Here is a 57,532-nt window from a genome sequence, read left to right as displayed (position 1 = left end):
CTTAATTTATTAAGTATCTATTAGTATACTAATAGATACTTAATAAATTAAGTATCTATTAGTATACTAATAGATACTTAATAAATTAAGTAAGAAACAATACAAACGCTAAAAATCAATCAATTCCTAGCTTATCCTTCAATAGGTCTAATTTTTTAGCATCCATGCTAAGCTTATTCAAATCCAAGGCACTAACAATTGCCATTATCTCTTCATGGGAGAATCTTTTTCCTCTTAAAAAATGATTTTCAAAACTATTAAAAGAGATAGGAACAATTTTTCTTACTATACTTATTAATGCTTTAGCATATTCTCGCATTTCTTTTGGCGAATTCTCTTTAATTTCTTTTGGACTATCCAAAGCTAATCGCAATTTAATAAAATGGAAAAGATTATTTAAATCAATTTGCCAGTACCATTCAGTATATAAACTTAAGGGCAAAACTATTCTTGCAAGTTCTTTTGGAATATTAGAATTGACCATATCTTGATAAAGCTTATAAGAATGTTCTTGATGATGTTTGATTTTATCTGATAAACCTTTTTCAAAAGAATCAAACTCTCTTTTAGGTTGGTTATTTCTGAGAATTTGACACTTTGAATCTTCTTCTAAGGGAATATAAAATTCCTTTCTTGCCAAGCTATAACATCCAGAAGCTTCATTAATCCTTGCGGTTCTGTGCCTCATCCATTGCCTTGCAATAAATATTGGAGCTTTAACATGAAATGTAAAAACTACCTGCTCCAATGGACTTGTATGCCCATTTCTTATCAAATAGTCAATAAGTTCCTCATCTTTCCTTTTAACACTATCTCCTCGATAAGAAATCCTTGCAGCATCAACTATTCTCTTATCATCTCCCATAAAATCAATAAGCTTTAAAAAACCATTATCCAAAATTTTATATTCTTTGTTCAAAAATTGATCTCCTTACTTAAGGATAAATTTATTAACTTTTTCAGAATGTAAATATTATATCATAAGAATGGTCTTAATGGAGAACTTAATATTAATCTTTGAGTAAAATAGAAAGCAAAAAAGGTAGAGGCTAATATAATCAACCTCAAACCTTTTTGCTTTATCCTTTAATCATGTATAAATCTGTATAATTAAACTATCTCATATATAAAGAAATGGTTATTACTTTTGTAAGATCTCTTGCGCCTTGAGCTACTTTAACAACATTAGAAATAGCCTTTGCAACATCTTTTTTTGCTACTACTTGATCCTTATTTGATGGATTTAAACCATTAACAATATTGAGAACTTTTTGAGCCTCTTGAGCTGTTTCATCTAAAGCCCTTTCAGAAGCCATTAGAGTTTCTTTAACTTGTTCTACTTTAGCAAATTCTTCTTTTGTCAATTCCAAGTCCTTATTATTTGGAGATTTATTTGACATTATTCGCTTTTCTATTAAAAACATTGCTTCACCTGCAACAGAAACAGCTTTTTGGGTTTCTTGAACAGCCTTTTTAGACATTTCAACAACCTTATTTGCATCCTCAGCAACCATTCCTGAAAACTTTGCCACAATAGTTGCCTCTTGTGATGCAACAACAGCACCTTTAGCAACATCTGACATCAAAGACATTGAACCTACAAACTTTTTAACTACGCTTGCATCATTTGATTCTACCAACTCAAGAGACGATTCTCTAACACCCTCTAATTTGCTAGAAACATCCTCTGTTACCTTGTTAATAATATCTAGAGCTTTGCTAACCTGATCTTTTTGATCTAGGCTTTTGCCATCTTTTTGATCTAGATTTTTATTATCTTTTTGATCTAGATTTTTATTATCTTTTTGATCTAGATTTTTATTATCTTTTTGATCTGGATTTTTTTTATCTTTTTGGTCTGATTGTTCTACAACATTGGATTGAGATTGTAGAGCGCTTACATTGTTAGAATCTGCAAACACATTCAAATTTACAAGTCCAAACAATAATCCACTAATTATTAAATTCCTAAATATTTTAGTCATTGTTAATTCTCCTTATTTAAACTATTTTATTCTTAATATTTTAAAACATAACTAAATTAGAATCAATACATATTTATATTAAAACAAATAATTAACTCTTTTAATTTAAAATTTAATCTAAAATAAAGACTTTAAATAAAGATTTTAAGACTCAAATTTTACATTAAAATGGGGAGAACGGTGTTATTTCATAATAGTTAGATTTATTATTACAAAATAACACATGAAAAATATAATGCAATCATTAGCAAAAAACAAAGCTAATAACAAAATTTTTAAATTAAAAAAATATTTTAAATGGTTAACTTATTGTCTTTTATTTTAAATAAGTAAAACAAACATTGAAAATTAAATAAACTGAAATATATTTATATTAGTAATATTGAGCTTGCCAAATAACACTAATTAAATTTTTTAAAGGATTGTATCTTGGAAAGAAGCACAATTTATAAGATATTAACGCTATTTAAAATAGCCTTGCTCTCATGCTCTTTGCATTCTAAATCAAACAACGAAGAAGCAAGAACAAATGAACTACAATCAAACCTTATTGCTAAAAACTTTGGTATTAATAAAGCAGTAAATTTTAACAAATTACAACAAAGCCAACTTTCAAAAACTGAAAAGAAAAGAATAATTGAAGAATTTATTCAAAGATTAAATGAAAATGAAAATGAAAAATTAATTGAATTAATAGAATTAAATATTGAAATATCTGCTCAAAAAACAAATCAAGATATTCAAAAAAAATTTGAAAAACTAATGCAAAATAAAAATGCGTGGATAAAAATCGTAGAAGAAATTATTAACAAATATGGAAACAATACAGAAAGTTTCAGTATTGATAGAATATAGAACAATTTTAGGAGAAATAATAGGGCTTGGATACGAATAAAAATTAAACCCATATGAAAGTATGAGTATTTCAGAGACGATTGAAACATTCCTGAAAGCCTGTTGTGATAACATACACTACTAATTGGTAGTGTGTGTATTAAAGGATTAAATAAAAGGATCTAAAAATCAGAAATTTAATCTTTTAATACAAATTAAAAATAATGTTATTTGAAATATAAAAATAAGGAGAATATTTTGAAAAAAAATAAATTAAATATGATTAAGCTTAATATTACAACAATATTAAGCTTAATGTGCATCTCGTGCTCACTTATTGATCAAATTGATACAAAACTAAAAAGCCTAACCAATCCAAAAGAAAGCGAAAAAAATTTTTTAAATAAATCTCAAAATCCAAAGCCTTCAAATCAAAAATCTCTAGAAGAAGATGATGATGATGATATAATCTCAAAATTAAAAGCAATCGGCAAGAAGCTGAAAGCTCAAGAAAAAAAAGGCAATATAGAAATAGCCAAAATTGCTGCTGCAAAATTTGATTTTCTAGATACTTTTCAAGCCTCTCCCCATGATATTATTCCTAAAGATGAAAAAATAGTAATAAAAAAAATAATTTACTCATCTCTAAATTACAACACACAAAAAATAAATACATTAAAAGAAATTCTTGAAAAACTTTACCAATATATTGACCACGAAAGAGTACTCCCTTTGCTTATGTATTTCCTTCATGGCACAGCATTTTTTATTCAAAAAGAAATAGAAGGTTGTTTAGAATTAATACAAAATGGATTACACAATCTAAAACAAAATGAGTTCGAATTGCTACATGAGGCTTTAGAAAAAAGCTTAACTCTAAAACAAAAATTTGCAAAAAAATTAAACGAAACTATTGAGGCTTACAATCAAAATTTACACAACATTAAAAACGATATGGAAGAACTAGCATGGAAGATATATGGAGTTTGCGAAGAACTTGGCACTTTAAGGCCGATTAAGTGAGTAATAAAAACAAAAAAATACATTGCACTTGATATTTTTTTAAAGAGAAGTTAATTCTTCTCTTTTTTTTTGCTCACTTAATCAGAGTCCAAGCTAAAAACAATGTTTTTAGCTTTATTTAATTTTTATTAAAGTTTAAATTTAAAATTTTACAAAATCAAAAGAAAAGTCTAAAACAAAGTAGAAATTTAAACTTTCAATACAAAATTGAACTGATATTATTTGACAAACAAAACAATATAGTTATATTATTATTTTATATTAAAATTAATAAGTATTAATTTTAATTAATAAGGAGAGTATTTTGACAAAAACTAAACTAGACATAATTAAAGTTAACATTGTTGCAATAATATTAACTTTAATTTGCCTCTCATGTGCTGTTGATAAAATAGATCCAGAACCAAAAAACCAAAATTTTGAAAATGCCAAGCCTTTAAATGAAAAAAATCTAGAAACTAAAGACTCAAAATTAGAAACAACTGCTAAGAACCTGGAAAATCAAAAAAAACAAGAATATATAAAAATAGCCGAAATTGATGCTCAAGGAATTAATTTCCTAGCTACTTTTAAAGCTGATGTAAACGATATGCCTTCTCAATATGAAGAAATGCAAATCAAAAGAACAATTTACTCATCTTTAAATTACGATACACAAAAAATAAATACATTAAAAGTAATACTTAAAACACTTTACGACCAGCCTCAACACAGGGATACATCTAAACACTTCATTTATCAAATAGCAGCAAGTATTCAACACAACATAGATAGGGCTTTATGCTTAATAAAAGAAGCAATAATAAAAGATAACTTACAAACTCAAAACCAAAAAGAATCCGAATTACTAATGAACCTGGATTCTAACTTAAAGACAAGACAAAACTTTGCAAAAAAATTAAACGAAACTATTAAGGCTTACAATAAAAATTTATACAACATTAAAAACAATATGGAAGAACTAGCATGGCACATAGATGCAAATTACAAAACCCTTGATTCTTTTAAGTCTATTAATTAGTAATAAAAACAAAAAAATACATTGCACTTGATATTTTTTTAAAGAGAAGTTAATTCTTCTCTTTTTTTTTGCTCACTTAATCAGAGTCCAAGCTAAAAAACAATGTCTTTTATCTTTATCGATCTTTATTGATTTTTAAATTTAAAATATTATAAAATCAAAAGAAAAGCCTAAAACAAAGTAGAAATTAAACTTTCAATACAAAATTACACTAATATTATTTGGCATACAAAACAATATAGTTAAAATATTATTTTGTATTATATTTATTAAATATTAGTTTTATTTAATAAGGAGGATATTCTGAAAAAAACTAAACCAGATACAATTAAGCTTAATATTCTTACAACAGTATTAACTTTGATTTGCATCTCATGCGCTGTTGATAAAATTGATCCGGAATCAAAAAGCAAAACCTATTCAAAAGAAAGCGCTAAAAATTTTTTAAATAAATCTCAAAATTTAAAGCCTTCAAATCAAAAATCTCTAGAAAAAGAAGATATAATCTCAAAATTAAAAGCAATCGGTAAGAAGCTGGAAGCTCAAGAAAAAAAAGACAATACGAAAATAGCCAAAATTGCTGCTGAAAAATTTGATTTTCTAGATACTTTTAAAATTGGATCCCATGATCTTATGATCAAAGATAATCAAATGCAAATAAAAAGAATAATTTACTCATCTTTAAATTACGAAAAACAAAAAATAAATACATTAAAAGAAATTCTTGAAAAACTTAAACGAAATCCTAAAAACACAAATATACTTGGGAAATTTATGCAGCACATATCATGGTTCATTCAATATCAAATAAACGAGCATTTAAAATTAATACAAGATGAATTGTACACTCTAACCCATAAAGAAGCCAAAGATCTACTAATTAGCATAGAATCTAGCTTAGAGCTAAAGCAAAGGTTTAAAAAAACCTTAAATGAAACTATTGAGGCTTACAATAAAAATTTAAACAACATTAAATCCGATGAGGAGGCACTGGCAAACCATATGAATGAAAATTACAAAGACCATGAGTATTTAAAGCCCATTGATTAGTAAACAAAATAAAAAATACATTGCAAGCAATTATTATTTTTAAAAAGAGAAGAATTAACTTCTCTTTTTTTTACTCACTTAATTAGAGTCCAAGCTAAAAACAACAATGTTTTTAATCTTTATTTAATTTTTATTAAAGTTTAAATTTAAAATAAAACTAATATTATCTGACAAGCAAAATAATATAGTTAAAATATTATTTTGTATTATATTTATTAAATATTAGTTTTATTTTATAAGGAGGATATTTTGAAAAAAAACAAATCAGATATAATTAAGCTTAATATTCTTACAATAATATTAACTTTAATTTGCATCTCATGTGCTGCTGATAAAACCAATCCAAAAGAAAGCACTAAAAACTTAGAAGACCTTGATTCTCTAAATAAAAAGAATCAAGAACCTAAAGTCTCAAAATTAGAAAAAATTGGCAAGAAATTGGAAGCTCAAAAAGAGAAAGATAGTACAGAAATAGCTACAATTGATACTAAAGTACCTGATTTCCTGGGCCCTTTAAAAACCCAACCCTACCAACATCTTGGTAAAAATGACGAAATGAATATAAAAAGAATAATTTACTCATCTTTAAATTACGAAAAACAAAAAATAGACACATTAAAAGAAATTCTTGAAAAGCTTTTAGCAAAGCCTGAACACCAAAAGATTCTTGAAAGATTCCTTTATTCTATATCACTAATGATTCAATCCCGACTAAACAAGGGATTAGACAAAATCAAAAAGCAAGCAAACACTCTGCCTGAAGAAAACTATAATGCGCTACTAATCGACTTAGAATCTAACTTAAAACTAAAAGAAAATTTTGGAAAAGTCTTAAACAAAACTATTGAAGCTTACAATCAAGATTTAGAAAACATTAAATCCAATGAGGATCAATTAGCAAAACATATGGATGAAAATTACAAAAACCTTCATTCTTTTAAGACCGTCTATTACTAATTCAAACAAAAAAATCGTTGCAATTAATATTTTTTTTCAAGAAGAGAAGTTAATTCTTCTCTTTTTTTTTACTTACTTAATTAGAGTTCAAACTAAAAACAACAATATTTTTAATATTTATTTAATTTTTATTAAAGTTTAAATTTAAAATATTACAAAATTAAAATAAAATCCAAAAATGAAGTAAAATTAAACTTTTAATATAAAATAAAACTAATATCATTTGACATATAAAATAATATAGTTATATTATTATTTTGTAATATATTTATTAAATACTAGTTTTAATTTATAAGGAGAATATTTTGAAAAAAACTAAACTTAATATAATTAAGCTTAATATTCTTGCAACAATATTAACTTTAATTTGCATCTCATGTGCCGTTAATAAAATTGATCCGGAATCAAAAAGCAAAACCAATCCAAAAGAAAACACTAAAGATCTTGAAAATAAATCTCAAGATCTTGAACCTTCAAATACAAAGAATAAGGATCTTGAGCCTTTAAGGGAAAACTCTAAAGAAACTATAATCTCAAAATTAGAAAAAATGATTAAGGACCTGGAAGATCAAAAAGATCAAGAAGATACAGAAATAGCTAAAATTACCAATACACAAATTGATTTCTTAGAAAATTTTAAATCTGAGCCCCATGATACTATTTCTGAAGATATAGAAATGAAAATAAAAAGAATAATTTACTCATCTTTAAATTACGAAATCGAAAAAATAAAAACATTAAAAGAAATTCTTGATAAACTTTACCAAAATCATAAATACAAAACCACAGCTCGAAACTTCATCCTCAACATAGCAATAAACATTCAATTCCAACTAGAATATGATTTAGAATTAATGAAAGAAGAAATAAAAGGGGCATCAGAGATTCTAAACCAAGAAAGATACGAAATATTACTAAAACGCGTAGAACCTAGTTTAGGGTTAAAACAAAAGTTTGAAAAAATCTTAAACGAAACCATTAAAGCTTACAATCAAGATTTAAACAACATGAAAACCGATGTGAAAGCATTAGCAAAACATATGGATGAAAATTACAAAGAATTTGATCCTTTAAATCCTGGCTATTAATCCAAATTAAAAAATACGTTGCAATTAATATTTTAAAGAAGAGGGGTTAATTCTTCTCTTCTTTTTTACTTACTTAATCAGAGTCCAAACTAAAAACAATAATGTCTTTTAATGTTTATTTAATTTTTATTAAAGTTTAAATTTAAAATATTACAAAATTAAAATAAAAGCCTAAAATTAAGTATAAATTTAATATTCCAATACAAAATAAAACTAATATTATTTGACATAAATAATAATATAGTTATATTATTATTTTGTATTATATTTATTAAATATTAGTTTTATTTTATAAGGAGAATATTTTGAAAAAAACTAAACTTAATATAATTAAGCTTAATATTCTTACAACAACATTAACTTTAATTTGCATCTCATGTGCCGTTAATAAAATTGATCCGAAACCAAAAAGCAAAACCAGTCCAAAAGAAAACACTAAAGAATTTGAAAATAAATCTCAAGATCTTGAGCCTTCAAAAGAACAAAATAAGGATCTGGGACCTTTAAGGGAAAAGCATCCAGAAGCTACAGCCTCAAAATTAGAAACAACCCTTAAAATCCTGGAAGCTCAGAAAGAAAAAGAAAATACAGAAATAGCTAAAATTGCCAATACACAAATTGATTTCTTAAAAACTTTTAAAACTGATCCTCATGATTCTCTTCCTGAAGATGAAAAAATGCAAATGAAAAAAATAATTTACTCATCTTTAAATTACGAAAAACAACAAATAGAGACATTAAAAGAAATTCTTGAAAAGCTTAACAAAAATCTTCAACACAAGAAGATAGCTAAAAATTTCATTTACGACATACCAATAAGTATTCAATCACGACTAGATATAATTTCAAAAGTAATAAAAAAACCAATAAAAGATGAATTGCAAATTCTAAACCAAAAAGAAATCGAAGAACTACTAATGCGCATAGAATCTGAATTAAAGATAAAAGAAAACTTTGCAAAAAAATTAAACAAAACTATTGACGCTTACAATCAAAATTCAGAAAACATTAAAACTAATGCAGAACAACTAGCAAAACATATAAATGAAAATTACAAAGAATTTAATTCTTTAAAGCCCATCTATTAGTAATCAAAACAAAAAAATACGTTGCACTTGATATTTTTTAGAAAGAGAAGTTAATTCTTCTCTTCTTTTTTTTAAAAAAACTTCACTTTAGAGTCCAAACTAAAAACAATAAAATTCTGGGAATTCAACAACAACTGATAAGCACACCCATAAAAAGAGCAAAGGCTTTGCTCTTTTTATTTATATTTATTGATTATTTTTTAATTTGAACTAAGTTTTGATTAATTAGTAATTAATTTTAAATTTTAATTAATTTTGATTATTAAAATTCATTAAAAAGAAATCGAGGAATAATATCTTGAATATTAAATCATTAATACCTTTAAAGTGCATAGCCTTGCTTTTGTTTTCTTGCACAATTGATACTAATCTAAACAAAGATTATAAAAACAAAGTAGAAGAACTTTTAAATAGCTCAACAGATGATCAAGCAAAAATAAGTATTAACACAAGCTCAAATGCTACTAAAAATAAAACAAACACTAAAGCAGCAGGACTGAAAAAAAACACCCAACCAACAAAAAATAACAACTTGCAAGGTTTAAATCCGGCTAATCAAGCCAATCAAGTAGCAAGCTCAGCAAGCCCAGCAAGTCAAGCAAGCTCAGCAACAAATGTACAAGCTACACCGCCAAAACAAATAGCGTCTGCTCAAGCAATTCAAACTGTGCCTAATAATACAAGCACTCCTAGCCAAAGCATTATAAAACCTCAACAATATACCTTTAGTTCTAGTTTTAGTCAACCAACAAGCCAGACAAACTTTAACAACTCACAAAGCAATAATGTGCCTACCAATTATAGACACCAAACTCAGCCAAGCTTTGTTGCCCCAGTATATTCAGGTAATAGTCCATTACAAAAGCTAAAAAATAACCTTCTTAGAAGAATTGCTGAAGAAAAAAACAAAACACACAACCATGGATTTAGAGAAACTTACGATCAATTTAAAATGAAAGATTCTGCATTTACTCTATTAGATGTTATTTCAAATATTTCGGTTTTTGATCGAGGTTTCGCACCACAACTTAGCTCTAACACACCAGAAGCAGAAAATGAAAGAAATAGACTCTATGCAATGATGGATTTTGATCAAGCTAAAACTACAAAATTTGGATCAATAATGAACATCCTTTACCAGGAGGATCAAAATCACAGCTTAATCAGATCATTAATAATATCAGGGCTTGGAATACAAGTTTCTTTAGAAAATGCATTAGAAGAAATAGAGAAAAAAATTGAAAGCTTTAACACAGAGTACTTAAGAACTACAATCAATAGCTATGCCTTTACAGACAAGCTTAACGAACTTGAATCAAAACTAAATTCAATACTAACTGAAAAAAAAGAATGGTTAAATTATGCTGATGCTATTATTGCAAATACAAGCTCTAATTCAAGACGAAGTAATCCTCAATCTTTAGGACAATACATTGAAAATAGGTATTTAGATAAAATGCAAGATGCTCGCCAGTCTGCTCTTGACCTATACGTTAACATAACAGAAATCAGATAGTTTATTTAAAAAACGAAAATAAACTATTTTACAAATATTTAATAAAAAAAGAAGAGGGTATCTCTTCTTTTTTTATTGTTCAATTTCAAATTTGAACTAAATTTAAATCATTAAGTATTAATTTTAAATAATTAAAATTACTTAAAATTTTTATTAAAGGATTAAATTTTGAATAAACCAAAATTATTAATATTAATAACATTGGGGATAATAACATTTTTTTCTTGTGAACTAAACTATGAAGATACTAAGAAGAAAGTAGCAAGTTATACAGAAGTAACATATGATGAACTAATCCCTCAAAAAGACACAAAAAAACAAGAACATCAAAGATCAACAAAAGACTTAAAGATTCTAAAAAACAATAAAAGCATAACTCAAAAACTCTCTGAAATCTTAGAAAGAGAAATGGCAATAATAAAAAGAGACAAGCTTCAAACAGAAATACCTAGCCAATTTGGACTAAAAAACAATATGTTTGAACTAATTAATGTTTACAAAACAAACCCTCAAAATGGAGCAAAACTCAAAGAGAAAATGAACTCCAACCTAAGAGAGTCTCAAAGACTCAGAAGACAATTTTATTCATCACTAAGCTACAACACTACTGACATTTTTAATTTAGCAGAGATTGTAAAAAAGCTTTATCAAAACCCAAAAGCGCACGAGATAATAAAAAATATATCAGGGGGCATACGAATTCAACAAAGATTTGAAGTTACACTTGAAGATTTAGCAATTAACATGGACAGGCTAAAAGAAACTGCTTTAGAAGAAATTTATGCTTTAGTTGTTGATTTAATCGAAATAAAAAAAGAATGGTTAAATACAATAGAAACATTGATTAAAAGTTCAAACGCTACCTTAGAGCTGCAATACAATATAGAAAAGCTAAAAGATCATATCCAAAAGCTATATAAAGAGAAAATGATTTCTCTTTGCTTTAAATCAGAGCAAGCATTCATTCAATTAGAAACATTATTTAAATCTAATAATAATTAAAAAAATTTTAAAAAATAAAGCCTTTAAACCAAAAGAGAGCTTAAGCTCTCTTTTTTTTTGATTTTTTTTTGATTTTTTTTTGTACAATAACAATTTTGAATTAAAGTTATTAGTTGAGTAATTAAAATTATTAATTAATATTAATTACTTAAAATTTTTATTGAAGGATAACATTTTGAAAAAAAATAAATTAATTGCAATATTTTTACTGCATATATTAACTGGGTTAATTTTGCTTTCTTGCTCGTTAGAGGTCAACCAAGACGATAATCAAGAGAAGCAAAACAAAAAAGCAAAGACAAAAATATCTAAAAACGAAAATAACTCATCAAAGATGAAAAAATTGTCTAAAAATGCTAAAAATAAAAAAACAAAAGACAATCTGCTTGTTGCTATTAACACCGCAAGAAATCTACCAAAAGCAGCTTCAGCGGCAGCTTTAAGACAGTCTAACAATGCTAATGCTTTAAATCAAATAGTAGACCCTGAGGTTATAGAATTAATACAAAAAATATTAGAAAGATCTGAGGATATTGTTCAAATAAGCGAGATTGATTTTAACAAGGGCGAACCTGATGACCAATTTGAAATGAAAGCAGACATATTTAGTAAAATATTTTTCAATGCAGACTCAACAGTAACTTTTGACGACAACGAATATCTAAATGAAAGAAGAATTCTTTACACATCTTTAAATTTCAACGAAGACACAATTTTAAATCTTGGGAGAATTTTATCAAAACTCAGCAAAGATCCAAACTACCGAAGTTTAGTTAAAGAAACCCTTATAAACAGAGGCTTTAGCATTCAATTAGCAATAGAAGAAATCAGCTTAAAAATATTGAATGTAAGAGACAAAATACAACATCTAAACAAACCTAATTTGGAAACACTCTACTATGATTTTAATCAACTTATACAACTTAAAGAGAAATGGCTTGAAGATGTAGATGACATTATTAGGAACTACAATGCTGATCCGGAATTAAGAAATGACATTTCAAAATTAAATGCCTACATAATGGCAAAAAATTCAAGAGAGCAATTCTCAAACATTCACAATATAATTTTAAATTTAATGAATACAACTACCAATATTCTTACACCAATTCAGTAATATTGGTTTAAAATGCAAAAAGAAAGAGATTCTTACGGGTCTCTTTCTTTTTTTATGTTTAATTCTTTCAAACTAAAAACTTTTTTAAAAAAAGCTCATCAAAAAGTTTTTTTAAAAATTGCTAGTATTGCATTCTAAATTAAGTAAAAGCAAAGCTTTTTACTTTTTCATTGACTTCATAGTTTGTTTATTTGATTTCATAGTTTGTTTATTTGATTTCATAGATTTTTCTTCTGCTGGCATTGGAGCTGTAACCTTTGAATCCTCATTCATAGTGCTTTCCATGTCATCTGAAATTTTTGTGGTTTCACAAGCAACAAAGAATATTGCGCTTAAAAACACAGAGTACATCAATTTTGTCATTATTTAATTCTCCTTTTTTAGAATTTATACCATATTAAAACATAATTTTAAAATAATCAATATTAAAATATTTTTTATTTAAATAAATAATATTTTAAAATAATTTATAAACTATTGATAAAATCTGTATAAAATGATATTTTATATAAATAAATTGGACTGAGGAATAATTATATAGTTATATGTATACAACTTTGAGTGTCTTTAAAAAGAATTTAAACAATTTTAATATTATGAGAGCTAAATATGCCTGCATTTAAAACTGATTTCACTTACAAAAGCGAACATATAAAGCCTTTAAACCCTATTCTTTGTGCACAATTTTATATTAGAACTTACAACATAGATTCAAATGCAACAATTGAAATAAAATCAGAAACACAATATTTAGACCAATACGATCAAATTACACTCACAAAAGGTAAACTAAAATCAATAAGCATATTAGCTCACAAAAAGAGTATGGATACGAAAGGTTTAAGCAATCTGCTTAAATTAAAAAATCATGAAGATTTTATTTATTTTTATGACAATAATTACATAAGATGTTGTTTGAATTTCGAAGATAAACAAAAAAGAGAAATCAATTTAATGCCCTTGTTTCATTACCACAGTTTATTGAGCATAAATAAAGCAATCTTAAACCAAAATAAATCCGGTGATTTGCAATTTGGAAGCTCATTTTATGTATCAACCAATTATAGCTGGAAATATTTAAGCTTTACCAAATTTCAAAAAAGCCTAAATAAAGTTAAGCTTATTTATTCCCCTTATTCTAATAAAAAATATTACATTAAAGTAAGTCAAAACATTTACAATACGCTTAAAATATTAACCAATGCTTCAAAATTAAAAGAATTCATTAAATAGTTTTAATCAATAAAATAATTTATTAAACACTTCCCACACACGTTTCAAAGAGGCTCTCAACTGCGAGTCCTCTTTGTATAAATTTAAATAATCACTTAAAATCAATCTTTAAAAATATGAGCTATACTTAAGAATAGTTAAATACTGCTTCAAAGCTTTAGCTTATTAATCAATAAAAATTGATACTACTTTTAACTACCTCCAAAGAAGTTCTTTTATTAAATTGGGAACTTCTTTTTGCACAAATAAACAGTATGTTATTTTTTAATATTTTTAATTTAATAAAATTTAAAATACATTATTAATTATTAATAGTGTATAATAAATACATAAAGGATATGAGCAATAAATGGGTAAAAAGGTTATTTTAATATTGCTGTAAATTTTAATCTTATCCTGCAATCTATTAGATCAAGATCAAAAAACTAAAGTCTCAAAAACTAAAACTTCAAAAAATCAAGATCAAAAGCCCGCAGCAAAAATAATTCCTGTAGTATCAATTCAAAAAGTAGAAATAAGAAAATCAAATCAAAACCCAACAAGCATTGAAAATTACTACAAACAAGCTTATCCAATTCAAACATTCTCTGTTGACTTTAGCATCAATAGAGAAAATGAATTTCAACAAGCAGAAGATAAAATCTTTTATCAAAAGGGTAAAGTAGAGTCTTTAAGCATTTTAATAAAGAAAGAATTATTAGACTCAAACATAAATTCAAAATCAGACTCAAAAAAATTAACTTTCAAAAAACTTAAAGAAATTCAAAATATTGAGAATTTTTTCCAAAATCAAGATGATTTCAAATAAAAAATACAAAGATTACCATTCAATAGATTACAATAAAGTATCTATTAGCGAAAATTATATAGAATTAGACTTATTGCCTCATAATCAAGTCTTTAAAATGAGCAAAAATTTTACTAAAATCTTAAAAATACTAACAGACGTAAATAGTCTAAAATTAGTAATTCAAGAAGAATATATCTAAAAATTAGATTAAGCTTTAAAATAATATATTTTTAATTGATAAATATAATTTTATAATATATAATTAAGCTTAAATTGCTTAGGTTAAAGGAATGATTAAATGGTTAAAAAAATAATACTTATTTCGTTTTTAGTATTTATGATGTCTTGTAGCGCCATTGGCCGTGGAGTTTTAATAGATTCTCTTCTTGACAATGTGGTTAAAGAATTGCATCAAGAGAAAAAAGATGAAAATAAACAAGATTCATGCTCAAAACCCGCAATTGAAGAAAATGCTGATAACGATTTAGAAGAAGATGAAGAAGAGATTGAATAAAACAATCAAATCATTGCAAAATTTTAAAAACATTTTATTAGGTTAATATTTAAAACTTCAGGCTTACATTTAAATATATTAATATATTCAAAGGAACATCGAATATCACCCGATGTTCTCCTTTATTAATAAATCTGAAAAATTTATAGTATGCTATACACTTAGTACAAAGCAAATCCTTTGAATCAATATTAAAAGAGAAGAATGGTGCTGAGAATTTTATAAAAATAACTTTAAACAGCACCACTACTTCGACGCCAAATTTAAAATAAACCAAAGGTAAAACACTAAAAATTTATTTCATTTCTACAAATTAGTAAGAATAATATAATTTATAATACCCCCCTTAAATCCCCTTAACGGGGGATTTTTTATATTTTAAAATTAAAATCCAAATAAAAATCGAGTAAAATGTAGTATAATATTTTAATATTCTTGTTTTAAAAGGAGCTAAGGCTTTGAAAGGCAAGCTTATAAAAGTTTCAAACAAATTTTCAATACTTGCGCTGCTACTGATTATTAGCTGTAATGCCAATATGAACACGAATGATAAAAACAAAGTCTTAAACGAACATAACTTAAAAAATATTTCAGAAGTCATTAAGAATAGCTTACAAATTGAATCAGACTTTAAAAAAGAACCTGAAGCAAACAAAAATCAAAGTACCCCCCCTATTTTAGAAATTGAAAAAATTGAACCTGGAAAACAAGAATTTTCCTTAAAATCTGAATCTGAAAGCTCAATCCCTCTAGAAATACTAGAAGGAGCAAATGAAGTCAAATCAGAAGAAGAAATTGCAAAAATACAAGAAAAATTATTGTTAATCGGAGCTTCTGATGAAAGAATAGCACAAGAATTAGACCCCAATATTCAAAAATCTTTAAATCCAAATACAATAGAATTCAAAATTCTAAGCACCGCCGACGAGAAAACAATACTTGATCCAACTGAAGAAGAAATTAATACTAATGGAAAAGACAAAATTTTTGATCAAAAAAAAGAAAATAGCACTTTAAGCGAAACTGTAAAAACTCCAATACAAAATCAATTCCAAAAGCATGGCGCATCTTTAGGTAAAGATGGCAACTTCATAACAAAAGAATATGCAGAACAAGTTAGAGAATCTCTAGACAAAGCGCTAAATGCAATAAAGAGTTTAGAAAAATCTAAAGATCTTTTAAATCTTGATGCCGAAGAAAATTTACTAAAGGATCCGGGAAACTCTCAAAACAAAACAAACAGCTCAATCTTAAATAATATTAATGCTGAGAACATAGAAAAAGCAAAAAATATATTCCTTGAAGAGCTAGAAAAAAGTGAGCTTAGTTTTGAAAACACTAAAGATCCCTTAGGAATAAGCACCATAAAAGAAGTAATAGATGCTGCCAACAAATGGAAAGAAAAAGAAAACTCAAGCCAAATAAACTGGGACTTAGGATCAAAGTTTCATCCAAATCCAAAGCTTTACAACGAATCAGTAGCTAGAGAGTATAAAGTTTTGGCTGAAAAATTCACCAAAGTAAAAAATGAATACAAAAACACAAAAGAACAACTAAAAGTTCAACCTAAATTAACAGCTAACAACCTCAACAAAATAATTGACGCAACAAAAGAGTTTGCAAACCAAGTAAGAAATTTAATCTTATTGGTAGAAAACAATCAATAAAAGCCCTATTAATAAACTTATGCTAAGCTAAACAGACTACCAAGTTGTGAATTAGCATACTAATTCAAGCAATTGGACCTGTTTTCCCAGTTGTAGTTGTTGGCACACCGCTACTGTTAACATACATTAAAGTGCCAGAACTGTGCATATGATTTTCGAATTTAGTTCCATTAATCTTTAAATTACCTTTAATTTCAACATTATCTACATCAATAATCAATTTTTTAGCTTTAAATTTTATATTTTCGCTTTGTGTGTTAAACTCTTTTAAATTAACTTTAAGCTCATCAAGCTTAATACCAATTTTATTAGGATTAATAACGCTTATAATATAAAAATAATTTTTGTCAAAATGATTATGATCACTTTCTTTAAAAATATTAAAATTACTTTGAAGCAAAACCACTTCATCTTCTTCTGTTAAATCAAGATTAAAGTTAGATATATTCCTGGTACTAATCTCTAAACCTTTATACTCTTTAATGGTAACAACCCCTGTTTGAGTTTCATAGTCAAAACTTTTAATAACGCCTATTCTACAAATAAAAACATTCTCAAAAAGATACTGCTTTAAAACACAAGCAGAAGAACCCTTTAAGCTGCCTGGCTCCACACAAAAATCATTATTCTCCACAATACATTCCTTTTTTATTCTCTGAGTAAAACTCAAGATTTAAAATACATTCTCTGGTACTACTTAGTCTGGCACTGGTGTTTTTAACCTTACAGTTAATATTATTACCATGCCTGTCTTTAAAGCTTAGATTGTCTCCAATTTTAATGTTGTGAGTAAACATCACTTGGGCCTTATAAAAACTCAAACCAGGACTCTTATAACTTCCAATGTCTCTTTGAGGCACTGACAAAAGTCCAAAATCTTCAAGGTTTTTACATTCGCCAGAAACAAATTGTCCAAAATTAGTAAAAATAAATTTTGAATCAACATCTTGAGCAAGATTTCCAATGTCAACAACAACAGAATTAACATATCCTTGTCGCCTTAAGTATTCTATTAGTCCTTTTGCTGAGTTGCAAGCAAAGCTCTCGTTAATCACCTTTGTTTTTTCAAGCTCATTCATCAAAAAGATTGCTTTATCCTTAAACACATATTTAATTGCATCAGCAATAGTACTGCCTTTGAAATTTTTATACTCAAACTTTCTCTCTAAAAAGGTAGCTTTAGACAAAAGATAAAGTTCACACTCAAAACTAAAATTTTGAGACCCAACAATTTTTTCAACAGGCACTCCCAAATACCCAGCCATAATAAATTGATAATCTTGCTGATTTGTAAACTTCTTATAGTAAATTTTTACAATATCTGAAGTCTTAAAATCAGAAAAATTTAAAGGCACATTTAAAATTTGAAGTTTGGTTTTTTTACCAACTATTAAATTATTTAAATAATATGTATTTTTAATGACAATATTCAAATCAGGTACACCATTTTGAGTCACAATAACAACTCTAGGTCTCAGATCTGCAAGTCTTCCACCAATGCTATTCTTAGAATCAACTGCATTGTAAAATTCAATCTTAAAATCGTATTGAAATATTAACATCTTTTTTAAATAAAACTCCTTTTTAAATTAAAAAATTAATTGATAAATCATCATTACTAGTAAAATTTAATATTCTACTATTTATTTGATTTATAAATCACCATCACAGCAACCTCTACCCCTGTGAACAAAATCTTATGATTAATGTCTAAAACATTTTTTGAACCTACTTCTTTAATAAAAAGTCTTAAATCTTTTTCTAATTCTTCAAAAGATCTCTGCTGATTAAGGTTAAAATTAAAAATCTTAACCTTAATAATTCCATCATCCCCAACAGTATAGGAATGTAAACTAAAAGCTAAACAAAAAAATAAAATAAAAATTAAAAAAAAGTCTCTCATCAATAACACCAACTTACCTTAATCTTGCTAATTAATTACTAACTGCGCTTTTTAACTTTATATATTACCATTACAGAAACACCATTAAAAGTTATATTGTGCTCAATGCTTAAAATATTCTCAGATCCTATTTTATTAACTGCAGTTTGTATTAAACTCTCAACAGAAGAAACAGAATGATCTTTAGCTAAATTGCCACCAATTTTTATTTCTCCGTATAAAAATTTGACTTCAATCTCTTCATCATCTTTAAGATCGTAAGAATACAAATTAAAGCTCAAAACAAAAAAAGATATTAAAATTAATTGTCTCATTAATATTCCCCTAAATAAAAATTATTTTAGCTTTTAAAGCTTTATTAAATAAAAATATTCAAATTTAAAAAATTTTTAGCTAGATTCTGTTTAAGATCAAAACTCATCTTCATCTTGAGTATCTTCGGTAAAACTGTAGTCCTCACTGTAGGACTCATCAAGATCTTCATTTTCCAAATCTTCAAGATCTTCATTTTCCAAATCTTCAAGATCTTCATTTTCCAAATCATCTAAAAGCTCACCATCTGCCCGGTTAAGACCATACTTTTTAAGTATTCGTCTTTTGTTACATTTTTTTAAACCCTGTGGGCTTTTTGAATTTTTAGAGCTTGAAAACTTAGATTTAAGAGAGCTTCTAGTTTTATCCTTTGGGGGCTTGAAACTACTCTGATCAGCATTTATTCTTTTTTCAATCTCTTTACGGGATTTTACATTCTTAATCCTAGATCGAAAATAGTTTTCTAGAAAAACAGCTTTTTTAATATTTTTCTCTAAAATAAGTTTTGTATATTCCGGATTTTCAATAAACTTTTTATTTTTATAATTTCTTGTTAAATATTTATATTTTCTAAAGATCTTAAGTAGTGGTAATTCCACCTCTTTTTGAAATCTACTCCTAGCAAGTCTATTTTTTATTATTTTCTGCAAACTGTAAGAATAAGCCTTTAACTTATTAAGTTTAGCAAGTATTTCCTGACTTTTAATATTGCCAGCTTTATCTTGAGATTTGATTAAAATCCCATTATCAACATCATGCATTAATACATAAGCCAAATCTATGTCTTTTTTAAAATTCCATTTTGCAAAATCAAATGGCCTTACTACGCTTGCATATATTGTTGAAACAATAAATAAAAAATATATCAAAATAAGCTTAAATTGCCTCATTAATATTCTCCCAGTACTAAGCTTTGTTAATTAATATTTTAACCTTTATAGGTTGAAATATTAAACATTTTACAAATTTTTACTTGCAAACTAACTTCTACTTCTTCTAAATAAACTGTGTCTTTAAGCTTTAATAAATTAATACTTACCACCTCGTGAAATCCTACTGAAGGACTGTACATGCTATAATAAATACCTAGGTTAAACCTTTGTCTAAATTGCATTTTTATAAAATTACTATTAAATTCTAAAACACTGTTCATAAAAGGAGTTTCTTTTAGCGCTCTTATTAAAGTTTTGTCATAAATAGATGACAAAATCCCTTTATTAATTATTACAATCTCGGGCCTTGGAGTAATGTTAAAGTTTACATATTCACTTTTTGTATTTATAAAATCAATTACCGCACGGTCTGAGCTTATGCTTGAGAGATTTTCTTCTATTAGATCATGCTTTATAAAAATAAAAAACAGTTGGGGAATGTACCCAAGTCCTTTAAAATCAAGCCTTGGAAAAAGTAAAACAAAATTAGAAATGCTTGCTAAACTTGAAATTTGATTTACAACATCTTCTATTAACCTAGTAGTTTGATTTTTAATCACCTTAAACCCCTTTTAATTTACTAAGGCATTCCAGAATCATCATCAATTCCTCCTGAATTAAATCCACCACCGTCTCTTAGCACATTTGTCATGTACTCAACCAAAGGCAAGCTTTCAAATGCCTGTCCCAAAATATTACCAAGGTTTGAAAAAGTATTCCTTAAAGGATCTAATACACTGTTAGTAAAATCGTAACTTTTAGCCCATTCCAAAAGTTCTAAAGTTTTTTCTAAGAGTGGATCTACTCTTGGTTGAGAAACACTGTTTATTATTTTATTGCTATTTAAAACATCAGGCTCACCTTTTAACTGATTATTTAAAGAAACTGTTGGGCTTCTGCTTAAAACTTTTTCTAAATTATTCTCGCCATTAAGAAAATCACTTATTAGGCTAATAGCTTTTGAATCATTTTTTACATAACCGTCATTTTTCAATTTCTGAGCAAGCTCAACCATAAAAGAAAAATCATTTGAATTTGAATTTTGTGAACTTTTAAGAACATAAAGTTTCCTTAAAAAATCATTTCTCTCAAACTCTGTTTCAAAAGATCTCTGCCCTTTTAGCATTTTATTTACACTTTCTCTTTCACTATCTTTTAAAATAAAATTTTCAAGACTTAGCTCTAAAATCTTTTTGTCTTTTAAATTTTGAAATTCCTTTAAAGGTAATTTAAAATCGTTAAAACCATTTTTTATATTTAAAAAATCAACCAGGCTTGAGCCTTTAAAAAGTTTTCTAAAAGACATTAAATCTTCACAAAGAATTTGATTATTTTCGTTTCCAAACCATACTGGTTCTTGCAAATCATCTTTTGAAAAGTTAAGCTCAATCTTGTCAAAATTGGAATTTAGCCCAAAATCTTTAAATGTTTTATTGGTTTGATCTTTATTAGAATTACTAATGAAATTTTGCTTAAAAGCATTTTTTATATTTTCAGTTTTAAAATATGAATATTGCCCTTTAGGATTTAAATCTAATTTGTCTACCTTTGGCCTAAAAGAAGAACCAATATTGTTCTTAGCTGCCGAATGCTTAAAAGCTAAACCGCTTTTGTCTGAAGAATCTAAGTCTTTTAAAACACTCTCTAGACTATTTTTCCAAGAGTCCAGGTTAAAAAAATCCTTAAAAGGGCTGCTTTTAAAGGCATTTGATTTAAAACTTACTGATTTTTGTAGATTGTCGTTTTGAAGCCTTTCAAGGCTTTTTAGTCTTTCAAAACTTAAAGATAAAAAATCTTTACTACTTTTTGGACTTAAACCAGTCTGATTAAAAAAATTTTCCTTTTTAAAACTTAAAAGCTCTTTTTTTAAATTGCTCTTAGTAGCATTTCTGTCAAGAATACCTTCTAATGTAATTGTGAATTTATCTTCATTATTGTTTTCTTCGTACATAAAAACCTTTAAAGCGCTCCACTACAGGACAAAAACCGTTCGTACATTTCCTTGTTAAGCTTTAAATTAGCTAGTCGGTTAACCTCTAAAAGCTCCTTGTAGCTCATTTTTTTAACATCTCTATATGTACAAATGCCCATTACAATAGGGAAATAATACTTATTGGCGTCTCTTGTTAAATAGTCTATGTATTTAAAATAATTAGTTGCAATCTCTGACTTATTCATTAACGCCTTCTTTTAATAAAGGTTCAAGATCAACTTCTAAAGAATCTTCTTGATTTAAGCCTAAAGACTTGCTACTTGTAATTAAAAAATCATAACTCCACCTTTCATCAATGTAGTCATACTTAATATAATCGCCGTTTCTGTCTTGAAAACTTTCAATATAAACCAAACCAGGCTTTTTAAACCCTTCTATTGTTTGGAAAAGTGAATACTGAACTGAAAAAAGAATTGTAGGCAGAGCATATTTATAAAGCTCAGAATATCTTCTCTCTTTATTTAGAATTTCATAAAATTCATCTAAAAATCCTCTTGAGATCATTAATTTAGTTATTTCTTTTAATGTTTTAAGATCATTAAGCTTATTAATCAGTTCATCTCGCTCAACATCAAATCCTAAAACATTGTCCCAATCGTACATTGGAATATCTTTTAAAACGTATTCATGTGTTTTGGCTCTAGTTAATATTTTTAACTTGTATCTCATTTTAAATTCTTATCCTTAAATTAAAATATTTTAATTGTTAACTCAACTTGCTTTCTCAACATCACAATTTATTGCATGAATTGTAAACTTAACCGTATCATTATCAGATGAATACTTTCTAGTTGGAATTTCTGCAAAAAATGCACTGTTTGAAATAATCTTTAATCCCATTTGATCGTTAAATACTAATCTTTTTAATTTTTTAGCTTTTGGTAAATTGCCGTAAAATTGCTCATTGCTTAGCCTTGTTAAAAGCTTGTAATCAAGAGATCCTTTGCTTATCTCTAAATCAAAAATATGAACAACCGTTCTTGGATCTCTAAAGCTTGGAATTGGAAAATTTCTGTCTTCTGTGCTTGCTTTAGCCATTACATTAGGCTCTGTGCTGTACTCAAGAGTACCTCTGTCTATTAAATTGTCATTAAAGCTAAAAAATATTAAATCTAATGAATAATATTCCTTCATTATGATGCTCTCCTTAAATATTCATTTATCTCTTGTGCGGTGATTATTAAATTAACACTATTTAAGCTGTCATTATACTTAAGCGCAACTTCTAAACTTAAACTTAAGCCTTCAGAAGAATTGATTTTAAGCCTAATCTCTTTGTAAAAGACAATAAGTCCTCTCTCTTTAAGTTTATGAAAAAAGCATTCAAGCCCCGCTGTATATTCGTTTGGCAAATTACCGTCCAAATTTAAAGAACTAAGTTTGCTGTTAGCTCTACTATTTTTATTCCAGATCCTAATAAGCTCTTTGATTGCTTCATTTTTAATATAATAAAGCGTAAAAGCCTCATCAATCAGATCCCCAGAAAGAGTGACACCTTCTTTAAAAGCTAAAATGCCGTCATTACCAGTTTCATTTAAAAGAGAATAAAAATTAATATTGGCTTTTCTTAGAGAATCAATTAGAGAATCATCATAAATAGGAGTAGAATTTAAAATCATCCCATAAGGATTAACAGCATGAAAAATGCTTGCCTGATGCAAATACATTGCTGCAAACTTAAGATGTAAATTTTCATTGCCGCTGTAAATAGCAATAATGTTTTTAAACTCGCTCTTGTCTTTGCCTTTTAAAAAATTTGGCAAACTATTCTCTTTAGTAGAAATTACAATAAAATTAAGAGCTTTCCTAATAGCTTCAAAATCACTGCTAAGAGCATCTCCTGATTCATTTACAAAAACCACAAACGGATGCAAATTAGATTTTAAGAAATCCTTAATCTCTTTAATCTGATTGTAAACATAAAAATCAACAGACTTAAGTCCGTCTTGTCCAAAAAAATCACCCACTGATTTTTGTAAAGCACTTAACTGCTCCTCTGCTATTTTCTTATTAGAAGAATCAGTCTCTTTACCCTTTTGTATCTCAAGTTTCTTAAGAAGCTCTTCAAAATTTGTAACACTTAATGCTAAATGTTTACTTGCTAAAATATTGCTTTTGTAGATTAAAAGCGAATTGTAATAATTAATTTTATTGGCAACTAGTCTGTTTTGCATCAAACTAACGCTTATTGTATCTTTTGGCATTTATTCTCCTTTTCTAAATTTGTTTTTTAAATATTTATCTTTCTTGTTCTAAATTTATCTTTCTTGTTCTAAAGCTTGTATGTTTGCAACAAAAATCTGATTAAAACTAAAACACATATTGCTTCTTCTATTAGAAACACCAAGTAGACCATCATTATTTAAATTACTAATCGAGTAAATATAATAAGTTAAAAGCAAATAAGAATCGCACCCAAACTCTTTTCTAAACTCAAACCGAAATCTATTCTCATGTAAAAATTCCAAAAAATGTTCATACACTTTGCAAACAGTCTCATAAGAATCTTTGTAAGTCTTTAAAAAGGTAAAACTTAAAAAATAAAGCGAAAACCTTAATCTAAACTCATTAGATGTTTTAAACAAATTTCTACTCCCTAGATTTCTGGGAGTAAGCCCTTCGAAAGACTCGCTTTTTAATACAATTAAATTACTGACATTTGTAGAAAACTTCTCCAAATAAGGGTGATTATAGGTATTTACAATTTCTAATTCTATTTCTTTAAGCTCTAAATACTGTTTAAATTTTGTAAGTATTTTTATTAAAAACTGTACAGATTCATTTAGTCCTACAATCATGACTGTCCTTTTCTTTTACTTTTTGAAAGATTAAGTTTTTCAATGTTGTTAATCAAAATTTTAAATTCTTTGGCATTAAAAGCTCTTTTGCTATTAAGGTCTATTTGCCTTTTAAGTAAATAATTTTTAGAAAAAACTCTAAACTGATCTTTTATTTCAACAAGTCCCTTTTTAATAGATTTCCTGAAAGCTGTTTTTATTCCTTTGTTTGAAAAAATATTAGAATAAAATTCTTCGTAAAAAGCCTTTGCCAGCTTTAAAGGCATCTCTTTTTCTAGTTCTTCCGATTTGATATTAACTTTATTTTCTTTATTTAAAAAGTCAATGTCTTTAAATCTAATTTTAAAACTCAACAAGAACTCCTTAAAACTAATGTGCTGTAATTAAGACCTTCTTTGTAGCTCTTTTCAATCCCTAAAATCGAATAAAAATCATCGCTGACTCTAACCAAATCTCCGTACTCAAATTTAAAACTACAAAGAGTATACACCTTGGCATAACTATTTTTATCAAAAATATTTACACCTTCAATCTCAACTACTTCTTCTGGACTTATTAATAAAAATATTCCCTTAAAAGCAACAGCATCAGAACTTTTAAATCTAGTTTCATAAGATGCATTAATTGGATCTTTGATTGTTCTAAATTTACAGAAAAAAAGATCTTGTGAATATGTGTTTATAATATTACTTAAACTGACATTAATCATTTCTAAAGATTTCATTTAGCTACCCCTATTAAAGAATCTTTTATTTTTAACTCTTCTATTAAACTGTCTAAATATTTACAAAAATCACCCCCACAACCGCTACTACTGCCAAGAGTTGCAGGAAAATATTCTAATGATATCTCTTTAAATTTTTCAGACTTGATGTAATTAAAATTAAAACCTTTTAATCTATTTCGCTTTTTTAACTCACAACCAACAAAATAATAAATTAGAACAAACATTGTAGAATCATTTAAACTTTTAATTCTTATTCTCTTAAGAATTAAAATATTTTCAAGTAAATTTAAATATAAAGAAAATTCTTTAGTGCTCAGATCTTTAAAGTCAAGCATTAAAAGTTCAAGTATTTGCTCATATACTGCCTTTAAAGCTGGTTCTAGATTTTCACCATCTAAAGTTTTCAGCTTTTCTTGGTAAGCCTGATTAGTGTTTATTTTGCCTTTATTCATTTTTTAGCTCAATCTTATTCTAAGAATTGAATTTTTTGTTGCCAAAATTGTTCCAATAGAAAAATCAAGAAAACTTGTTCTAAAATTACTACTTGAAACTTCTGTGTATGAATTTAATATCGGCTGATGACCGTCTTTTAAAAGTAGTAGTTTGCTGCTTCTTGGATATATTAAAATTTCATCGTCTAATAAATTTGTGGTCTCAAGCTCAATATTTGCATCATTATTTATTGCACTTATAAAATCAAAAAGCATGTCTTTGTATGAATAATTATTGTTTGGGAGTCTCTCGAGTAAACGGCCTTTGATTTTGCTAGTTGTAAGTATTTTAAAAGGCACTTTTCTTTCATCTTCTAAATTAATCTTTCCAAGATCATCATTTATTGATTTTATTTGATCTAATATGTTTGTCTGTTTAACTGTTTTGTCTATTTGGTTTGGAAGATTCAAAAGCCCATACATAGTTTCATTGTTAAACTCATCAACAAGAAGAGTTCTTTTATTCCCTTTTGAAAACGCAAGCCCGCCCTTTAAATAATGAGCACTCATTAACTTTTGTATCTCAATTATTGCGCCTAGAAGTCCTTCTTTCACATTAATATTTGTATTTGCCTCTACACTAACTTTCCCATCTGGCGCATAGTATTTAAATGCATACTGAAAAGGCAAATAATTAATTTTTACTATTTGTCTTTGAAACTTTATTGTTGAGACTGTGTTAAAATCATTAACCTTTAGTGTGGGCATGTCTGTTAAATTAGAATACCACTTGATAATTCTGTCGCTTCCAAGAGAAATATTACTACTCTCTATTTGCTGTGAATCTAAAAAATGATAATATTCTGGAATTGGACACTCTTTCACTAAAACATCCCTTACTGTGCTTAAATACTCATCGTTATTTAATATATTCTCATCCATTTTAATTCTCCTATTTTAAATTGCATCTTTTATTTGCTTGACCAAAAAAAGAACTTTTACACCGTAAACATCTCTTCTGTCTTTAAATTCTTCAGCAGATCCTAATGCTAAAGCATGAACAACTACTGCATCTTTACTAGCTTTTTCTAAAAACCCTTCACTGTTTATTATTAATTTATCTTCTGCTTTAATTGTTTTGCCTTTAGCAATCAAAACACATTCAAAACTACAACTCATTGGAACAACCGTGCCGGTTCTTGAAAAATCATCAAAGTCTACGCAAACCCCATAAAGATCACTGCCGCCGCCTTTTGCTATTTGCAACTGTGAGCCATTAACAATAAGCTTAACCCCACATTTGTAGCAAAAATCTTGAGCTTGATAATTTTCAAACTTATCAGCAGAAGAACTTTTAAGTACACCTTTTTGAGCAAAATAAAATCCCTCATCTTGAAATTTGCAATTACTCTCAAACACAGGGTAACTGTTAGCATTAACACTTTGTAATTTGTCTAAAACAATTTTTTGAGCTTGATTTTTTTTTAAACTTTCAAGCTGACTCTCAAGTTCTACTTTTGATGCTTTTAGTTTTTCTATTTCTTTTTTGAAATCAATTGAATTACTCATTAATAAATATCTCCTTTTTTAAATTATTTTTTTATTAAAAGCTTAAATTACAAAAACTTAAGCTAGTGCTTTTTTATTACAATAAAATTCTCGCTTAATCTCTTCCCATTCGTTAAGCATTGCTTTTCTTAAATCATGATATGTGCTGAAAAAAACATTTTTGTTTCTTAAATTATTTCCTTGATTTGCTTTTATTCTTTCAAAATTTATTGTTTTGTATGAATTTTCAGCATTCTTATTCTGATCAATATTGGTCTTTGCAACCCTTATTAGTATTGCACGAGAAGATGAATCAATCTCATCAAGATTATTAGTTCCAGCTATTGCTAAGATTTGAGTTGCTTTTACATACTTTCTAATAAGCTCTTCGGCTTGGCCTTTTACAACATCTTTAAAAGAATACCCTTTTGCTAAAAGATTTTCTGTATTATACTCAAAGCTTAAATTATCATTTGCAAGTTTGTTTATTTCAACAGATTCTCTTAGATCATTGTTGGAAAAACTTAATGAATTATTATTGGCATTTTTAAGATTTTGATATTCTAAAAACTCCTTAATTAAAGAATTATTTAAAACTTCATTATTTAAGTTTAACTTTTTTGAATCTTCTTGGTCGTTTTTAGTTTTGTAATCTACGCTTGCCGCCATTCTTTCCATAATTACTCCTTTTAAATAACTAAACTTAATTGTTCTTTCAAATTTTCTTTTGCCTTGTGACTTAAGTTTTCATTTTTCATTAACTCTAAATATTTAGAATAAACATCAAGAAGTAAATTGTCTCTCTCAAGTCTCTGCTCATAACTTAAGACTTCAAGATCATTAAACTTCATATTTAATCTGTAATATTTGTTAAGCTTAATATTGCAAGCATTGGCAACAGATTCTTGTACACCTTTTAAATAGTCGTAATAATTACTTTTGTCTCCCTCGCCACTGCTACCAAGTCCTTTGACCTGCTCATTAAAACTTCTAGTAAGAGGCTCCTTAGTATCAGCGCCAATTTTTGCTTTAATCAGATCAAATGCGTCTTTTAAAAACTCTAAGTCATATTTTATTACTTCTAGGCTTGCATTCTCCGATGCTGTATAAAAAATTCCATCATTGTTTAGGGTGCTTTTAATCTTGCTAAGCTCTCTGCTAAGCTTGCAAGAAGCGCTACTTAATGCTGAGAAACTTTTGTTTGGCTCTTGACCTTTAAAAAAGCTAGAAAATATTTTGCCTTTATTATTGTTTACCAAAACACTAATTTCTTCTTTTGCAAGTTCTAAAGATTCAATAAGTCCCACTAAATGTTCGTCTTTGTAAAACAAAAAATTATAATTTCTTATTCTTTTTTCCATCTCTAAATAAATTTGTTCTAAAAGACAAATATTAAGAAGCAAACTTTGTGTATAAGCAGGCTCGTATGATCCTAAAACATAATCATAATTTTCATAAATTATTACTCTACTTTTATCTATTTTTATAACCCTTGCCTTTTGGTTAACACCATCTAAGTCTTTTAAACTTGAAAGGTATTCTATGTAATCAGATTCTCTTTTGTTGATAATTTTTTGAAAATCTAAATATTTAAAACCTGTAGGTAATTCGCTGTTAACCTTTTTACTTAAATCTTCATCCTCACCTTTGGGTTTTACTAAAATATCGCCTGCTCTATTAAATCTATAGCTTACCATTGCTTCAAGAAGAGCTTCTTTTAATTCAACCTTTAAACCCAAAAGAAACTCTCTGCTTTCTTTTAAAGTAGAAGTTTCAAGCAAGCTTAAATTAATTCCATTCTTAAGCGCATCTTCTGCTGTGCTTTCTATGTAATTCCTAAAAAAAATTGAATACCGGTAAACATCAACAGGACTAATTTGGGATTCTTTATTTTGTATTTCCATTTTAAATTCATTAATCATTTTTTTAAATATCATTATATATTATTATATCAAAAACGATTTTTTATGCAAACCGTTATTATTTAATATCTATTATCAAATAATATTTGTATGTAAAATTTAAATATCAAAATTCATTTAAAATTTTATAAAAACCCAATACGTTTTAAAAGATTTATGCTAATATTAACTTAAGAATATAAGTAAAATTTACAAAATATTCTACTTACTGTTAAGCATTATTGAAAGATAAGCATTATAAAATGGCATTAAAAAGAATATTAAATTAATACTTTATCCAATCCCAATAAATATTAAAAAGGTAGAGAGCCGTTTCTCTACCTTTTTAATATTTAAACACACTTAAAAATTAAATTAATGTAAACTAAATATAAAAAAATAAAATCTGTTTGCCTTCTATTCCCCGTTGAGCAATAAAAGATGTCGCTAAAAGAGATGCTCTGATTGCTTTTATTAAGGCCCTGTCTGCTTGAAATGTAGATTTAATAACCAAAAGCAGCTCGTAAAGAGATTCTCTTTCCTTAGAATTTTTAATGCAACTAATCTCTTCTTCTACTGACCTCATTCCTTCTTCCTCTTCATATAAAAAATCCATCTCTTTTATCCCTCTTAATTCAAGTTCATTTACTGTATGAGAATCAAAATTGACTATTGTCCAATAAAATACTTTTAAAATCTTGTCAACAATGCTAAATGTTATGGGAATATCAAAATCAAAAGGAATTTTATCAAATTCTAAGAGTAGATGGTTGTTTAGTTTTTTAGCTAGCTCAATCGTGGAAATAAGTCTCAATTTTGATTTCTGGGCCTTTAGGTAAGCATTATTCAGATTTTTTGTTTTTAAAATTTTATTTAAATTATTCTCTATTGTTAAGGAAGCCTCAATAACTTGAGTTGACAATTCTTTGGCAAATTCAACATTATTAAATTTAAAATCTTGAAAATTGCCATTTAAGTTGTTCTTATCACACATAACCCAATCAAGATATATTATTGTTAAGTACTTTAAAAGATGTCTAAAAAACAAAAAAGACAAGTTCTAACTAGAACCTGCCTCTATAATAAATAATATCTCAAATACTAGATATTACCATAATATTTTAAATCTGCCAATTCTTTATTATTCTCGCTTTCAGTAAACACCCTTTTAATTACCTTAAAAATTTCTTCATTGCATTTCTCAGGTTTTTGGCTATTCGCGTCATCTTTGCGTTTATACTCTTCAGTGCCAAATGCATCAGCTACTTTTTGGAAAAATAAACTTAAAGATTCACCTGTACTCTTTTTAATTTTGTAACAAACATATTCATTAAACCCTAAAGATCGCTGATCATCACGAGTTCTTTGTTTGCTTGCATCCACTGCTTTAGCAACAATGTCACAAATTTTGTTAAAAGAACTTACAAACTCTTTCTGTCTGTTAACATCCTTAGAAAGCCAATCAAAAAATTCTTTATAGGATTTCTCATACTCAGCTTTTAAATCTTTGTCTCTACCATTAACGCCTATTGCGTCTTGCAAAAAGGTTTTTAAAGCCTCTAGTTTTTCAGACTCCTCTGATGTTAAAGCAGGTCCTTTTTTGGTAATTTGATCTTTAGGCCCTACACCCCCAGAAGCAAGAGAATTGTCATCCTTAAGATCAGTAGCAACTTCTGTTAACGATTTAACATCACCATACTGTTTACAAGAAAAAAATAATAATAATAGTATTGATAAAATACTTATTCTTTTCATTAAAACCTCCCATAAGATATGCCGCCATTATAGTTCAGTTCCTAAAATTCTCAAAGGTATTAAAAATAAAATTTAATTTTATTTTATCAAAAACTCCCAAGCCCAAATAAAGATTAAAATTTTATTTGGGAAAAAACAAAGAGAGATATATATTTGTTTATTGTTATAAATCAACAATTCATTGAAAACTTCTTTAAAACTACAAATAGGGCCTTAAGGCCCTATTTGTAGTTTTAAAACCAATAATAAACATTAGTAAATTAATATAATATCAACCTTTTTGGTTTTAACATTTAGACTGTTTTTATTTTTTTGTTTAAATTTTTAATACTCTAACTCTAAAGCAAATCTTTTAAATGTGTATTTTTTATCTTTCTTCCTTTCAATCAAGAATATTTTAAAAAAATATTTTGCAATATAATTTGCTATAAAATAAATTATTCATGCAAAAGGAAAAAAAGCATATGATAAGAAAAAAAATATTACTTTTAACACTACTCATTACAGCTGCAAGCTCATGCACAATTTCTAAAACAAAAGAGGATCTTGTCTTTGGAGTTGGAATTGGAAACGAACCAACATCACTTGATCCACAGTTTTGCAGCGATCAAGCGGGTAACTTAATTATAAACGAGCTATTTATAGGGCTTTTAAGGGGGGATCCAAAAACAGGTGGTTATAGGCCAGGACTTGCAAAAAATTGGGAAATTTCTCAAGACAACACCTCCTATACATTCCACTTAAGAGACGACATTTATTGGAGTGACGGCGTTAAAATAACAGCAGACACTATTAGAGGCTCATACATAATGGCCTTAGAAGCTGAGGAGAATCTCCCACATATTAACCTTTTAACATCAAAAATAAAAAATGCAAAAGAATTTCACATAACAAAATTAAATTCAGATGAAGTTGGAATAAAGGTGATTGATGAAAAAACCCTGGAAATAACTCTTGAACAACCAACAGCATATTTCCTTGATATGATTACACATCCAATATTTATACCTATTCCTACTCACGTTGTTAAAAAGTTTGGAAATAAATGGACAAACCCAGAAAACATGGTTACAAGCGGGCCTTTCAAACTAAAAAGAAGAATATTAAACGAAGAAATTTCTCTTGAAAAAAATAAAAAATTTTATGATGCTAAAAATGTTGATATTAATGAGCTTACATTTGTTACTATAAACGATGCCCGAAGAATTTACAGCATGTATGAACACAACGAAATAGATGCTATTTTTAACAACATTCCGTTAAATCTTATTAATGAGCTTATTTTAAGAGAAGATTTTTATTCATCTGACATTAACCAAATTGGTTTTCTTTCATTAAACCTAAATGTTAAACCCCTTGACAACCCAAAAGTAAGAGAAGCATTATCTCTAGCGGTTGACAGAGAAACATTGGCCTACAGAGTGCTTGATAACAACTTTAAAGCAACAAGAAAGGTAAGCCCTAATATTAATAATTATAATTATGGAAAAAAATTAAAACCATATAACCCACGAAAGGCAGAAAAACTTTTAGCCGAAGCTGGATATCCTGATGGGAAAAAATTTCCAACTATTACAATAAAATATGATAAAAATGAACTTGGAAAGGAAGTTGCCAATTTTATTCAAAGCCAATGGAAAAAAGTTTTAAATATTAATGTAGAAGTCGAGACTGAAACACGAGGTAGCCACATATCAAATATTCTAAAAGGACAGTATGAGATCTCAGTAAGATCCTGGCAAGGAGATTATTTAGATCCCATGACATTCTTTAATATATTTGAAACTAAAAACTCACATCTTTCAGCTTACGGATATTCAAATCCTGAGGTTGACGAACTATTAAATAAATCTGAGATTGAAGTTGACGAAAAAATCAGATTAGAACTATTTAAAAAGATTGAAGAAATAATTATTGAAAATGATCATCCAATAATTCCAATCTACAGCGTTGCAGGGAACTATCTTTTCAAAAATGATAAATGGACAGGGTGGAACACAAATGCTTCAGAAAGATTTGCCCTATCAGAAATCAAACCTTTGGAAGAATAAATGATTTTTTTTCTAAATAGAGTCGAAAATTAATGGCTCTATTTAGAAAAAACTTTTTTTAGAAAAAACAGTTTTCATTACTCCATTCTAAAAAGCATTGCTTAGAGTAAAAGAATAATTTATTTTATATATAAAATGTGCATAAGAAATAATAAATTGAAATTTATTTTTGCATTAATGCTAAAGAGCTCTCTTTTAAAGAACTTAAATCCTTTAAAGCCTTATCAAAGTCAATGTTATTACTAAGAATAAAGTTAGATATTTCTCTTAATTTTTCATCTATATCTGAATATTTTTGATTTAAAAGTCGCAATTCTGGTTGTGGATCAAGAACAGCATGATTGCCTCCACTTAACATGTTAAGTTTACTTAAGCTGTTGCTACTTTTTTCCATTAATCCATGTTGTATTTTTAAAATTTCTAATATTTTATTTAAAAGATTAATTTTTTGTTCACTAGATTCGCTAAAAAAATTGCTAACCTTAATCTCACTATAATTAGAGATTCTAGAACTTATTTTATCAGTAAGGCTTTTAAATTTTCTTTGAATTTTTAAAATTGAACTTTCTCTTTCGGTAAAAGAAAGTTCAGTAAAATTTAAATCATATTTATTAAGAGTGCTTTTCTTCATAATTGAAAAATCATTTAAATAGCAAGGAACCACTACTATTCCCAATACATAAATATAAATATATCTCTTCGCGTATATTCTCCTAATTAAAATTAAATTTATTTTAAAATAACAAAATCTTTCAAATAGCTAAAAACACACATCTTTTACATAAAGCCGCCAATCAATTTAAACATATTACTTAATATTAAAAGTACTTTAAAATTTTTAATAAGTTTAATTCTCTCTATTTAATTTAGTTCTTCTTATTTCTACGGTACCGTTCTCTGGCTCTTAATTTAAGTTTTTCCCTGTTCTTCTGGTAATATTCTCTGTTATAATTAGAGGCTCTCTCTTTATTCTTAGATAATAAATCCTTATTGTGAGGCTTATTAAAAGAACTACAGCCCAAAAGCCATGTTAAAAAAAAAAGAAAAAAGGCCGTCCTCATATTTCCCTCTCCTTGAAATACATTTGAATAGATAAAAAGCCTGGTGGGTTTTTTTAAATTATAAAAATCATTAAATAATGCATTTTTACAATAAACCCGTTTGAATTTTCTTAAATTACATATTTCACTAGGCAGAAGGGTCAATAAACTTACCAAATTCCTCTGCTAATTTTTCAAAATCCTGTTGTGTGTAATTAAGCTTTTTTAGCTTAGATTCAAAATCACTTTTTAAAGCAGCTAAATTAGCACTTCTATTTACTGAGTCTGTGGGTTCTGATTCTTTATCGTTTATATATTTAAAGCCAATTGAAAATACTTTCAAAACAACATCTCTTTTAGAATCGTTAAATTGCTCAAAATATTTATCAACTCTAGCTATTTTTTCAGAGTCACCACCAAGGTGGCTTTTAATATTATTTACAATCTCTAACCTTTGTTCGTCTGTCAAACTTGATTCTTCTGCGCCTTTGGCTCCTGAAAGGACACTACAGTTAAACATAAAAATTAAAGCTGGAGATAAATAAATATAAAAAAATCTGCATCTCATAGCAACTCCTTTAAAATAAAAATTTATAGAAACTCAATTATAAATCATATTAATGATATTTCCCAAACAATTAAATTGAAAATTAATTTTTAAAAACTTTTAAAAGATTGAATCTTTGTCTTACATTTTTTATAAAAAATTGTATTTTTTAAAATAATATTTTAATTACTTTAATTTTATTTACCTGTGCCTTGGGTGAAGGCAAATCAAATTTTAAATAAAATTATCAAAGGAGGTAAAAAATAAAATAGTTATTAATCACAAATTTAAATCACTAACTAAAAATTTAGATCAAATTATAAATATTTAAACTTGCCGAAATGAAATAATTTTTCTTTATAATTTAACGTTAAAAGAAGATAAGCATTCGCAAGAGAATCAAGTGCATCATCTTTTGTTTTACCGTCTCCTTTGTAGCTGTAAATATCATTTACTACATTTTTACTTATTATTTTTAAAAATTCTATTTTGCGGCTGCTAAACAAAGGAATAAGCGAACATATTCTTTTAAATTTATTGCTCAAGGGTTTTATTGGCGCAACTTTAAAATAATTAATACTCTTATTTCTTAAGAAAAGAATTGTTTTAGTTAAAATTCCATCTCCCTTGATACTGTCTCTCTCCTCAATGTAAACAGTATTTACATTGAAATTTTCTATTAAAACCTGAATAGATCCAAGCATTAAGCTGTCACTTACTGGCTTTTGATCCTGATAAATATATGCATAAAACTTCTCAAAAGCACGCTCTAAAACACAAATAGCCGTATTGTCTCCGCCTACTGAGAATGCAGGATCAATGTACATTATTGGACTTTTAAATTCATAATCTTGATTGAAAATCATTTCATTAAATAATGTAGATTCATTTAAAATCCACTCCCCATAAAGCACACGAGCCTTATAGGCGGGTAAATGCTTATAAAGTTTTTTCTGAGTTTCAATGAAATCTGCTGAATTTAAAGGGTTATCATAAGTTGTAAAATTATATGTTTTAAAAACATCTTTATTTTCAATAAAGTCTGTTTTAAAAAAATGAGTCGGACTTTCGGGATTTGTATCAAAAATAATAATTGCTTTGCCCTTTCTAAGCCTTTTGATTACCTCAAGTAAAGTTTCTTTATGAATTACTGTTGCTTCGTTTACATAAATTATTGCACTATTGCCTCCTCGAATCTTAGAAAAAGAATCTCTGTTTTTACCCCCGTAAATATTAAGCTCAAGCCCCGCTATTTTACAAAAAGATTCGCCGCTTTTCTTTTTCTGATAATCAATTCCTAAAAAACCACAAATCTTTTCTATTTGCTTAATGGTATTTGTCATTAACAAACCAATAGAATTGCCTATAATAAAATTATTGGTATCTTTTTCATAAAAAGATTTGTTTTCAATTAGCTTTTTAATAAGCAGATATGAGGCTAAAAACGTCTTGCCACTTGCAATTCCACCACTAAATATTACTTTTGAATAATCGTGGCTTTCTATGTCAAAAAGCACCTCTTTTTGCTTGGCGGTTAAATATTTGTTTTCAAAATCTTTAAAACAAATATTTGTTGTTTTTGGCTTAATATAATCTAAAATATTAATATTAAACTTATTTTTAAATTTTTTCTGAAGACTGAGAAAGGTCGAAGATTTTAAAAATTTCAAATTTTACTCCAATTTTAAATTCTTACTGCTTAAAATAGATTTAAGCTTAACAAGAGTATTGTAATCCTCTCTTATACAAATATTAATAAGCTCTTTTTCAAGAGTTTCTCTCTTTTTAATCTTAGCAGCAAGCTCTTTTTCAAGGTTTTTGTCTGTTTTAAGGTCTTTTTTTTTATTGCTCTCAATCTCGCTTTGAAGCTTGCTAATTTTTAAATCTAAGCTTAATGCATCTTTTTTTATTGATTTTAAACTAAGATTTTTATATCTATTATGAGAATCAATAAAAGAGCAAAACATTTTGTAAAATAATTTTTCAGTATCATTTTTAGCATTTTCCAACTCACAAGCCTTTTTTGTAGCAAGCAGTACTAAATTGTTAAAATCATCCTCATTAAAAGATGCTCTAGAAACACTCTCTACTGCTAAATCGCCAGAAAAAGAGTTCTTTTTGCAAACAGAATCATTAGATTTAAAATATTTGTTTCGAGCTTTTACTACAAAAGATTCGCCAACGCCTAAAATTTGAGCAATGTCTAAATCTTTTAAACCTTTTTTAAATAAAAAAATATATTCTTCTTTTCTATTTTTAAATATCATTATTTTATTTTAATTAAGTTTTTTTAAAAACTCAAGAAAAATTAAATCTTTTTTATTAGTAATAATTAAATTAAAGAGATATATTTTTTATATATAATAAAATCAATAAAAATAAATGGTAAAGAAGAAAGGAATGTTTAAAAAAGATATTGTATTGCCCGCACCAATTTTATCTTGCAATATGGATAGCAGAAAATTTATCCAAAAGCAAGAAACAAAAATCAGGAAAATCGTTGTTACCAAACACAATAAAGCATTAAAACACCTAATAGAAGCTGCTGATAACAACACATCTAATGAAAGTTTACTAGACATAATAATTAAAGAAAAAAATAGAATAGTCTCTAAAGCTTAAAAAACAGGATAATTCTTTAAAGGCTTAAAAGCTACTATTATGCCCTCCAGTCCCGCTATCCCTTCTCCCTAAATCAAAATAGTCAAAACAGTCAAAAGAGAAGCCAGTAAATTGCGGGAGCGTGGCTTCTCTTTTATTTTTAAGACCTAAATTCTTTTAGATCTTTTATTTAATTTACAAAATAACCAATTTACATTATTTGGGCAAACTGGCATTGAATCTTAAAATTAAGGATAGCTTACAAAAGCCAGATTGTAACTTCAAATAATATTATTACTATATTTGTATAAAACAAATTTATGCCCCCCAATAAAAATAAAATTTAAAATAATAAGCTTTAAAAGCTAATTCAAATCTAAAATTCATATTAACCTTATTAACTAATTTGTTTTATTTGATTTCCAATAAAATGGGCTAAATTTAGGTTTATTATTAAATATTCCTAATATGGAGGTGCAAAATAAAAAAATGAAAAAATTTAATTTAATAATTGTAGCTTTGTTTGTTGCTCTGCTGGCAGCCTGTAATTTTGGATTAACAGGAGAAGTAAAAGCAATGCTTGAATCGTCTTCTGATAATGTAAAAAACAAAATTTTACAAATAAAAGAAGAAGCCGCTAAAAAGGGTGTAAATTTTAAAGCTTTTACAGGCACCGCAACTGGTTCTAAAGTGACAAATGGGGGATCAGCCCTAAGAGAAGCAAAAGTACAAGCCATTAATGAAGTAGAAAAGTTCCTTAAGATAATAGAAAAAGAAGCTTTAATACTTAAAAAAAATGGAAATAGTAGTCAATTCTTGGCTATGTTTGATTTCATGCTTGAAGTTACAGGATCATTAGATGAGATTGGAATAAAAGGAATAAAAAGTTCCATTTCAGAGGAAGCTAAATCTAACCCTGTAAACACAGCTGAAAGATTGGTTGAGGTTAAGGCGAAAATAGAAAATAAACTAGAAGGTGTCAAGAAAAGACAAAAACTTGACGACGAGGAGAAAAAAATAAGTAAAAGCAAAAAAAAGAAATAAATATAAAAATATTGTAATTAGAATTGGCTAAAAATAAAATTTTAGCTCGTCCTAATATTTGCAATTTAATGTTTATTAAGCGCTTTTATTTAAATTTAAATTCAAAAAAAAGAGGATATTATATGACTAAATATATTAAAAATTTACTTAAACTAAGTTTAATTGTTAGCCTGTTAGTAGCATGTGGCTTAACAGGAGAAACTAAAATCAGATTAGAATCATCAGCTCAAGAAATTAAAGATGAAATAAATAAAATTAAAGCTAATGCTAAAAAAGAAGGCGTAAATTTCGAGGCTTTTACAAATACAAAAACAGGCAGTAGGGTATCAGAAAAGCCTGAATTCATACTTAAAGCAAAAATACAAGCTATTCAAGTGGCAGAAAAATTTGTAAAAGCAATAAAAGAGGAAGCAGAAAAACTTAAAAATAGTGGAAGTAGTGGTGCATTCTCAGCAATGTATGACTTAATGCTTGATGTCTCAAAACCACTAGAAGAGATTGGAATACAAAAAATGACAGGAACAGTTACACAGGAAGCTGAAAAAACTCCTGCAACTACAGCTGAGGGGATACTTGCTATTGCACAAGCAATGGAAGAGAAATTGAAAAATGTTAATAAAAAACAACACGAGGCCCTCAAAAACCTCCAGGGAAAAGCCAACGCTACTACTACATAAACATTATTTTTATATCTAAAAAACAATGGGCCAAACAACTCAAAACTTTTAAGTTGTTTGGCCCTATTAATTTAAGGTAATTTGGCAAACATTAATAATATTAAATATAATAATTAAATATTCTTTTTGATATTATTTCGAATTTCTTTCCTTTAGACCTTAAATCAAGACTATCTTAAAGTACATTGTTTTTATTCATTGCAATAAAATGAGTAAAGGCTTGATCTTTCAACTTAATCTCTGTGATTTCAAACTCTTTGTCCTCTACGGGCAAATAAAGTGGACTTTCATACCTAACATTAGAAAATATTTTATAAAAATCAAGAATTTTGCATGGATTTAAAATATAACAATCATTTCTAATGTAGCCTAACTGCAAAAACCGCTGATAATTTAAATTAATGTCTTTTGCCTTAAAATCAAAACCCGTTAAAATAAATATCCAATAGTGAAGAGATAAAAAATAACATCCAGACTTTTGAATATTTTTAAAAAGCTCTTCATTACTTTGTAATATTTTTTCAATAAACATTTTTTAATTCCCCTAAAATTTTAAATTGTAAAAATGTTTATGATTTAAAATAAAACTTCTTAAAATCTATTAATCAAGTTGCCAAAAATGCAGATTTTAGAATTTTGCTTTTACTCGCATTTGAATAAAAGGTTTAAAACAAATTGTGATTACACTCACAATTTGTTTTTCATATATTTTAAAATAAACAATTTTTAAATATAATTTTTAAATAATTAAACATGCCTGCTCCATTTTTATTTATAAGGAACACACATTTGAGATCTCTTATTAAGACATGCATTAAAATTTTTAAAATATTGGATTCTCAATATTTTATTTTTTTAAGTTTTAATGGTCTTGGTAGCAAGAATAAATCTCAATTTAGAATCTCAAAGCCTAATAAGAAAATATTTGGTTTAAGTACAATCTTTAATATTATTAAGCTTAAGCCATCTAAACCCATTATTTTTAATGGCAAAAGCTTTAATTAAAAACTTGCAGTATTCTTTCCTTTTAATCTTATTAGGCCTTTTCATCTTAACCCCTAATATAAGTTTTTTACTAATATTATAGTATAAAAAAAAATATGTTTTGTAAATACTTTTCTAAATTTTTCTAAAATTACTATTTAAAAATAAAGAATTTGAACAAAAAATTAAAGGGTTTATTGGAATTTCTTTTAGAAGAATCCCCAATAAACCCTTTAAGGTAACAGGTCCTTATATTAAGAGCGACACATTGCGTGTCAGTCTGTACCTATAAAGTATACACTAACTTTTCAAGTTTTGCAAATAAATATTTCATTTTCGTTTATTTCTTGAAGTTTCAAATTCTTCAATTATTTTCAATAAAAAATCTTTTTCCTCAAAAAAAATTTTTTCCAAAAGAAAGCTCGTAAGCTTGGCATTTTTTTTATAAAAAGAATAAGATTCTTCCTTTTTGAGCTGAAATCTCAGTGGTTTTATTGGGTTTTGGTTGGATTTTCTTAAACTGGGACTTTCTTTTGTTTTAAGCAAACAAATTGTTTCATTGATCCCGTTTTTAACCACATACTTTTCTTCAATTATCCCTTCTTCTATTGCTGTTGCAATTTTAAGATACTTATATGTTTGAGTTCTGGCAAGTCTATAATCTTTTGCAAAATCATCAAAGGTAAAATAGTTATCAAGCTTATAATATTCCTTATCTTTAATTTCTTTTAAAACCTTCATTGCTTCTAGTTTACAATAAATTTCTTTTTGAAAATTGATGTTTAATTTTTCTTTAAGCTTATTATAATGAATAAGTGCTTGTTCTTCTTCTCTAATGCTTTCAGATAAATTTCTTTTATTTATCTCTATGTCCATGTGATCCTCCTTTACAATTGAGTACACTTAGTGTACGTAGCCCGATTTACTTAAAAACACATTAAGCGTGTTTTGGTACTCTATTATGTAATCCTTCGTCAAATCAAATCTGTCGTTTTTTGCTATTCTTTTATTTAAATCTTCTCTCTCAGATATTGTCCCCAAAAAATTATTATTTTTCTCTAAAACTTTTAAAAGCTCTTTATGTGTGTTGTTTTTCTTAAATTTAGTATTAATTAAGTACATTGGTAATGTTAATAATAATTTATTCATAAAAAAAGTAAACAAATCTAAGCTTTCAACAGCCCATTTCTCCGCTGTTATTGGTATTATTATATAATTACTGCATACAAGAGCATTTGTTAAAGTAAAATCTAAGCTTGGATTTGTATCAAGTATTATATAATCATAATGATTGCTAATTAGCTTTAGCTGTTCTTTTAATTTAAATTCTTTATAAGGAATGGATTCTGAATTAAATTTGTGTAATGTTAAATAACTTGGAATTAAATCTAAATTTTTGTCAATATTTATTAGTGCATTATCTATGTGCAAATTTGATATTAACACTTCATATATATTTCTGTTTATTAAATCTATATTGTTATCTTTGATTTTATTAAAAAAATAGCTTGTTGTTGAAGCTTGCGTGTCAATATCTATTAAAAGAACTTTATATTTGATTGAAAGCAGTGTTGCGAAAATTAAACTTGTAGTGCTTTTGCCAACACCCCCTTTTATGCTTGCAATTGTTATTACTTTTGTCTCTTTTTTATCCATTCAGGAATTATTCCCCCCTTCGACAATTCTTTGTTATAAAAAGTGTAGAGTTCAGTTTCTAGTTCTAAAATAATATTTAAAAGCGTATTGTAATATGGGCTATTAACCCTATCCTTTTTAAGTAAAATATGAAGACCATTTAAATAACAAAAAACAGAGCCTTTTTTAAACTTAAATTCAATATATTCACATTTTCTAAGAGTATAAGTTTCTTTTTTGTTAAAATTTTTCACAATAAATGCTTTATCAAGCTTTCTTATTCCATAGTAAATCCCTATAAATTCATCATCTTCTCTTAGAGAGAATAAATGAAACATACTTATGTCTTCTATGTTAAAAATTCCCCTTAAAGAAATAAAAAATTTAGTAGGTTCATTTTTACTGATTCCAAATGTATAAAAGTCATTAAAGATTTTAGTATGGTATATTTTTCTACCTTTAACCTCCTCAATCTTAGAAAAGACATCAGCCTTTTTTTCTTTTTTGAATTTTGGTTTATTTTCTATGTTTAATTTTAATTCTTTTTGTTTTTGCTTTAATCGTTCAAGTAAAGCCGTCATTTTTTTCCTTTTTCCTTAATAGCAAAGCTAAACTATACATTTTTTTTAGCTCACTATTTTAATCAAATTATTATAGTAGGAATTGTCAAACACCTTACTATATTTAAGATCAGGCTCATTCTCAATGAATTTTTTTAAAGTAGGAATTATTTTATTTTCATCTACTTTATGCCTCAACTGTTCTAATAATATACTAAAAATGTTGTTTTTTATACTTTTAAGCTTAGTCATTTTGTCTTGAATTTTAGGAATTTCTGTTTTTGCCTTTTTAACCAACTTATCTAAATCTGGATATTTTTTGTATTCTATTATGAAATGTGGTTTTATTTTGTAAATTTCATATATTTTTTTAAAAAACTTTTCAAGATCTTCTTTTTTATACTGCTCATTTTCTAATTCTTTTATTTTTTCTTTAAGTATGTTTTTTAAAATTTCTTTTTTGTTTTTATATTTTTTATTTGTTTCTTTTATTTTATTTATTAGCCTTTTGTATCCATTGTTTTTGAAAAATTTACATAGGTATCCTGGATTGTTTATATTTTCTTTTATTGCATCTGATAAGTGTCTTTCTATTTCTTTAGGATCTGTTTCTTTAAGGTCGTTTTCAATGTGTTTTAAGTTTCTTAAATGATAGATTTTAATCTTATTGGTCGTTTTTAAATCCATTATTAGAGATGGAATTTTTGTTTTGAAATTACACTTACTTAAATATTTATTGAGTATTTTGTTATTTGTTGTTTTTTTAGAATTTTTGTGTATATTTCTATATTCTTTATATTTATATATATTATTATTAGGATTATTAATACACTCCCATTTAACACTACTATTTATTTGATTAAGTTTTTTTATTCTTTTTATAAATTCATTAATTTTATTAGTTGTTTTTTCCTTGAAGTGTGTGTTAATTATTGAATAGCATCTTTCTTTTTCATATTTAAGTTTATAATAAGTTTCACTTCCGGAATTTTTCCCCAAATGTTTGCAGTAATTTAGCGTGACTTTAAATTTTTTATCTAGTATGTATAAATAGTTTTGTAGTGTTTTTAGTTTTATAGGTTTTTGTTGATTTCTTTCAAGGTTTTTATTTAGAAAATAAAGTATGTTTTTTTGTGTATATTTTTTTAAGTTTAAGTTTATAAAGTTTAGAGTAGAGATTAATACAATTAAGTTGTGTTGGAAGTTCTTTGTAGTTTTTTTGACCTTTTTTGTGGTGTTTGGTGATTTTTGTTTTGATGTTTTCAATTTTATACTCCTAATATAAGTAGTTTCCTTAAGTCTAAATTAATTAATAGTACAGTTTCGTAAAAAAGTAAAGTATTTTTATATAAAAAAAATAAAAAAAGTATATTTAATACATATTTGTTAAATATACTTTATAAAAGTAAGTTTTTATAATAAAATATAATAAATAATAAACTTATATTAAGAGTAAATTATTTTTACGTTTTAATTTTTATTTAAAATAGTGAGCTTATTAGCGATGGGTTTAATTTATTAAGAATTTAGATTATTTTATTTATTTATCCTTCATTCAAGAGTTAGGCTTGAGTAAAGGAATTATCCCCATTAGTTTTCTTAAATTTTATTCATGCAGTTAGTTTATTAGAGCTTTTTATTTTGATTTTAAAGATTTAAATGGTCTGATTTGTGTATTGTTATGTTTTTTCTTTTAAAAGAGAAAAAGTCTCCTAAGAGACTTTTTCTAGAAGTAACAAATTGAAAAATATAAATTCAATTTTTAGGTTATAATAAACAACACCCCGCATTGGCTAATGCTTTGCAGGATGTTTATTTACATATTATTTTAAAGCGGCTTGAAGTTTTGCAAGATCTTTAATTTCATCTGGGCTGCCTTCAAGCGCATTGCCTGCTGAGTTGTAGTTTTGTACTGTTATTGTGTTTTCTTTTGTGAATACAAGTTGTTTAGTTTTCTTGCTGTTTTTAATAATTGTTAAAGTAGAAGTATCTGAATCCCATGTCCCGGATTTTTTATCAGCGCTAGAGTCAGTGTCCTTAAGATCAACTGTTATTTCTCCAGATTTTGAAATGTTTTTGCTTAAAGTAACAGTTTTTTCTGTAACTGTTAATTTTGTTTCGCCGTCAGCAGTTAGAGTTCCTTCAAGAGTAAGGCCTGCTAAAACTTCTTTAGCTTTTCCGGATCCATCGTTTTGTATGTCTGTGTATTCAAGTCTGGTTCCGTCTTTTCTTGTTACTACTTTTTCACTTAATTTACCTTTATCATTAAATTTTTCTTCTGTTGATGACTTGTCTTTAGAATTTACTTTTCTTGACACTAATGTTTTGCCATCTTCTTTGAAAATTTCAAATGTGGTTTGATTTAAATCTTGAGAAATTGTTAATTTTGCTTTACTTTTGTCAGCTTTTTCACCTTCAAGTACCCCAGAACCATTGCTTTTATCAGAAGTTCCTTTTAGCTCAAGTTTGTCTACTGTTGCCATTAGACTGTATTTACCATCTTTGTCTTTTTCTTTACTTACAAGAACTTTCATTCCACCAGGTAAATCTACTGAAACGCTGTTTTTTTCATCAAGGCTGCTAACATTTTGCTTACATGCTATTAATGCTAATATTAGACCTATTCCCAATAAATATTTTTTCATAATATATTCTCCTTTTTATATTATATTAATATAACTTAATACAAATATAATTATAGTATAAGATCAATAAATAACAAATAGAAAATTAAAAAAAAATAAAATGATAATAATTCTAAATTAGATATAGAACAAATATAAACTTTTATTAAAAAAAAGTCCCAATTTTGGGACTTTTGGGAAAAAGAAAAATTAAACGACTTTAAGGTATATTTTTTGAATATTTTTTGTAAATCTGCATTGCAATTGGTTTTATTTTGTCAATGTGATTTTTTAAATTAGCAATATTTGTTTTGATTGATTTTAAAGTTTGATCTTTCTCCAATTTACTAGTGTCAAAAAGTTTAAACTCAGGATAATTTTTGTTATTTACTTTTTGTTTAGTTTTTACAAGAAATGTTTGTAAATACATAATATAGCTTGAAAGATGCGCTTCATATAAGCTTAAGGCCTTTAATGTTGACTCTTTTGGAGATGGTGGCTCTTCCGGGAGGCTTGCTATTGTAGAGCATGAAAAGATTATAAGCGAGTTTAATAAAAACAAAAAAGCAAAATTTTTAATTTTCAATTTTATCTCCTTTTAAGTTTTGGGTTTTGCTATTAGCGCTATTTTGTGATTCTTTTGAGAATTCTTTTATTTGTTCTTGGAGCGCTTTGGTTTTAATTGTCATTAGCTCGTTTCTTTCTTCTCGCAAATGTTCAATAATACCTGCATCTCTCTCGTCATTAATGCTTGATATAAGTTGAGTAATTTTATTATTAACATTTTCAATGTCATTTAATATTTTTATTGATTCTTCCTTCTCAAGGGTGCTTATTGTGTCCTTGTAGATGCTCATTATTAGATTGTAAAGATTAAGCCCTAAGTATATTCCCTTTTCTACCTTGACTTCTGTTGGAGAATCGCTACTTTTTAGAAAGTCATATAAATTATTTAAAGCTTCAACGCCAGAGTTGATATTTATTTTGCTGTTCATTTTGTTTCCTTTTTATTTGTATTTTTAAAGAACTTTTTAATAAGAAAGTTTAAATTTTCTCTAAACTGTGGCTTTATTGCTAAAATCATTGGCATTATTGTTAGCACAATAAATCCTCCTAATATAATTAGTTTTGCATTGTCAATTGTTGACAAAAAAATAAGTATTGTATCCATAAATATCTCCTTTTAATTTATTTTTATACTTTGTTTAGTATTGGCATTAATTCACCTCCGCTTAGTTTGCCTGACCCAACGTAGTACCAACCATTGTAAATTGGTGTTCTAAGTGTAGGCATGTTTTGTGAAGAAAATGATGCTATTAGCATTTTGGCAGAGCTTTTTTCAAATTTAAGGTAAAATCTTTTATTGTGATCTTCTGTGGAGCTTGAATACCTAATTTCTGCGTCAATTTGTAAATAAATGTATTTGTCTTTGTGTGATTCGTTTATTACAATTGATGTGCTGCTTTTATTTTTAAGTACAATAATTGTAGCTTTAGTTTCATATTGGAATTCTAATATTGCATTGTCATCAATTATTGTGTGCATTCCTCCAAAACTATGTGGTTTTCCTTGCCACCAAATAGGAATATCTACAATTTATGGGATTCCGTCTTGATAACAACTTACAAGTTGTTCATTTTTTACATCAAAGGTGTGTTTAGGTATTAATTTAAAAGAGTTTTTGAATTGATCTTTAAAATCGTTTATTTTTAAATAATTTATTAGGTCACTTTTTAGTTGATTTATTTCAGATTTTTCTGCAAGAATTTCTTTTAAACTTTCAACAAGGATTTCAAATTGAATAAGTTCAAGATCTTTTGTGGTTGCGTTGTAAATTGAAATTTTATTTGAAGGCAATTTTGTGTTTGTGTGTTTTAAGCTTGAAATAAACCTAGATTTTATTTTTCCAAAAACAGTATCAAAATCTATGTCTTCAAGTGGTGAGCTTAGTTCTAAAAGTTTAGAGATTACTTTAATGTAAATGTTTTTTATATATTCTTTGTTTTCTAAAAGTTCTTTACTAATTACATCTTTTATTGCTTTTTTGAAGCAGTGAAATTCACTGTTGTAAAATGTATCGTTTTGTATTTGCTCTAGGAGATGTTTATATGTGATTGCACAAGTGTCTTCTACTATATCATCAATAGGAATAAGATCACTTTGATTAACTTTTGTTTTTCTGTTTAAATCTTTTATTTGTATACTCTCTTGTGGTTCGTTGGTATTCATAAATTTTCCTTTTAAATTTCTTTTAGTTTTAAATTCTTATTTAAACTTTTTTAGATATTAGATTCTTTATTTGATCTGATATCTAAAAATTTTTTATTCTTGTACTTTTTATTTCTATTTGTTCTTTATCTATAATTTTCACCATCCTTCCTGTAGGAATTAGTATTTTAATAAACTCATATACTGAATTTTTATAATCTTTGGGCATATAGTTAGAAACCAAAGCTTTTTTAAATCCCTTGTGTTTTACAGTTATTTTTTTTAGCTTATTTTGATTTTTTGCTGCAATATTAAATTCAATCGGAGATTTAATGTTTCCAAGCAATTTTATTATTATCTCGCCTGGAGCGTCTTCTTTTGAGCTTACTTCTACATTTGTGTGTAAAAAGGCTTTAAAGAGCACAATAAAGCTCTCGTCAGTGCCAATAGATTTAATTGCAAAAATAATAGCATCTAAAGAGTTAACAAGATTTTTATCTAGCTCTTTTTTAAAGTGAAATGCGTTGAATATTGAAAGCATTAGTAATGCAATATATTTAGAGTTAATACTGTCTTTAACATTGATTGTTCTGAAGTTCTTAAGAAGGTCTTTTAGTTCTCTTAATATCTCTTTTTTGTAATCAAGCTCATTGTAAATGAACTTTTCAATTTGTGTATTTTCTAAAAATTTTGGTATCTCTTTATTCATTTTTATTCTCTGTTAATAAGAAGTCTTTTTTTTGTATCAAAAATAATAATTTCATTCTCTTTAGTGTTTTCGTCTTTGTTGAATGTAAAGTCACTCTCACTAAGTTCTGTAATTTTTTTTGTGTCATCACTTTTAATGCAAGTTCCAATTCTAAGCTCTTTTATTCCTCTGATAATGCTAACTGGCGCAAGAAAGTCTTGATATCTAAGAGATGTTCCCATTTCGATGTATTTTTCGGTTAATATTTTATTGTAAATATCTCTAATTTGAGTATCTATTTCTTTGTAGATTGCGTCTTTTGCTTCTGTTTTGTAGATTGCTTTAAGGTATGCATATTTTTTCTTGCCTAAGCTGAATTTGTATGTTTTTTTGATTGTGTTTGTTTAAAAACTCAATCTCAATATTGCCCTTAAAAACAGTTCCGCTTGGCGCTGTATAGTATATTGCTTGCCAAATATTTTGCTTAGTCTCAATTTTAATTTGATTTTTTTCTTTATCTATAAAACAATCGTCTTTTAATATTAAGTAAAGACTAATTGTTCCTGGCCCACTTAAAATATTTATGTGCTTAACCCCGTCAACACTTAGAAGAGCTTTTCTTATTGCTTCGTAGGTTGAGCTTTTCGGGGTGCTTAAGTCTTCTTTTAGTGCATTAAAATAGCTTCCATTTTCTTTTATTTTAGAAAAAAGCTCTTTTAAAACCTCTGATATTTCTTTGTTAATGCTTGAGCTTGGAAAGTTTATTATGTCGTAAATTGAATTGTCTTTAATGTTTATGCCATATTTTGTTTTCAAAATATGTTTTTTTTCATTTTGAATTTCTTCTATTGTTTTTTCTAATATTCCTAAGTTTTTGTCAAAAATTATACTCATATTTTAAAATCCATTTTTAAAGTGTCTTTTCCTAAAAAGAAAAATTTTATTGTTATTGTTTTATTTTTAATGCTTGGTTTTGCATTAATAAGATCTATTTTAAGCTCTTTTGAAAGGTTTAAGAAAAAATTTTTAATAGATTCTAGTTTATTGGCTTTACAAAGCTTAAAGTAAAAGTTGTAATCAAATCCATAATTTGGAGCTTCTTTTAAGCTTCCTTTAGGTGTCTTAAGATAAAAAAATAAACGCTGTTTTTGTTCTTTAATGTTTTCTATTAATTTAAGATCGTCGTTAAATACTATATTAAATTTTTCGTCAATTTTAATTTCCATTTTTAAATACCAAAGTTATTTTAACATATTTTATTCGAGATTACTATAAAGTTTTATAAAATGTTTATTATTTTAAATCTTGAGATATATTATAATTTATATTCTTTTTAAAAAAAGGTTTATTTAATTTTTAGATTTAAATATTTGTGTAATCACAGTGTGGGAGACGGTATGAATAAAGTTTTATTATTTATTATTGTATTATTCTTTTCTTGTAAAGAATTTAATTATTCTGATCTTAGGAGAAGGTCTTCAAAGGCTTTAAATTCTTCTAATAGCGCAGCAAATGGAGAGTTTGAAATGTCTTTTGTAGACTCTTTAAGTGATGACCAAAAAGAAGCTTTGTTTTTTCTTGAACAGGCAGTTCTTGATAGCAATCCTGATAAGTTTAATCAAATTTTTAATTTAAATGCAAACAAAATAAAAGAAATGCTTGATACTGTTGTTAAGTGTTTGCAAGCCAAAAGAAAGGCTAAAGTAGCTCTTGAGCGCTCAAATGATGCAAATGTTGCCAATGCTAAGCAGCAGTTGTTACAGGTTGAAAAAACTTACATAGACAATTTGCGACAATCTTTTATTACTACTAAAAACATTGAAGATGCTTGTAATCTTGTGAAAAACTATGATGCATCTGCTTCTTTTTAACTTTTTATGTTAATTGATTCTTTGATTAACTCTCTAATTTAGAGAGTTAATCTTAATCTTTATATTTATTTTTGTCTATTGTGTTTTTAATGTATCTGGATTTGAAAATTAAAATTTTTATGATTTGGTTAATATTAATGTTTTTGGTTTACTTGTAATATTTTACAACACATTTAAATAATGTGAATTATTAATACCAATTTGTTTAAAAGGGTATTATTGAAATAATTTAAGCTTAATGCTTTATTAGCATTATTTTAATTCGTTTTTTTATTTTAAAAATTATTTTTTTAAAATAATTGCAAGCCTAATTCCTTTTGTAGTAAGAATTAAAATAGTGTATACATTTAGTGTATGTAAAGTGAGCTATATTTTTATTTAAATCTATAATTAAATAGAGGTAATTTAATTTATGAATAAAATAGGAATTGCATTTGGTATTAGCTTTCTGTTTTTTATTAATTGTAATAGGAAATCTTTAGAAGAAGATTTAAAAACTACCACTTCCCACAATAAACGAAATTTAATCGGCAATGAAAAAAAATCTTTGGAGTCTAAAAAGAATAAGTTGGGAGATTCTAAAAAGGATGTGCAAACTTTAAAAAATCCTAAAAATTTAATGTCAATAAACCCAGATCAGACCAGCAATGATTTGGATAATTTAGATAATTCTGGATCTTTACAAAAAACTTCCTCAAAGCACAATATTAGTAAGCCAAAACACAGCAAAGCTTTGCTGAAAAATGCTAAGGATGAGATTTGGACTCCCCATTTAAACTCAGAAGAGGATAAAAATTTTGAGTTTTTCAAGAAATCTTTGCAAAATGATGAGAATAGATATGCTCTTGGTGGATGGCTTTTAAACAATGATGAAGTCTTAGTAAAGTATAGGTACAGCGAAAAAGATGTTAATCAGTTTTTGATTGATATCGGGAAAAAACGATGGGGAGAGCTGTCTTCTAAAATAAGCATTTTAGTGCGATTGATTGAAAATTATTCCGATAAAAGTGACAGAGAAGATGAACTTTCTCTTTTAGATATGAATTTGTGTCAACAATTTTATTTAACCAAGATTAATGCCAATGGTTCAAATGCAGACATTTTTGCCGCTCTTGAAAAAACAATCGATCAACAAATTAGCAGTGTTAGCAAAGAGCTTCTTGAATTAAAAAATTTTTCACTTACTACAAAGTCAGAGCTTGATTGGCATTTAAATTGGAAGCGCAATTTAACAAACGAAGAAGACGAAACACTGCAATTTTGCAGGGTTTTGGCAGATGGAGAATTAGATTTTGAAAATCTGGATGATTTGTTTAAAAGACTTGGAAAGGAATATTCTAGGTTGATATTGAGAAAGCTAGAAGAAGTCATATTAAATTATGATGTTAATGGTTTTTTAAAGGAAATGGAAAAATCACGCAAATCTTTCAAACAAGCATTAGGCTCTATTAGGAATAAAAACAGAAAGGGGTTGATTCTTAAGGTTAGAAATACTCTTTTGGAAATTTTTAAACTTTATTACAAAAATATTGGCAAGAATAAAAAACTTTATGATTATATAAATCGTGTTTTAAATAGCTTGATAAAAGAGATTAGTAGACGTTAAGTTTTTGATTTTGCTTTTTTTGTTAATTGATCTACACTTGCTTCTAATAACATAATTTAAAATTTTTAAATTATATGAAAAAATTTTAAGGGGGAGCGTTTTGAAAATAGTCATTATATCCGTTTTGACTTTAATTTTTAGTTGTTCTTTAGATAATAATTCAAAAATAGGGCAAGAGGGTGGCGGACTTATTAGAGGAAATAAGTCAGATAGGTTAAGTCAAGGAAAAAGGGCTTTAAATTCAATGAATTTTAGTCAACTCCCAGATGGTTCTGTTTTAGTATCTGATTATCAAAATCATAAGACTTTAAAAGCGCTTGAGAATAAAAATAAAATTATTGATTACAACCAAATAGAGTTTTTAGAAGGAACAAAATCAATCTCTGTGTATTTATGGCCTGTTGATATTCGTTGGATGAAAATTAAAGCCAGAGATTTGTTTAATGAGCGCGGAAATTCTATTGAAGAGCTTAAGGGAATTAAGTATTCTTATCTTGTTTCTCCTATTGCTGGAAACCACATTTCTTATGCCATGCCTTTAATAATTTTTGAGACTACTTGTGAAGGTGATCCAATTTATTCTGTTTCTGGATTTAAATTAATAAGCAAAGGAAGCAATATAAACTTTAATGAAAATAAAGGAGGATTTCTAATAGGGCTTCCAATGTCTGAAAAATCAGTTGAACCTGGGCTTGTAACCGCATATCCTTTTGGTTCTAGCAATGCTAAAAAAGTAGTTGAGGCCTTTACCTCTCTTTATAGTAATGGAGTTTGGAGCGATATGATTGCTGAGATTACCATTAAGTTTAAAAAACCTCCACAAGCTGAAAAAGTTTACAGAATCTCACTTGATTCTAAGCTTTTTAATGTTGCTATGAAAAAAATAGTCGAAAAATATCCTCAAATTAAAAGCGCAAGTCTTGCATTTAATTCGTTGATTAACTAAAAAGTTGTTTTAAAAGCTAGCGGATTTTAACCACTAGCTTTTAAAAATTAGTTTGTAAAATTAATTGCAAATTTTAGACTTGGTGTGGTATTATGCAGCGTCTTTAAGGTTATTAAATGTGGTTTTGGAATCTGTTTTATTAAACATTCCATCAAATCCACCAGCAAGTGTGTTTTTATAAGTATTTAACTCTTCAGAATTTTTTTCTTTTTTGTCTTTATTTTCTTTAATTTTTGCAAGCATTTCTTTTATTTCATCTTCTTTTAGGTCCGATAAAAATTTGTGTACAGTCTCTTCTATTTTATTCTCATCTCCACCAGTATTTTTAAAATTTACACCAATATTTGAGTCTGCTAGCTTTTCTTTTAATGAGTTTATTAAAAATGTTAGCGTTTCTTTTTCAGCATTGTTTAAGCTTAATCCGCTTATTAATTTTTCTAAAGGTGTTGTTTTGCTAAATTCAACTCTATCGTCATTAACTAAATTTGATTTAGATTGTAATTTTTGAGATTCTTCATCTAAATCGTTATTTAGCTCTGCATTATCATTTTTGTTTGTACAATTAAGCATAAATGCTAATATGGTAAATATAATAATCTTTTGTTTCAAAATAGTCTCCTTAAAAAGTAGTTTTAATTATTAAATTAATAATAATTAGTAATTATATCATTTTAATATGATGTTTAGAACATTTTAATTAATAATTGTTATTATTAATTATTAAAAATCTTCTACCAATTTGGTATTTATAATAATTTATTAATTAAGTTTAATATTGTATGAGCTTTTAATATTGTAAAAGTTTTTTAGTATTTTAAAGTATTTTAAAAATACTCTGAATTTAATTGATAAGCCTAGCAAGAGAGCATCAGTTAATACCATCTTCCTAGGCAAATTAATTTTAAATATTAGATCTTAAAAATTATTGTTTTACATTTATTTAATAACTTTTTTTAAATGATAGTTGGAATCCGCTTATTCCAAGATCAATATTCGGTTCAAGCCCTGCAAGCTCTTCGCTGAGTCTTTTTTTAAGATCTTCATTGTACCAATTTGCAAATGTAAATGGAATAATAAGTGAGGTTATATAGGATGTTACAAGCATGCTTGCTCCTACTCCTATTAGTAGGGATCCAGTTAATTTTGTTTCATTAATGTTAAGAATAATTCCGGTTCCCAAAAGGATTGCTCCTAATAAATTAAATCCAAGTACTGAGCCGCCACCAATATAATTTCCTTGTAAAAAGGATCCTATTCCAAAAGGTAAAAATAAATTTAAAAGAAAAGGTCCTATTGGATTTTTTTGTCTTTATCATATTTATTGAAACTTTCAATGCCTTTTTCAATTCTATCTTGTTTGTCTTTTGTGGCAAAGATTTGAATTGTTAAACCAAAAATTAATATTAATGTAAAAAATTTTTTCATATTGGTTATTATCTCCTAATAATAAGTTTTGATAAGTAAAATATTAGTGCAATTTATACTAAATTAGTATCAGCCTATTGTAAGCAGAAAAAAAGTTATAAGTTGCAAAACTTAATTTTTTAAGTTGTTTACTTACAATTTAAAAAGCTTTTATTTTGAAGCTCTAATGTTAATGTTCTTTCTATAATGTTTCTTATCATTAATTAAAAAAAAGAGGATTTTTTTAAAAAAAAGATTCGTAAGTAAATTATATTTACTTTTTAGTTTTAATTGCAAGTTGTACTTTTATGCAAAAGTAAAATAAATGTTTTAAAAAGTTCAATTTGAGATTGAAAAGTAAATTAAGGATTTAAATTACAAAGAAGATTCTTCAATGCTTTGAATAGATATAGATAATTAAATTCAATTCTTAGTACAGTCTTGAAGGTTGAAATTGTAACACATTAAGTCAAAACTCTTTCATGAGAATAGTACTATCTACTAGTTATACATGCTCTTTTCTTTTTTAATTTTTTGGTTAAAGCAAAAAAGATTAAAGCTCTCTAGTTAATTAATGAATCTGAAAAGCTTGTTAGATATAATGAAATTAAGGGGTTGGACTATGTGTTACGTTCATTTCTTTATAATTAACCCTTTAATTTGTTGTATAATTTAATTTTTGTTTGTAACCGCCAATTATTAAAAATAAAATTATCAAAGTGTACTTAATTTTTACATTAATTGCCTTTATATGCTTTTTCCTTAAAGTATATACCATTAATAATATTAATCTATTTCTAATCACTATTATTAAATTAAAGATTATAGAAAAAGTAGTTTACTTCTTTGGAATTAAAGTTTATGTAAATCATAAGTTAAAAGTTCTTTGTAATCTTTAGTCAAAAATTAAGCCTATCTTTATTAAAGATAGGCTTTTACAGTATTACTAATTTTAATATGACTTAAAATTTTCTATTGAAAATATGTCATTTTTTAGCTTTATTGCTTCTGCATTTTGCTCTTCAATTTGATTAGAAATTGTAGCTAAATAAAAATCAAGTTTTGAGGTATCTGTTTTTATAAAATTTTTATTAGATTCATAATCTAATAAAAATTGGGTTAGAATTGTTGAGATCATTGTTTTTATAGATAAGAATTTTTCAATAGAATTTTTAAGATTTTCTAAATCCGAAATTTCTAGTTTTTCTAGATTATCTTTTTTGTTGGGATTTAATAAGAAAACAAATGTGTCTTCAATAGTAGCTCCAAACGAGTTAAAGGAGTTAAATAGACCTTGTTGTTGTTTTGACAACATTGTAATTTTTGAAAATTTCTTAAATTCATTAGTATCAAAATCATTTAAGACAGAATAAGTTCGTTGTCTATATATTTTAGCTTTCTCAATATTATCAGCTGCTTTATCTTGTGTGCCTTCCCAAAACAATTCTTTGAAAGCCAATATTCCATATTGGTTTAAAGGCTCTTCTTCTAATCTTTTTACATATTTTTTTCTGTCTTTATTAACTTTTTCTATTAAATTTCTTAAATTATCAAGTAGTGTGTTTTTTGTTATTTTATTTTGGTCTGCTTCTTGATTTTGATTTGCTTCTTGATTTTGGTCTACTTCTGTTTTAGGTTTTAATCCTTTTTGATTGGATTTTAATCTTTTTTGATTGGATTTTACTCTCTTTCTACTAGATTGATGCTTCACATCTTTTTGATTGGTGTTAAAATCTGGATTGCAAGCGGTTAAAAATAGAAAAACAAACATGCTTACAATTATATTATATTTCACAAATACTCTCCTTACTTTGATATAAAAATTAATATAATGCAATAGTAATATATTACAATAATTAATATAATTTAATATTAAATTTAATTCAATATTAATATAATTCAATATAGATTATTGGAATAATCGTAATAATGTTTTCATTATCAGAAGTTTTATTAATGTTTTGATTAATTTTTAAGGCTTTAATAGATGATAATAAGGATCAAATCAATATTATGTTTAAAAACATCAATAAGAAAGAATTAATAATGAAGGATATCAATGTTTATATTTTTTATACAATAAAATTTGATTTTATTAAAATCATTATTATTTAATTTTTATGCGTGTGTTTATAAATTCCTTTTATAAGGATATTATTTAAATATTTAATTCCCATAAATCAATATAATGATCTAGTATTTAGCAATTCTTGAGAAAAGATAAAATTGGTATGCATTTGTGTATATGTTTATTTGTTCTAGAGAAATCTATTTTAGCAGAGCTTTGAAAGTTTGGTAAAAATAGTATTTGGATAAACTTTTATATTTACATGTTATTTTGGTAGTGTGGTAGGTAGGAGTATATATATAAGGATTTTGGTTGGTGTTTGCATAATAACATTAGCTTTATTAGGTTGTGATTTGTCTGATAAACCGGAACAAGCTGTTCAAACCTTTTTAAAGAATTCACAAAGTAGTGACATGAGTTCTGATGAGATTGTTACTAAAGGGATTTTAAAATTATATGTGGTTGAGCATCGTTTGCTAGTTGATATAAAAAAGACACTATATTCCCTACAAGGTTTTAAAAGTAGTGTCCCCCCATTGACTTAATGAAGAGTATTTTAATAAATTCTTTTTAGACTTAGGTTCTGAGCGATCTAAAGAACCGATTAATTTGTTTGGTAGGATAAAAAATGATCGGAATGATAGATTTAAACATGAAGTTCATTGGCTTTATTTATGTATTAATGCTAAAAATGAAAATTATCTTACAATCAATAGATGACAATCATCTTAAAGTATGCTCTATTGCTTCCTTTACTTTAAAATATTGTTCCATCAATAGTAGCCTTAGAGGTAGCATCATTCGTATACCCGCTTCATTATAATATAAAAATTTAACATCTGGAAAATATGAATTACTAATGTTCTTTATTCCACGGAAAACAATTGATAAATAAGGATTATAATTTGATAAAACCAACGACATTATGTGTATGCTTTCTTTTAATTGTATTGTACTAACCTTGTATTTAATTATTAATAAACATGTGGATACAAAATGGAAAGCATAATCATAATAGCAATTATTTTTTGTAAAAAATATTTTTAAAAAGAGTGTTTTAACGCTGATGTAAAAGAAAATGTTTTCAATTTTTTATTGCTTTAATGAAAGGGAATAGGTGTGCCTTGTTGATAAAAAGACAAGATTTAATAAGCAAGCTAATCTTTAGATTGTGGTTTTTATCTTTTTTAAAAAAAGGAATTAGAAATAATTAAACAATTAAATTGACATTATATTATTTTAATAATCATTATTTAATTCATGGAGAATGGGGAGGAAAGTGATTAAATCTGATTTTGAAAAATATATTCAATAAGTTAATTCTCATAACAAGAATAACAAAGGTAATAATAATGAATAAGTAAAAGATATTATAAGGTTAGTTAAATTAATTTAAAGCGCATTAAAAAAGATTGATTTTAAAGCATTGATTAATGTGGGTTATGATTTTTCATGCTCGACTAAGACCAATCTAATAGGAAATAGGAAGTAGACTAAAAATGATAAATTTATTGGATAAGTTATTAAAAATATTGGTAGCTGATAACAATAATAATGATCAGACAATTATAATAATCTTAAATTGGCAGTGGACAAATTTAATAATTAAAACCCATCAATAAAATTTAAGTATTAGGAATAATAAGTTTGAAGTTGAACAATGTATAAAAACTATTATGAATAATTTAGGTGCATATTTTAATCTTTTGTGTAATGAACTTAAAAATAATAATAAAAGGCACATATACTAAAAAAATATAAATACATTTATATTTTTTTAGTATATGTGCCTT

Annotated in this window: 67 protein-coding genes and 2 pseudogenes; 23 read left to right on the top strand and 46 right to left on the bottom strand. The window is 26.6% G+C overall.

Translation table 11 applies throughout. From position 1 onward, the window contains the following. Positions 1 to 115: 115 nt before the first annotated feature. Complete coding sequence (gene thyX, locus BLA33_RS04610) at positions 116 to 919, bottom strand: FAD-dependent thymidylate synthase (protein WP_075226619.1); 804 nt, start codon at positions 917 to 919, stop codon at positions 116 to 118. Between the two features lie 196 nt (positions 920 to 1,115). After that, positions 1,116 to 1,985, bottom strand: a complete 870-nt coding sequence (locus BLA33_RS04605) for an OMS28 family porin (protein WP_075226617.1) — start codon at positions 1,983 to 1,985, stop codon at positions 1,116 to 1,118. A 429-nt stretch (positions 1,986 to 2,414) separates the two neighbouring features. On the opposite strand from BLA33_RS04605, the gene BLA33_RS04600 reads away from it, so the two are divergent. The 11 genes from BLA33_RS04600 (at position 2,415) to BLA33_RS04550 (ending at position 12,681) form a co-directional block, all read left to right on the top strand. Beyond that, a complete protein-coding gene (locus BLA33_RS04600) occupies positions 2,415 to 2,840 on the top strand; it encodes a complement regulator-acquiring protein (RefSeq protein ID WP_029346916.1) in 426 nt (141 codons plus the stop codon). Positions 2,841 to 2,901: 61 nt separating this feature from the next. Then, positions 2,902 to 2,964 carry a hypothetical protein gene (locus BLA33_RS06150; protein WP_307886206.1) on the top strand — a complete coding sequence of 21 codons (63 nt, stop codon included), beginning with the start codon at positions 2,902 to 2,904 and terminating at the stop codon, positions 2,962 to 2,964. 113 nt (positions 2,965 to 3,077) lie between these two features. Continuing rightward, positions 3,078 to 3,842, top strand: coding sequence for a complement regulator-acquiring protein (locus BLA33_RS04595; protein WP_075226615.1), 765 nt, complete (start codon positions 3,078 to 3,080; stop codon positions 3,840 to 3,842). 304 nt (positions 3,843 to 4,146) lie between these two features. Then, positions 4,147 to 4,863, top strand: a complete 717-nt coding sequence (locus tag BLA33_RS04590) for a complement regulator-acquiring protein (RefSeq protein WP_075226613.1) — start codon at positions 4,147 to 4,149, stop codon at positions 4,861 to 4,863. A gap of 303 nt (positions 4,864 to 5,166) precedes the next feature. Then, complete coding sequence (locus BLA33_RS04585; protein WP_075226611.1) at positions 5,167 to 5,913, top strand: complement regulator-acquiring protein; 747 nt, start codon at positions 5,167 to 5,169, stop codon at positions 5,911 to 5,913. A 249-nt stretch (positions 5,914 to 6,162) separates the two neighbouring features. After that, a complete protein-coding gene (locus BLA33_RS04580; protein WP_029346917.1) occupies positions 6,163 to 6,870 on the top strand; it encodes a complement regulator-acquiring protein in 708 nt (235 codons plus the stop codon). 305 nt (positions 6,871 to 7,175) lie between these two features. Beyond that, positions 7,176 to 7,958, top strand: coding sequence for a complement regulator-acquiring protein (locus tag BLA33_RS04570; protein ID WP_029346919.1), 783 nt, complete (start codon positions 7,176 to 7,178; stop codon positions 7,956 to 7,958). Between the two features lie 305 nt (positions 7,959 to 8,263). After that, positions 8,264 to 9,046 (top strand): complement regulator-acquiring protein, encoded by a 783-nt coding sequence (locus BLA33_RS04565; RefSeq protein ID WP_029346920.1) that lies wholly within the window; start codon positions 8,264 to 8,266, stop codon positions 9,044 to 9,046. A 298-nt stretch (positions 9,047 to 9,344) separates the two neighbouring features. Then, the gene (locus tag BLA33_RS04560; protein WP_075226609.1) at positions 9,345 to 10,562 is read left to right on the top strand and encodes a complement regulator-acquiring protein; all 1,218 of its coding nucleotides are present in this window, start codon (positions 9,345 to 9,347) and stop codon (positions 10,560 to 10,562) included. A gap of 168 nt (positions 10,563 to 10,730) precedes the next feature. Next, the gene (locus tag BLA33_RS04555) at positions 10,731 to 11,564 is read left to right on the top strand and encodes a complement regulator-acquiring protein (protein WP_029346710.1); all 834 of its coding nucleotides are present in this window, start codon (positions 10,731 to 10,733) and stop codon (positions 11,562 to 11,564) included. A 175-nt stretch (positions 11,565 to 11,739) separates the two neighbouring features. Continuing rightward, entirely contained in the window at positions 11,740 to 12,681 is a 942-nt protein-coding gene (locus tag BLA33_RS04550) for a complement regulator-acquiring protein (RefSeq protein WP_075226608.1), read from the top strand. Between the two features lie 159 nt (positions 12,682 to 12,840). On the opposite strand, the gene BLA33_RS04545 is transcribed toward BLA33_RS04550, so the two are convergent. Beyond that, positions 12,841 to 13,044, bottom strand: a complete 204-nt coding sequence (locus BLA33_RS04545) for an Lp6.6 family lipoprotein (RefSeq protein WP_029346709.1) — start codon at positions 13,042 to 13,044, stop codon at positions 12,841 to 12,843. Positions 13,045 to 13,290: 246 nt separating this feature from the next. Between BLA33_RS04545 and BLA33_RS04540 the strand changes: the two genes are divergently transcribed. The 4 genes from BLA33_RS04540 (at position 13,291) to BLA33_RS04520 (ending at position 16,885) form a co-directional block, all read left to right on the top strand. Continuing rightward, positions 13,291 to 13,914: a hypothetical protein gene (locus tag BLA33_RS04540; RefSeq protein ID WP_029346708.1), complete on the top strand. Its 624-nt coding sequence runs from the start codon at positions 13,291 to 13,293 to the stop codon at positions 13,912 to 13,914. Positions 13,915 to 14,684: 770 nt separating this feature from the next. Continuing rightward, positions 14,685 to 14,903: a hypothetical protein gene (locus BLA33_RS05930; protein ID WP_029346707.1), complete on the top strand. Its 219-nt coding sequence runs from the start codon at positions 14,685 to 14,687 to the stop codon at positions 14,901 to 14,903. Positions 14,904 to 15,002: 99 nt separating this feature from the next. Beyond that, complete coding sequence (locus tag BLA33_RS04530) at positions 15,003 to 15,218, top strand: hypothetical protein (protein ID WP_029346706.1); 216 nt, start codon at positions 15,003 to 15,005, stop codon at positions 15,216 to 15,218. A 458-nt stretch (positions 15,219 to 15,676) separates the two neighbouring features. Further along, positions 15,677 to 16,885 (top strand): hypothetical protein, encoded by a 1,209-nt coding sequence (locus BLA33_RS04520; RefSeq protein WP_050581071.1) that lies wholly within the window; start codon positions 15,677 to 15,679, stop codon positions 16,883 to 16,885. Between the two features lie 64 nt (positions 16,886 to 16,949). Here BLA33_RS04520 and BLA33_RS04515 read toward each other — a convergent pair whose 3' ends face one another. From BLA33_RS04515 to BLA33_RS04415, 21 genes are all read right to left on the bottom strand, one after another. Continuing rightward, on the bottom strand, positions 16,950 to 17,519 hold the full coding sequence (locus BLA33_RS04515; RefSeq protein ID WP_029346705.1) for a DUF777 family protein: 570 nt from the start codon (positions 17,517 to 17,519) through the stop codon (positions 16,950 to 16,952). Beyond that, the gene (locus BLA33_RS04510; protein WP_029346704.1) at positions 17,509 to 18,447 is read right to left on the bottom strand and encodes a DUF693 family protein; all 939 of its coding nucleotides are present in this window, start codon (positions 18,445 to 18,447) and stop codon (positions 17,509 to 17,511) included. The genes BLA33_RS04515 and BLA33_RS04510 overlap by 11 nt, the downstream gene beginning before the upstream one ends. A 77-nt stretch (positions 18,448 to 18,524) precedes the next feature. Next, the gene (locus tag BLA33_RS04505; protein ID WP_012622882.1) at positions 18,525 to 18,788 is read right to left on the bottom strand and encodes a hypothetical protein; all 264 of its coding nucleotides are present in this window, start codon (positions 18,786 to 18,788) and stop codon (positions 18,525 to 18,527) included. Positions 18,789 to 18,826: 38 nt separating this feature from the next. Then, complete coding sequence (locus BLA33_RS04500) at positions 18,827 to 19,102, bottom strand: hypothetical protein (protein ID WP_029346703.1); 276 nt, start codon at positions 19,100 to 19,102, stop codon at positions 18,827 to 18,829. Between the two features lie 96 nt (positions 19,103 to 19,198). Further along, complete coding sequence (locus BLA33_RS04495) at positions 19,199 to 19,990, bottom strand: hypothetical protein (protein WP_029346702.1); 792 nt, start codon at positions 19,988 to 19,990, stop codon at positions 19,199 to 19,201. A 38-nt stretch (positions 19,991 to 20,028) separates the two neighbouring features. Continuing rightward, positions 20,029 to 20,592, bottom strand: coding sequence for a DUF792 family protein (locus BLA33_RS04490; protein ID WP_029346701.1), 564 nt, complete (start codon positions 20,590 to 20,592; stop codon positions 20,029 to 20,031). 20 nt (positions 20,593 to 20,612) lie between these two features. Then, positions 20,613 to 21,983 (bottom strand): hypothetical protein, encoded by a 1,371-nt coding sequence (locus BLA33_RS04485; protein ID WP_029346700.1) that lies wholly within the window; start codon positions 21,981 to 21,983, stop codon positions 20,613 to 20,615. Positions 21,984 to 21,991: 8 nt separating this feature from the next. Next, positions 21,992 to 22,210, bottom strand: a complete 219-nt coding sequence (locus BLA33_RS04480) for a DUF1322 family protein (protein WP_029346699.1) — start codon at positions 22,208 to 22,210, stop codon at positions 21,992 to 21,994. Continuing rightward, on the bottom strand, positions 22,203 to 22,694 hold the full coding sequence (locus tag BLA33_RS04475; protein WP_029346698.1) for a DUF1473 family protein: 492 nt from the start codon (positions 22,692 to 22,694) through the stop codon (positions 22,203 to 22,205). Before BLA33_RS04475 ends, BLA33_RS04480 begins: the two co-directional genes overlap by 8 nt. Positions 22,695 to 22,736: 42 nt before the next feature. Further along, positions 22,737 to 23,159 carry a DUF1463 family protein gene (locus tag BLA33_RS04470; protein ID WP_012622875.1) on the bottom strand — a complete coding sequence of 141 codons (423 nt, stop codon included), beginning with the start codon at positions 23,157 to 23,159 and terminating at the stop codon, positions 22,737 to 22,739. Further along, positions 23,159 to 24,229: a DUF787 family protein gene (locus tag BLA33_RS04465; protein ID WP_029346697.1), complete on the bottom strand. Its 1,071-nt coding sequence runs from the start codon at positions 24,227 to 24,229 to the stop codon at positions 23,159 to 23,161. The genes BLA33_RS04470 and BLA33_RS04465 overlap by 1 nt, the downstream gene beginning before the upstream one ends. Positions 24,230 to 24,283: 54 nt before the next feature. Next, positions 24,284 to 24,823, bottom strand: coding sequence for a DUF764 family protein (locus BLA33_RS04460; protein WP_029346696.1), 540 nt, complete (start codon positions 24,821 to 24,823; stop codon positions 24,284 to 24,286). Then, complete coding sequence (locus BLA33_RS04455; RefSeq protein WP_029346695.1) at positions 24,820 to 25,176, bottom strand: hypothetical protein; 357 nt, start codon at positions 25,174 to 25,176, stop codon at positions 24,820 to 24,822. The genes BLA33_RS04460 and BLA33_RS04455 overlap by 4 nt, the downstream gene beginning before the upstream one ends. Continuing rightward, the gene (locus BLA33_RS04450; RefSeq protein WP_012622253.1) at positions 25,173 to 25,547 is read right to left on the bottom strand and encodes a DUF1506 family protein; all 375 of its coding nucleotides are present in this window, start codon (positions 25,545 to 25,547) and stop codon (positions 25,173 to 25,175) included. Before BLA33_RS04450 ends, BLA33_RS04455 begins: the two co-directional genes overlap by 4 nt. Next, positions 25,544 to 26,002 (bottom strand): DUF3890 domain-containing protein, encoded by a 459-nt coding sequence (locus BLA33_RS04445; RefSeq protein ID WP_029346694.1) that lies wholly within the window; start codon positions 26,000 to 26,002, stop codon positions 25,544 to 25,546. Before BLA33_RS04445 ends, BLA33_RS04450 begins: the two co-directional genes overlap by 4 nt. 3 nt (positions 26,003 to 26,005) lie before the next feature. After that, positions 26,006 to 26,923, bottom strand: coding sequence for a hypothetical protein (locus BLA33_RS04440; RefSeq protein ID WP_029346693.1), 918 nt, complete (start codon positions 26,921 to 26,923; stop codon positions 26,006 to 26,008). A gap of 15 nt (positions 26,924 to 26,938) precedes the next feature. Continuing rightward, complete coding sequence (locus BLA33_RS04435) at positions 26,939 to 27,550, bottom strand: DUF228 domain-containing protein (RefSeq protein WP_029346692.1); 612 nt, start codon at positions 27,548 to 27,550, stop codon at positions 26,939 to 26,941. Positions 27,551 to 27,607: 57 nt separating this feature from the next. Next, positions 27,608 to 28,207, bottom strand: coding sequence for a DUF1357 family protein (locus tag BLA33_RS04430; RefSeq protein WP_012622874.1), 600 nt, complete (start codon positions 28,205 to 28,207; stop codon positions 27,608 to 27,610). A gap of 11 nt (positions 28,208 to 28,218) precedes the next feature. Continuing rightward, the gene (locus BLA33_RS04425) at positions 28,219 to 29,451 is read right to left on the bottom strand and encodes an anti-CBASS protein Acb1 family protein (RefSeq protein ID WP_075226604.1); all 1,233 of its coding nucleotides are present in this window, start codon (positions 29,449 to 29,451) and stop codon (positions 28,219 to 28,221) included. 364 nt (positions 29,452 to 29,815) lie between these two features. Beyond that, on the bottom strand, positions 29,816 to 30,424 hold the full coding sequence (locus BLA33_RS04420) for a hypothetical protein (RefSeq protein WP_029346691.1): 609 nt from the start codon (positions 30,422 to 30,424) through the stop codon (positions 29,816 to 29,818). 107 nt (positions 30,425 to 30,531) lie between these two features. Continuing rightward, the gene (locus tag BLA33_RS04415; protein ID WP_029346690.1) at positions 30,532 to 31,185 is read right to left on the bottom strand and encodes a hypothetical protein; all 654 of its coding nucleotides are present in this window, start codon (positions 31,183 to 31,185) and stop codon (positions 30,532 to 30,534) included. Between the two features lie 464 nt (positions 31,186 to 31,649). Here BLA33_RS04415 and BLA33_RS04410 point away from each other — a divergent pair, with 464 nt between their 5' ends. Next, positions 31,650 to 33,236, top strand: coding sequence for a peptide ABC transporter substrate-binding protein (locus BLA33_RS04410; RefSeq protein ID WP_029346689.1), 1,587 nt, complete (start codon positions 31,650 to 31,652; stop codon positions 33,234 to 33,236). A gap of 163 nt (positions 33,237 to 33,399) precedes the next feature. On the opposite strand, the gene BLA33_RS04405 is transcribed toward BLA33_RS04410, so the two are convergent. From BLA33_RS04405 to BLA33_RS04385, 4 genes are all read right to left on the bottom strand, one after another. After that, on the bottom strand, positions 33,400 to 33,867 hold the full coding sequence (locus BLA33_RS04405) for a hypothetical protein (RefSeq protein ID WP_174565084.1): 468 nt from the start codon (positions 33,865 to 33,867) through the stop codon (positions 33,400 to 33,402). A 557-nt stretch (positions 33,868 to 34,424) separates the two neighbouring features. Beyond that, the gene (locus BLA33_RS04395; protein WP_029346688.1) at positions 34,425 to 34,844 is read right to left on the bottom strand and encodes a hypothetical protein; all 420 of its coding nucleotides are present in this window, start codon (positions 34,842 to 34,844) and stop codon (positions 34,425 to 34,427) included. Positions 34,845 to 35,140: 296 nt separating this feature from the next. After that, on the bottom strand, positions 35,141 to 36,493 hold the full coding sequence (locus tag BLA33_RS04390) for a PBSX family phage terminase large subunit (RefSeq protein ID WP_029346687.1): 1,353 nt from the start codon (positions 36,491 to 36,493) through the stop codon (positions 35,141 to 35,143). A 3-nt stretch (positions 36,494 to 36,496) separates the two neighbouring features. Next, the gene (locus BLA33_RS04385) at positions 36,497 to 37,090 is read right to left on the bottom strand and encodes a hypothetical protein (protein ID WP_075226600.1); all 594 of its coding nucleotides are present in this window, start codon (positions 37,088 to 37,090) and stop codon (positions 36,497 to 36,499) included. Between the two features lie 133 nt (positions 37,091 to 37,223). Between BLA33_RS04385 and BLA33_RS04380 the strand changes: the two genes are divergently transcribed. The 3 genes from BLA33_RS04380 (at position 37,224) to dbpA (ending at position 39,145) form a co-directional block, all read left to right on the top strand. After that, a complete protein-coding gene (locus tag BLA33_RS04380) occupies positions 37,224 to 37,445 on the top strand; it encodes a hypothetical protein (RefSeq protein WP_233436595.1) in 222 nt (73 codons plus the stop codon). A 468-nt stretch (positions 37,446 to 37,913) separates the two neighbouring features. Further along, positions 37,914 to 38,468: a decorin-binding protein DbpB gene (gene dbpB / locus BLA33_RS04375; RefSeq protein WP_012622254.1), complete on the top strand. Its 555-nt coding sequence runs from the start codon at positions 37,914 to 37,916 to the stop codon at positions 38,466 to 38,468. A 122-nt stretch (positions 38,469 to 38,590) separates the two neighbouring features. Continuing rightward, on the top strand, positions 38,591 to 39,145 hold the full coding sequence (gene dbpA, locus BLA33_RS04370) for a decorin-binding protein DbpA (RefSeq protein WP_029346686.1): 555 nt from the start codon (positions 38,591 to 38,593) through the stop codon (positions 39,143 to 39,145). Positions 39,146 to 39,320: 175 nt separating this feature from the next. On the opposite strand, the gene BLA33_RS04365 is transcribed toward dbpA, so the two are convergent. The 15 genes from BLA33_RS04365 to BLA33_RS04305 all read right to left on the bottom strand — a co-directional run bounded on the left by BLA33_RS04365 (position 39,321) and on the right by BLA33_RS04305 (position 49,070). Beyond that, positions 39,321 to 39,677, bottom strand: a complete 357-nt coding sequence (locus BLA33_RS04365; protein WP_233436596.1) for a DUF261 family protein — start codon at positions 39,675 to 39,677, stop codon at positions 39,321 to 39,323. A gap of 782 nt (positions 39,678 to 40,459) precedes the next feature. Continuing rightward, complete coding sequence (locus tag BLA33_RS04360; protein WP_075226598.1) at positions 40,460 to 41,005, bottom strand: chromosome replication/partitioning protein; 546 nt, start codon at positions 41,003 to 41,005, stop codon at positions 40,460 to 40,462. A 27-nt stretch (positions 41,006 to 41,032) separates the two neighbouring features. After that, complete coding sequence (locus BLA33_RS04355; protein ID WP_029346684.1) at positions 41,033 to 41,785, bottom strand: ParA family protein; 753 nt, start codon at positions 41,783 to 41,785, stop codon at positions 41,033 to 41,035. After that, entirely contained in the window at positions 41,761 to 42,345 is a 585-nt protein-coding gene (locus BLA33_RS04350; protein ID WP_012622887.1) for a DUF226 domain-containing protein, read from the bottom strand. Before BLA33_RS04350 ends, BLA33_RS04355 begins: the two co-directional genes overlap by 25 nt. A gap of 45 nt (positions 42,346 to 42,390) precedes the next feature. After that, positions 42,391 to 43,590 carry a plasmid maintenance protein gene (locus tag BLA33_RS04345; RefSeq protein WP_029346682.1) on the bottom strand — a complete coding sequence of 400 codons (1,200 nt, stop codon included), beginning with the start codon at positions 43,588 to 43,590 and terminating at the stop codon, positions 42,391 to 42,393. 557 nt (positions 43,591 to 44,147) lie between these two features. Next, positions 44,148 to 44,969, bottom strand: coding sequence for an outer surface lipoprotein OspA (gene ospA / locus BLA33_RS04340; RefSeq protein WP_029346681.1), 822 nt, complete (start codon positions 44,967 to 44,969; stop codon positions 44,148 to 44,150). A gap of 199 nt (positions 44,970 to 45,168) precedes the next feature. Beyond that, entirely contained in the window at positions 45,169 to 45,534 is a 366-nt protein-coding gene (locus BLA33_RS04335; RefSeq protein ID WP_029346680.1) for a BBA14 family lipoprotein, read from the bottom strand. Further along, positions 45,524 to 45,943, bottom strand: a complete 420-nt coding sequence (locus tag BLA33_RS04330) for a BlyB family putative holin accessory protein (protein ID WP_012622281.1) — start codon at positions 45,941 to 45,943, stop codon at positions 45,524 to 45,526. Before BLA33_RS04330 ends, BLA33_RS04335 begins: the two co-directional genes overlap by 11 nt. Continuing rightward, entirely contained in the window at positions 45,940 to 46,119 is a 180-nt protein-coding gene (locus BLA33_RS04325; protein ID WP_012622842.1) for a BlyA family holin, read from the bottom strand. Before BLA33_RS04325 ends, BLA33_RS04330 begins: the two co-directional genes overlap by 4 nt. A 23-nt stretch (positions 46,120 to 46,142) precedes the next feature. Then, positions 46,143 to 46,493, bottom strand: a complete 351-nt coding sequence (locus tag BLA33_RS05925; RefSeq protein ID WP_233436597.1) for a hypothetical protein — start codon at positions 46,491 to 46,493, stop codon at positions 46,143 to 46,145. A gap of 51 nt (positions 46,494 to 46,544) precedes the next feature. Then, positions 46,545 to 47,177 (bottom strand): DUF685 domain-containing protein, encoded by a 633-nt coding sequence (locus tag BLA33_RS05920; RefSeq protein WP_233436598.1) that lies wholly within the window; start codon positions 47,175 to 47,177, stop codon positions 46,545 to 46,547. Between the two features lie 82 nt (positions 47,178 to 47,259). Then, complete coding sequence (locus tag BLA33_RS04315; RefSeq protein ID WP_029346679.1) at positions 47,260 to 47,865, bottom strand: DUF735 family protein; 606 nt, start codon at positions 47,863 to 47,865, stop codon at positions 47,260 to 47,262. 2 nt (positions 47,866 to 47,867) lie between these two features. Next, the gene (locus BLA33_RS06065; RefSeq protein WP_233436600.1) at positions 47,868 to 48,182 is read right to left on the bottom strand and encodes a DUF276 domain-containing protein; all 315 of its coding nucleotides are present in this window, start codon (positions 48,180 to 48,182) and stop codon (positions 47,868 to 47,870) included. A 4-nt stretch (positions 48,183 to 48,186) separates the two neighbouring features. Beyond that, entirely contained in the window at positions 48,187 to 48,738 is a 552-nt protein-coding gene (locus tag BLA33_RS06060) for a DUF276 domain-containing protein (RefSeq protein WP_233436599.1), read from the bottom strand. Continuing rightward, the gene (locus BLA33_RS04305) at positions 48,735 to 49,070 is read right to left on the bottom strand and encodes a contractile injection system sheath initiator (protein WP_075226596.1); all 336 of its coding nucleotides are present in this window, start codon (positions 49,068 to 49,070) and stop codon (positions 48,735 to 48,737) included. The genes BLA33_RS06060 and BLA33_RS04305 overlap by 4 nt, the downstream gene beginning before the upstream one ends. Before the next feature lie 171 nt (positions 49,071 to 49,241). Between BLA33_RS04305 and BLA33_RS04300 the strand changes: the two genes are divergently transcribed. The 3 genes from BLA33_RS04300 (at position 49,242) to BLA33_RS04290 (ending at position 52,267) form a co-directional block, all read left to right on the top strand. Beyond that, positions 49,242 to 49,715 carry a BBA07 family lipoprotein gene (locus tag BLA33_RS04300; protein WP_029346678.1) on the top strand — a complete coding sequence of 158 codons (474 nt, stop codon included), beginning with the start codon at positions 49,242 to 49,244 and terminating at the stop codon, positions 49,713 to 49,715. A 412-nt stretch (positions 49,716 to 50,127) separates the two neighbouring features. Further along, complete coding sequence (locus BLA33_RS04295) at positions 50,128 to 51,321, top strand: hypothetical protein (RefSeq protein ID WP_075226594.1); 1,194 nt, start codon at positions 50,128 to 50,130, stop codon at positions 51,319 to 51,321. Positions 51,322 to 51,421: 100 nt separating this feature from the next. Next, complete coding sequence (locus tag BLA33_RS04290; protein WP_029346677.1) at positions 51,422 to 52,267, top strand: S2/P23 family protein; 846 nt, start codon at positions 51,422 to 51,424, stop codon at positions 52,265 to 52,267. Between the two features lie 90 nt (positions 52,268 to 52,357). On the opposite strand, the gene BLA33_RS04285 is transcribed toward BLA33_RS04290, so the two are convergent. The 3 genes and pseudogenes from BLA33_RS04285 to BLA33_RS04275 all read right to left on the bottom strand — a co-directional run bounded on the left by BLA33_RS04285 (position 52,358) and on the right by BLA33_RS04275 (position 55,466). After that, a complete protein-coding gene (locus BLA33_RS04285) occupies positions 52,358 to 52,876 on the bottom strand; it encodes a hypothetical protein (RefSeq protein ID WP_015939535.1) in 519 nt (172 codons plus the stop codon). 331 nt (positions 52,877 to 53,207) lie between these two features. Then, a pseudogene (locus tag BLA33_RS04280) lies at positions 53,208 to 53,692 on the bottom strand (P13 family porin). Between the two features lie 931 nt (positions 53,693 to 54,623). Continuing rightward, positions 54,624 to 55,466, bottom strand: a complete 843-nt coding sequence (locus BLA33_RS04275) for a virulence associated lipoprotein (protein ID WP_012622278.1) — start codon at positions 55,464 to 55,466, stop codon at positions 54,624 to 54,626. A 572-nt stretch (positions 55,467 to 56,038) separates the two neighbouring features. On the opposite strand from BLA33_RS04275, the pseudogene BLA33_RS05810 reads away from it, so the two are divergent. Further along, positions 56,039 to 56,459: pseudogene (locus BLA33_RS05810) on the top strand (P52 family lipoprotein). The last annotated feature ends 1,073 nt before the right edge of the window (positions 56,460 to 57,532 follow it).

This window comes from Borreliella garinii, from assembly GCF_001922545.1.
In the GTDB taxonomy this organism is placed as follows: Bacteria; Spirochaetota; Spirochaetia; order Borreliales; family Borreliaceae; genus Borreliella; species Borreliella garinii.
Note: the sequence above shows the minus strand (reverse complement) of the source record. Positions and strands in the feature narration are given on the sequence as shown.

Coding starts and splice junctions, on each gene's coding strand:
- BLA33_RS04605 (WP_075226617.1), bottom strand. CDS start 1,985: ATGACTAAAATATTTAGGAATTTAATAATTAGTGGATTATTGTTTGGA.
- BLA33_RS04545 (WP_029346709.1), bottom strand. CDS start 13,044: ATGACAAAATTGATGTACTCTGTGTTTTTAAGCGCAATATTCTTTGTT.
- BLA33_RS04540 (WP_029346708.1), top strand. CDS start 13,291: ATGCCTGCATTTAAAACTGATTTCACTTACAAAAGCGAACATATAAAG.
- BLA33_RS04530 (WP_029346706.1), top strand. CDS start 15,003: ATGGTTAAAAAAATAATACTTATTTCGTTTTTAGTATTTATGATGTCT.
- BLA33_RS04510 (WP_029346704.1), bottom strand. CDS start 18,447: ATGTTAATATTTCAATACGATTTTAAGATTGAATTTTACAATGCAGTT.
- BLA33_RS04505 (WP_012622882.1), bottom strand. CDS start 18,788: ATGAGAGACTTTTTTTTAATTTTTATTTTATTTTTTTGTTTAGCTTTT.
- BLA33_RS04500 (WP_029346703.1), bottom strand. CDS start 19,102: ATGAGACAATTAATTTTAATATCTTTTTTTGTTTTGAGCTTTAATTTG.
- BLA33_RS04495 (WP_029346702.1), bottom strand. CDS start 19,990: ATGAGGCAATTTAAGCTTATTTTGATATATTTTTTATTTATTGTTTCA.
- BLA33_RS04485 (WP_029346700.1), bottom strand. CDS start 21,983: ATGTACGAAGAAAACAATAATGAAGATAAATTCACAATTACATTAGAA.
- BLA33_RS04480 (WP_029346699.1), bottom strand. CDS start 22,210: ATGAATAAGTCAGAGATTGCAACTAATTATTTTAAATACATAGACTAT.
- BLA33_RS04475 (WP_029346698.1), bottom strand. CDS start 22,694: ATGAGATACAAGTTAAAAATATTAACTAGAGCCAAAACACATGAATAC.
- BLA33_RS04470 (WP_012622875.1), bottom strand. CDS start 23,159: ATGAAGGAATATTATTCATTAGATTTAATATTTTTTAGCTTTAATGAC.
- BLA33_RS04465 (WP_029346697.1), bottom strand. CDS start 24,229: ATGCCAAAAGATACAATAAGCGTTAGTTTGATGCAAAACAGACTAGTT.
- BLA33_RS04460 (WP_029346696.1), bottom strand. CDS start 24,823: ATGATTGTAGGACTAAATGAATCTGTACAGTTTTTAATAAAAATACTT.
- BLA33_RS04450 (WP_012622253.1), bottom strand. CDS start 25,547: ATGAAATCTTTAGAAATGATTAATGTCAGTTTAAGTAATATTATAAAC.
- BLA33_RS04445 (WP_029346694.1), bottom strand. CDS start 26,002: ATGAATAAAGGCAAAATAAACACTAATCAGGCTTACCAAGAAAAGCTG.
- BLA33_RS04440 (WP_029346693.1), bottom strand. CDS start 26,923: ATGGATGAGAATATATTAAATAACGATGAGTATTTAAGCACAGTAAGG.
- BLA33_RS04435 (WP_029346692.1), bottom strand. CDS start 27,550: ATGAGTAATTCAATTGATTTCAAAAAAGAAATAGAAAAACTAAAAGCA.
- BLA33_RS04430 (WP_012622874.1), bottom strand. CDS start 28,207: ATGGAAAGAATGGCGGCAAGCGTAGATTACAAAACTAAAAACGACCAA.
- BLA33_RS04425 (WP_075226604.1), bottom strand. CDS start 29,451: ATGATTAATGAATTTAAAATGGAAATACAAAATAAAGAATCCCAAATT.
- BLA33_RS04420 (WP_029346691.1), bottom strand. CDS start 30,424: ATGTGTGATAAGAACAACTTAAATGGCAATTTTCAAGATTTTAAATTT.
- BLA33_RS04415 (WP_029346690.1), bottom strand. CDS start 31,185: ATGAAAAGAATAAGTATTTTATCAATACTATTATTATTATTTTTTTCT.
- BLA33_RS04410 (WP_029346689.1), top strand. CDS start 31,650: ATGATAAGAAAAAAAATATTACTTTTAACACTACTCATTACAGCTGCA.
- BLA33_RS04405 (WP_174565084.1), bottom strand. CDS start 33,867: ATGAAGAAAAGCACTCTTAATAAATATGATTTAAATTTTACTGAACTT.
- BLA33_RS04395 (WP_029346688.1), bottom strand. CDS start 34,844: ATGAGATGCAGATTTTTTTATATTTATTTATCTCCAGCTTTAATTTTT.
- BLA33_RS04385 (WP_075226600.1), bottom strand. CDS start 37,090: ATGATATTTAAAAATAGAAAAGAAGAATATATTTTTTTATTTAAAAAA.
- BLA33_RS04380 (WP_233436595.1), top strand. CDS start 37,224: ATGTTTAAAAAAGATATTGTATTGCCCGCACCAATTTTATCTTGCAAT.
- dbpB (WP_012622254.1), top strand. CDS start 37,914: ATGAAAAAATTTAATTTAATAATTGTAGCTTTGTTTGTTGCTCTGCTG.
- dbpA (WP_029346686.1), top strand. CDS start 38,591: ATGACTAAATATATTAAAAATTTACTTAAACTAAGTTTAATTGTTAGC.
- BLA33_RS04365 (WP_233436596.1), bottom strand. CDS start 39,677: ATGTTTATTGAAAAAATATTACAAAGTAATGAAGAGCTTTTTAAAAAT.
- BLA33_RS04360 (WP_075226598.1), bottom strand. CDS start 41,005: ATGGACATAGAGATAAATAAAAGAAATTTATCTGAAAGCATTAGAGAA.
- BLA33_RS04355 (WP_029346684.1), bottom strand. CDS start 41,785: ATGGATAAAAAAGAGACAAAAGTAATAACAATTGCAAGCATAAAAGGG.
- BLA33_RS04350 (WP_012622887.1), bottom strand. CDS start 42,345: ATGACGGCTTTACTTGAACGATTAAAGCAAAAACAAAAAGAATTAAAA.
- ospA (WP_029346681.1), bottom strand. CDS start 44,969: ATGAAAAAATATTTATTGGGAATAGGTCTAATATTAGCATTAATAGCA.
- BLA33_RS04330 (WP_012622281.1), bottom strand. CDS start 45,943: ATGAACAGCAAAATAAATATCAACTCTGGCGTTGAAGCTTTAAATAAT.
- BLA33_RS04325 (WP_012622842.1), bottom strand. CDS start 46,119: ATGGATACAATACTTATTTTTTTGTCAACAATTGACAATGCAAAACTA.
- BLA33_RS05925 (WP_233436597.1), bottom strand. CDS start 46,493: ATGCACACAATAATTGATGACAATGCAATATTAGAATTCCAATATGAA.
- BLA33_RS05920 (WP_233436598.1), bottom strand. CDS start 47,177: ATGAATACCAACGAACCACAAGAGAGTATACAAATAAAAGATTTAAAC.
- BLA33_RS04315 (WP_029346679.1), bottom strand. CDS start 47,865: ATGAATAAAGAGATACCAAAATTTTTAGAAAATACACAAATTGAAAAG.
- BLA33_RS06060 (WP_233436599.1), bottom strand. CDS start 48,738: ATGAGTATAATTTTTGACAAAAACTTAGGAATATTAGAAAAAACAATA.
- BLA33_RS04305 (WP_075226596.1), bottom strand. CDS start 49,070: ATGGAAATTAAAATTGACGAAAAATTTAATATAGTATTTAACGACGAT.
- BLA33_RS04300 (WP_029346678.1), top strand. CDS start 49,242: ATGAATAAAGTTTTATTATTTATTATTGTATTATTCTTTTCTTGTAAA.
- BLA33_RS04295 (WP_075226594.1), top strand. CDS start 50,128: ATGAATAAAATAGGAATTGCATTTGGTATTAGCTTTCTGTTTTTTATT.